Annotated in this window: 56 protein-coding genes (1 of these 56 cut by a window edge); 36 read left to right on the forward strand and 20 right to left on the reverse strand. The window is 69.5% G+C overall.

Annotated elements, in window-relative coordinates; all coding sequences use genetic code 11:
* From VIL67_RS06195 to VIL67_RS06225, 7 genes are all read left to right on the forward strand, one after another.
* A partial coding sequence (locus VIL67_RS06195; RefSeq protein WP_332047999.1) for a UDP binding domain-containing protein occupies nt 1-442 on the forward strand: 442 nt, incomplete at its 5' end.
* Between the two features lie 580 nt (nt 443-1,022).
* Nucleotides 1,023-2,297 carry a heparin lyase I family protein gene (locus VIL67_RS06200; protein WP_332048000.1) on the forward strand — a complete coding sequence of 425 codons (1,275 nt, stop codon included), beginning with the start codon at nt 1,023-1,025 and terminating at the stop codon, nt 2,295-2,297.
* Between the two features lie 179 nt (nt 2,298-2,476).
* Nucleotides 2,477-2,623 carry a hypothetical protein gene (locus tag VIL67_RS06205; protein ID WP_332048001.1) on the forward strand — a complete coding sequence of 49 codons (147 nt, stop codon included), beginning with the start codon at nt 2,477-2,479 and terminating at the stop codon, nt 2,621-2,623.
* Nucleotides 2,624-2,863: 240 nt separating this feature from the next.
* Nucleotides 2,864-3,613: a Crp/Fnr family transcriptional regulator gene (locus VIL67_RS06210; protein ID WP_332048002.1), complete on the forward strand. Its 750-nt coding sequence runs from the start codon at nt 2,864-2,866 to the stop codon at nt 3,611-3,613.
* A 257-nt stretch (nt 3,614-3,870) separates the two neighbouring features.
* On the forward strand, nt 3,871-5,004 hold the full coding sequence (locus tag VIL67_RS06215) for a sensor histidine kinase (RefSeq protein WP_332048003.1): 1,134 nt from the start codon (nt 3,871-3,873) through the stop codon (nt 5,002-5,004).
* Between the two features lie 216 nt (nt 5,005-5,220).
* Nucleotides 5,221-5,595, forward strand: coding sequence for a response regulator (locus VIL67_RS06220; RefSeq protein ID WP_332048004.1), 375 nt, complete (start codon nt 5,221-5,223; stop codon nt 5,593-5,595).
* Between the two features lie 94 nt (nt 5,596-5,689).
* Nucleotides 5,690-7,210 (forward strand): sensor histidine kinase, encoded by a 1,521-nt coding sequence (locus tag VIL67_RS06225; protein WP_332048005.1) that lies wholly within the window; start codon nt 5,690-5,692, stop codon nt 7,208-7,210.
* A gap of 8 nt (nt 7,211-7,218) precedes the next feature.
* Here the strand turns inward: VIL67_RS06225 and VIL67_RS06230 are convergent, their stop codons facing one another.
* From VIL67_RS06230 to VIL67_RS06240, 3 genes are all read right to left on the reverse strand, one after another.
* Nucleotides 7,219-7,383: a response regulator gene (locus VIL67_RS06230; RefSeq protein WP_332048006.1), complete on the reverse strand. Its 165-nt coding sequence runs from the start codon at nt 7,381-7,383 to the stop codon at nt 7,219-7,221.
* 62 nt (nt 7,384-7,445) lie between these two features.
* Nucleotides 7,446-7,601: a hypothetical protein gene (locus VIL67_RS06235; RefSeq protein ID WP_332048007.1), complete on the reverse strand. Its 156-nt coding sequence runs from the start codon at nt 7,599-7,601 to the stop codon at nt 7,446-7,448.
* Nucleotides 7,598-8,977 (reverse strand): sensor histidine kinase, encoded by a 1,380-nt coding sequence (locus tag VIL67_RS06240; RefSeq protein ID WP_332048008.1) that lies wholly within the window; start codon nt 8,975-8,977, stop codon nt 7,598-7,600. Before VIL67_RS06240 ends, VIL67_RS06235 begins: the two co-directional genes overlap by 4 nt.
* A 444-nt stretch (nt 8,978-9,421) precedes the next feature.
* On the opposite strand from VIL67_RS06240, the gene VIL67_RS06245 reads away from it, so the two are divergent.
* Nucleotides 9,422-9,634 carry a hypothetical protein gene (locus VIL67_RS06245; RefSeq protein ID WP_332048009.1) on the forward strand — a complete coding sequence of 71 codons (213 nt, stop codon included), beginning with the start codon at nt 9,422-9,424 and terminating at the stop codon, nt 9,632-9,634.
* Nucleotides 9,635-9,661: 27 nt separating this feature from the next.
* On the opposite strand, the gene VIL67_RS06250 is transcribed toward VIL67_RS06245, so the two are convergent.
* Together VIL67_RS06250 and VIL67_RS06255 are read right to left on the reverse strand one after the other, a co-directional pair.
* Nucleotides 9,662-9,910 (reverse strand): DUF2164 domain-containing protein, encoded by a 249-nt coding sequence (locus VIL67_RS06250; protein WP_332048010.1) that lies wholly within the window; start codon nt 9,908-9,910, stop codon nt 9,662-9,664.
* A gap of 10 nt (nt 9,911-9,920) precedes the next feature.
* Entirely contained in the window at nt 9,921-10,367 is a 447-nt protein-coding gene (locus VIL67_RS06255) for a GNAT family N-acetyltransferase (RefSeq protein ID WP_332048011.1), read from the reverse strand.
* A gap of 73 nt (nt 10,368-10,440) precedes the next feature.
* Here VIL67_RS06255 and VIL67_RS06260 point away from each other — a divergent pair, with 73 nt between their 5' ends.
* The 9 genes from VIL67_RS06260 to der all read left to right on the forward strand — a co-directional run bounded on the left by VIL67_RS06260 (nt 10,441) and on the right by der (nt 17,378).
* Complete coding sequence (locus VIL67_RS06260) at nt 10,441-10,788, forward strand: ArsC family reductase (RefSeq protein ID WP_332048012.1); 348 nt, start codon at nt 10,441-10,443, stop codon at nt 10,786-10,788.
* 251 nt (nt 10,789-11,039) lie between these two features.
* Nucleotides 11,040-11,234 (forward strand): hypothetical protein, encoded by a 195-nt coding sequence (locus VIL67_RS06265; RefSeq protein ID WP_332048013.1) that lies wholly within the window; start codon nt 11,040-11,042, stop codon nt 11,232-11,234.
* A gap of 87 nt (nt 11,235-11,321) precedes the next feature.
* Entirely contained in the window at nt 11,322-11,705 is a 384-nt protein-coding gene (locus VIL67_RS06270; RefSeq protein WP_332048014.1) for a DUF6249 domain-containing protein, read from the forward strand.
* A gap of 27 nt (nt 11,706-11,732) precedes the next feature.
* The gene (locus tag VIL67_RS06275; protein ID WP_332048015.1) at nt 11,733-12,314 is read left to right on the forward strand and encodes an RNA polymerase sigma factor; all 582 of its coding nucleotides are present in this window, start codon (nt 11,733-11,735) and stop codon (nt 12,312-12,314) included.
* Nucleotides 12,307-12,684, forward strand: coding sequence for a hypothetical protein (locus tag VIL67_RS06280; protein WP_332048016.1), 378 nt, complete (start codon nt 12,307-12,309; stop codon nt 12,682-12,684). Before VIL67_RS06275 ends, VIL67_RS06280 begins: the two co-directional genes overlap by 8 nt.
* Nucleotides 12,685-13,512: a 3-methyl-2-oxobutanoate hydroxymethyltransferase gene (gene panB, locus VIL67_RS06285; RefSeq protein WP_332048017.1), complete on the forward strand. Its 828-nt coding sequence runs from the start codon at nt 12,685-12,687 to the stop codon at nt 13,510-13,512.
* 87 nt (nt 13,513-13,599) lie between these two features.
* Nucleotides 13,600-14,388, forward strand: a complete 789-nt coding sequence (locus VIL67_RS06290) for a tetratricopeptide repeat protein (RefSeq protein WP_332048018.1) — start codon at nt 13,600-13,602, stop codon at nt 14,386-14,388.
* The gene (locus tag VIL67_RS06295; protein ID WP_332048019.1) at nt 14,385-15,770 is read left to right on the forward strand and encodes a PQQ-like beta-propeller repeat protein; all 1,386 of its coding nucleotides are present in this window, start codon (nt 14,385-14,387) and stop codon (nt 15,768-15,770) included. Before VIL67_RS06290 ends, VIL67_RS06295 begins: the two co-directional genes overlap by 4 nt.
* Before the next feature lie 21 nt (nt 15,771-15,791).
* Entirely contained in the window at nt 15,792-17,378 is a 1,587-nt protein-coding gene (gene der, locus VIL67_RS06300) for a ribosome biogenesis GTPase Der (protein WP_332048020.1), read from the forward strand.
* Here the strand turns inward: der and VIL67_RS06305 are convergent.
* From VIL67_RS06305 to radA, 5 genes are read right to left on the reverse strand one after another with little or no spacing between them, the layout of a single operon-like run.
* Nucleotides 17,326-18,078 (reverse strand): SDR family NAD(P)-dependent oxidoreductase, encoded by a 753-nt coding sequence (locus tag VIL67_RS06305; protein WP_332048021.1) that lies wholly within the window; start codon nt 18,076-18,078, stop codon nt 17,326-17,328. The genes der and VIL67_RS06305 overlap by 53 nt on opposite strands.
* 11 nt (nt 18,079-18,089) lie before the next feature.
* Nucleotides 18,090-19,091 (reverse strand): bile acid:sodium symporter family protein, encoded by a 1,002-nt coding sequence (locus tag VIL67_RS06310; protein ID WP_332048022.1) that lies wholly within the window; start codon nt 19,089-19,091, stop codon nt 18,090-18,092.
* Nucleotides 19,088-20,578 carry an amidophosphoribosyltransferase gene (purF, locus tag VIL67_RS06315; protein WP_332048023.1) on the reverse strand — a complete coding sequence of 497 codons (1,491 nt, stop codon included), beginning with the start codon at nt 20,576-20,578 and terminating at the stop codon, nt 19,088-19,090. The genes VIL67_RS06310 and purF overlap by 4 nt, the downstream gene beginning before the upstream one ends.
* Nucleotides 20,575-21,174 (reverse strand): CvpA family protein, encoded by a 600-nt coding sequence (locus VIL67_RS06320; RefSeq protein ID WP_332048024.1) that lies wholly within the window; start codon nt 21,172-21,174, stop codon nt 20,575-20,577. The genes purF and VIL67_RS06320 overlap by 4 nt, the downstream gene beginning before the upstream one ends.
* Nucleotides 21,175-21,182: 8 nt before the next feature.
* Nucleotides 21,183-22,553, reverse strand: a complete 1,371-nt coding sequence (gene radA / locus VIL67_RS06325) for a DNA repair protein RadA (protein ID WP_332048025.1) — start codon at nt 22,551-22,553, stop codon at nt 21,183-21,185.
* A 114-nt stretch (nt 22,554-22,667) separates the two neighbouring features.
* On the opposite strand from radA, the gene VIL67_RS06330 reads away from it, so the two are divergent.
* Nucleotides 22,668-23,309 (forward strand): Yip1 family protein, encoded by a 642-nt coding sequence (locus VIL67_RS06330; RefSeq protein ID WP_332048026.1) that lies wholly within the window; start codon nt 22,668-22,670, stop codon nt 23,307-23,309.
* Here the strand turns inward: VIL67_RS06330 and alr are convergent.
* The 5 genes from alr to VIL67_RS06355 form a co-directional block, all read right to left on the reverse strand.
* Nucleotides 23,295-24,389: an alanine racemase gene (gene alr / locus VIL67_RS06335; RefSeq protein ID WP_332048027.1), complete on the reverse strand. Its 1,095-nt coding sequence runs from the start codon at nt 24,387-24,389 to the stop codon at nt 23,295-23,297. The two genes, VIL67_RS06330 and alr, sit on opposite strands and share 15 nt — an antisense overlap.
* A gap of 6 nt (nt 24,390-24,395) precedes the next feature.
* Entirely contained in the window at nt 24,396-25,886 is a 1,491-nt protein-coding gene (locus VIL67_RS06340; RefSeq protein WP_332048028.1) for a replicative DNA helicase, read from the reverse strand.
* Nucleotides 25,887-26,080: 194 nt separating this feature from the next.
* Entirely contained in the window at nt 26,081-28,510 is a 2,430-nt protein-coding gene (locus VIL67_RS06345) for a TonB-dependent receptor plug domain-containing protein (protein ID WP_332048029.1), read from the reverse strand.
* Nucleotides 28,511-28,622: 112 nt separating this feature from the next.
* Nucleotides 28,623-28,874 (reverse strand): hypothetical protein, encoded by a 252-nt coding sequence (locus tag VIL67_RS06350; RefSeq protein WP_332048030.1) that lies wholly within the window; start codon nt 28,872-28,874, stop codon nt 28,623-28,625.
* Nucleotides 28,871-29,086, reverse strand: coding sequence for a hypothetical protein (locus tag VIL67_RS06355; protein WP_332048031.1), 216 nt, complete (start codon nt 29,084-29,086; stop codon nt 28,871-28,873). Before VIL67_RS06355 ends, VIL67_RS06350 begins: the two co-directional genes overlap by 4 nt.
* 155 nt (nt 29,087-29,241) lie before the next feature.
* On the opposite strand from VIL67_RS06355, the gene VIL67_RS06360 reads away from it, so the two are divergent.
* Nucleotides 29,242-29,523 (forward strand): hypothetical protein, encoded by a 282-nt coding sequence (locus VIL67_RS06360; RefSeq protein ID WP_332048032.1) that lies wholly within the window; start codon nt 29,242-29,244, stop codon nt 29,521-29,523.
* 83 nt (nt 29,524-29,606) lie between these two features.
* On the opposite strand, the gene VIL67_RS06365 is transcribed toward VIL67_RS06360, so the two are convergent.
* A complete protein-coding gene (locus tag VIL67_RS06365) occupies nt 29,607-30,779 on the reverse strand; it encodes a YihY/virulence factor BrkB family protein (RefSeq protein WP_332048033.1) in 1,173 nt (390 codons plus the stop codon).
* Nucleotides 30,780-30,963: 184 nt separating this feature from the next.
* On the opposite strand from VIL67_RS06365, the gene VIL67_RS06370 reads away from it, so the two are divergent.
* Genes VIL67_RS06370 through VIL67_RS06390 form a run of 5 tightly spaced genes read left to right on the forward strand, consistent with a single transcriptional unit; the run spans nt 30,964 to nt 36,643 of the window.
* Complete coding sequence (locus tag VIL67_RS06370) at nt 30,964-31,215, forward strand: acyl carrier protein (RefSeq protein ID WP_332048034.1); 252 nt, start codon at nt 30,964-30,966, stop codon at nt 31,213-31,215.
* Nucleotides 31,212-32,387: an acyl-CoA dehydrogenase family protein gene (locus VIL67_RS06375; protein WP_332048035.1), complete on the forward strand. Its 1,176-nt coding sequence runs from the start codon at nt 31,212-31,214 to the stop codon at nt 32,385-32,387. The genes VIL67_RS06370 and VIL67_RS06375 overlap by 4 nt, the downstream gene beginning before the upstream one ends.
* Before the next feature lie 3 nt (nt 32,388-32,390).
* Nucleotides 32,391-33,296 (forward strand): amino acid--[acyl-carrier-protein] ligase, encoded by a 906-nt coding sequence (locus tag VIL67_RS06380; RefSeq protein WP_332048036.1) that lies wholly within the window; start codon nt 32,391-32,393, stop codon nt 33,294-33,296.
* A gap of 5 nt (nt 33,297-33,301) precedes the next feature.
* A complete protein-coding gene (locus VIL67_RS06385; RefSeq protein ID WP_332048037.1) occupies nt 33,302-34,261 on the forward strand; it encodes a DUF1839 family protein in 960 nt (319 codons plus the stop codon).
* Nucleotides 34,262-34,264: 3 nt separating this feature from the next.
* Nucleotides 34,265-36,643 carry a glycoside hydrolase family 2 protein gene (locus tag VIL67_RS06390; RefSeq protein WP_332048038.1) on the forward strand — a complete coding sequence of 793 codons (2,379 nt, stop codon included), beginning with the start codon at nt 34,265-34,267 and terminating at the stop codon, nt 36,641-36,643.
* Here VIL67_RS06390 and VIL67_RS06395 read toward each other — a convergent pair.
* Together VIL67_RS06395 and VIL67_RS06400 are read right to left on the reverse strand one after the other, a co-directional pair.
* Nucleotides 36,548-38,332 carry a serine aminopeptidase domain-containing protein gene (locus tag VIL67_RS06395; RefSeq protein ID WP_332048039.1) on the reverse strand — a complete coding sequence of 595 codons (1,785 nt, stop codon included), beginning with the start codon at nt 38,330-38,332 and terminating at the stop codon, nt 36,548-36,550. The genes VIL67_RS06390 and VIL67_RS06395 overlap by 96 nt on opposite strands.
* 57 nt (nt 38,333-38,389) lie before the next feature.
* A complete protein-coding gene (locus VIL67_RS06400) occupies nt 38,390-40,270 on the reverse strand; it encodes an ABC-F family ATP-binding cassette domain-containing protein (RefSeq protein ID WP_332048040.1) in 1,881 nt (626 codons plus the stop codon).
* 228 nt (nt 40,271-40,498) lie between these two features.
* Between VIL67_RS06400 and ndk the strand changes: the two genes are divergently transcribed.
* Together ndk and VIL67_RS06410 are read left to right on the forward strand one after the other, a co-directional pair.
* Nucleotides 40,499-40,918 carry a nucleoside-diphosphate kinase gene (gene ndk, locus VIL67_RS06405; RefSeq protein ID WP_332048041.1) on the forward strand — a complete coding sequence of 140 codons (420 nt, stop codon included), beginning with the start codon at nt 40,499-40,501 and terminating at the stop codon, nt 40,916-40,918.
* A gap of 66 nt (nt 40,919-40,984) precedes the next feature.
* Nucleotides 40,985-41,335, forward strand: coding sequence for a DUF6481 family protein (locus VIL67_RS06410; protein ID WP_332048042.1), 351 nt, complete (start codon nt 40,985-40,987; stop codon nt 41,333-41,335).
* A gap of 3 nt (nt 41,336-41,338) precedes the next feature.
* On the opposite strand, the gene VIL67_RS06415 is transcribed toward VIL67_RS06410, so the two are convergent.
* Complete coding sequence (locus VIL67_RS06415; RefSeq protein ID WP_332048043.1) at nt 41,339-41,551, reverse strand: hypothetical protein; 213 nt, start codon at nt 41,549-41,551, stop codon at nt 41,339-41,341.
* 294 nt (nt 41,552-41,845) lie between these two features.
* Here VIL67_RS06415 and VIL67_RS06420 point away from each other — a divergent pair, with 294 nt between their 5' ends.
* The 5 genes from VIL67_RS06420 to VIL67_RS06440 all read left to right on the forward strand — a co-directional run bounded on the left by VIL67_RS06420 (nt 41,846) and on the right by VIL67_RS06440 (nt 48,768).
* Complete coding sequence (locus tag VIL67_RS06420) at nt 41,846-42,481, forward strand: DsbA family protein (RefSeq protein ID WP_332048044.1); 636 nt, start codon at nt 41,846-41,848, stop codon at nt 42,479-42,481.
* A 75-nt stretch (nt 42,482-42,556) separates the two neighbouring features.
* Entirely contained in the window at nt 42,557-42,805 is a 249-nt protein-coding gene (locus VIL67_RS06425) for a hypothetical protein (protein WP_332048045.1), read from the forward strand.
* Nucleotides 42,806-43,079: 274 nt separating this feature from the next.
* Complete coding sequence (locus tag VIL67_RS06430) at nt 43,080-46,994, forward strand: ExeM/NucH family extracellular endonuclease (RefSeq protein WP_332048046.1); 3,915 nt, start codon at nt 43,080-43,082, stop codon at nt 46,992-46,994.
* A gap of 124 nt (nt 46,995-47,118) precedes the next feature.
* Nucleotides 47,119-47,736 (forward strand): ATP-dependent Clp protease proteolytic subunit, encoded by a 618-nt coding sequence (locus VIL67_RS06435; protein WP_332048047.1) that lies wholly within the window; start codon nt 47,119-47,121, stop codon nt 47,734-47,736.
* 78 nt (nt 47,737-47,814) lie between these two features.
* Nucleotides 47,815-48,768 carry a glycosyltransferase gene (locus tag VIL67_RS06440; protein ID WP_332048048.1) on the forward strand — a complete coding sequence of 318 codons (954 nt, stop codon included), beginning with the start codon at nt 47,815-47,817 and terminating at the stop codon, nt 48,766-48,768.
* Between the two features lie 29 nt (nt 48,769-48,797).
* Here the strand turns inward: VIL67_RS06440 and VIL67_RS06445 are convergent, their stop codons facing one another.
* Entirely contained in the window at nt 48,798-49,475 is a 678-nt protein-coding gene (locus tag VIL67_RS06445) for an HAD-IB family hydrolase (RefSeq protein ID WP_414696188.1), read from the reverse strand.
* Between the two features lie 222 nt (nt 49,476-49,697).
* On the opposite strand from VIL67_RS06445, the gene clpX reads away from it, so the two are divergent.
* The 5 genes from clpX to lon all read left to right on the forward strand — a co-directional run.
* On the forward strand, nt 49,698-50,960 hold the full coding sequence (gene clpX, locus VIL67_RS06450; protein WP_332048050.1) for an ATP-dependent Clp protease ATP-binding subunit ClpX: 1,263 nt from the start codon (nt 49,698-49,700) through the stop codon (nt 50,958-50,960).
* 403 nt (nt 50,961-51,363) lie between these two features.
* Nucleotides 51,364-52,089: an SDR family oxidoreductase gene (locus tag VIL67_RS06455; protein ID WP_332048051.1), complete on the forward strand. Its 726-nt coding sequence runs from the start codon at nt 51,364-51,366 to the stop codon at nt 52,087-52,089.
* Entirely contained in the window at nt 52,089-52,676 is a 588-nt protein-coding gene (locus VIL67_RS06460; RefSeq protein ID WP_332048052.1) for a 2-hydroxychromene-2-carboxylate isomerase, read from the forward strand. Before VIL67_RS06455 ends, VIL67_RS06460 begins: the two co-directional genes overlap by 1 nt.
* Entirely contained in the window at nt 52,676-53,398 is a 723-nt protein-coding gene (locus tag VIL67_RS06465) for a DNA alkylation repair protein (protein WP_332048053.1), read from the forward strand. The genes VIL67_RS06460 and VIL67_RS06465 overlap by 1 nt, the downstream gene beginning before the upstream one ends.
* A gap of 282 nt (nt 53,399-53,680) precedes the next feature.
* Nucleotides 53,681-55,717: the 5' portion of an endopeptidase La gene (gene lon, locus VIL67_RS06470; RefSeq protein ID WP_332048054.1), read on the forward strand. It continues 360 nt past the right edge of the window; the window shows 2,037 of its 2,397 coding nt (coding positions 1-2,037); the start codon lies at nt 53,681-53,683; the stop codon falls past the right edge of the window.

The raw sequence follows: 55,717 nt of genomic DNA on the forward strand, positions 1-55,717 counted from the left end.
GAAGGTCAACGACGCCCGCAAGAAGGCGATGGCCGACAAGGTGGCCGGCGCCGTGGACGGCGAGGACCTGGCCGGCAAGACCATCGGGGTGCTGGGGCTGACCTTCAAGCCGAACACCGACGACATGCGCGATGCGCCGAGTCTCGACATCGTGCCGGCCCTGCAGGCGCGCGGGGCGCGGGTGCAGGCCTTCGATCCGGCGGGCATGCACGAGGCGCAGCACATGCTGAAGGACGTGGAGTTCAAGTCGGATCCCTATGCAGTGGCGGAGGGGACCGACGCGCTCCTCATCATCACCGAATGGGACCAGTTCCGCGCGCTGGACCTCGACCGCATCAAGCTGCTGATGAACCGCCCGGTGCTGGTCGACCTTCGCAACATCTACCGGCCGGACGACGTCAAGGGGCGCGGCTTCGCCTACACGAGCATCGGCCGCGGCTGAGACACGGCGCGCCTTCCAGCCCGGGGTCTAGCGCAAAAGCATCTTTTTTTTCGCGGTCCGGCTTATCAGCTTTTCGCTGCTAGGTTGCGGCATAAATCCGAGATTCAGTCGCTCGTTGTGCGCTGGAATCTGGTGATCTGTGCGTGCTGTGGCGGTAGATCTTGCGATTCGGCAGTGACAACGCCTGCTCAGAAAGCACGAGCCGCGGCCCTGATCTCCCCGAGTGAGTATATGCGGAAGGGTGTGCCGCCCCTAACCAACGCGAAACTCGACTTTGACCGCAAATCGCCACACTTCGGCCAAGCCCTTCGCCTATCGATCAGCGTGGGCCGTTTTGGTCACAGTTGACTTCCTGATTTCGCCGACAAGCGACAACATAGAGCACTCTGTTATCTGGATATCCTTACGGGTTTCCTTGTTTCGCGCTGAGCGAGCCGGGGCGAGTCGCCGCATTTACTGCGCGCTCTAATGTATCTATCGCTGCGTCCGGAGGGGGCGAGCGCCGGTTGCGGCGTTCACCATCATGACAACCGATGAGCCGCCCCGTGCAGGTTTGGGGGCGGTAGCGAGGAACTGCGGCATGTATTTTGATGAGACGCCCTACGTGCTCCACAACTCCGGGGACACCTGGAGCTTCAGGCAGACCGGGGACGTTTACCGCTTCGAAGTCCGGTCTGGAGATCAGTGGCGCGAGCGGGACGGGACGAAGGAGCGTTCAGAGATCTCTGCGAAGGAGACCCTGGACTTCGACAAGCTCTACACGATGACCTACGACTTCATGATCGAACCCGGTCAGAAGATCACTTCGGATTGGCTCAATGTGGGCCAGTTCCACGGTACCCCTGATCTGGGCGATTACGGCTCGCTAGGGCCGGTGTTCGCCACTCAAATGTCTGGCGAGCACATGCGCTTCATCATGCGGACGGATCCGAACCCGATCACCGCATCACGGCCAGAAGACAAGGTGATCTATACCGACAAGTCGGACATCGTCCGCGGTCACTGGTACCAGATGAAGATCGAGATCCGCTTCGACCCCGATGGAGAGGGCCTGATCAAGGTCTGGCGCGACGGGGACCTACTCGTCGATTACAAGGGCGGCGTCGGGTACAACGACGCCCTTGGACCGTACTGGAAAATGGGGATCTATCGCGAATCCTCGCCTGAGACCCTGGCTGTGGATTACCGCAATTTCAGCATCGTCGAAGGCGGCGCCACTACGCCAACGCCGACCCCAACGCCGCCTACCTCCACATCGCCTGATCCTCTGGTCATTCGCGCCCCAAGCAATCAGGGGGCTCTGCTGCTCGGGGGTGGCGCTGCGGATCACCTCATTGGCGCCGGTGGGGCCGACACATTGGACGGCGGCGGCGGCGACGACTCGCTGACCGGCGGCTCCGGCCCCGACTCGTTGATGGGCGCCGGCGGTTCGGACACCCTCACGGCCGGTGGCGGTGACGACGGTCTGCTAGGGGGCGATGGCGCCGACCTGCTGAGAGGCAACGACGGCAGGGACACCTTGAATGGGGGCCTCGGAGCCGACACTTTGACGGGCGGGTCCGGGTACGACGTCTTCCGGTTGGCCACACGCGACGGAAGCGTCGACGTCATCACCGACTTCAGCAAGAGCGACAAGATCGAGCTCGATCTTCGTGGTCTCGGTGTGAGCGGCGGGCAGGTTCAGTTCATGGACGGCCTCGGGGCGGCCGCGACGTCCGCGGCGACGCTGCACTACACCGCCTCGAGCGGAGCGCTGTATTTGGATCTCGACGGCGGCGACGCCTACAACGCCGTGCAGATCGCCACCTTGTTGAACCACGCGTCCCTCAGCGCCAGCTCCTTCGTGTTCGCCTGAGTTCAGGGCGCGACATTAGGTCGTGGCATGCCTAGCGAGCCTCGCCCATTTCCGGGGCTCGCTAGGCGCACGGCATGCTGTGCGTCCGGATCAGGCGAACGTCCGCCCGTGTGGACCACCGATCAACATTCAGGCAGTGGTCGCCGTTCGCCTGAGGCGGATTGAACGAGGACCACGACATGCATCGCCCGTCCGCGGAGCCTTTCGGCCAGGAGAAGGGCGGCTTCCTCCGCATCCACCCGGTAGGCGAAGTGGCGCCAGCTCCCGCCCGGGCAGAGAAGACCCCAACCATCGCCCTGCCGAACCACGGTGAGCGTGAGTTCTGAGCGAAGTAACGTATCGGCTGGCGGTCTCATGGGCTTCTCCCGCCGCACGTGTAGACGTGTCGCCCCAGCAAGGAATTGACCTTTGGGCGGTTCTGCTGGCGAAAGCCCGCGGCGAAGCCTGGGAGTGGAATACGGCAAAGCTGGCTTCGAGCGTCAGCATCCCATCTACGATCTATTGCGGGCTCGGCCTGGGCTGCCTGCACCTGAGAGCCATCGTGCTCCCGCCTGATGGGAGCGCCAATGACCACTCGGCTGGCCGACCTGCCGGAACACGCCCGGTTGATCTCACGATTGCAGACTGCGGTGGATCTTCCACCGACGGCGATCCAGGCGCTGCTGAGCCTTCCCGTCATTCTCCAACAATTTGGGAAGGGCGAGGACATAGTGCGCGAGCGCGAGAGGCCAACGCACGTTTGTCTTCTGCTCGACGGGCTTGGGTGCCGCTATCGCAAGGTTGAGCCCGGCTCCAGGCAGATATTGGCCTTTCACATCGCTGGAGATATCCTGGACCTTCAGAGCCTGCACCTCTCGCAAACCGACCACGCCTTGGCGACGCTTACCCCCACGAGGGTTGCGTTCATCCCGCACGAAGACCTCCGGCAGCTCGTCTATAGCAACCCGGCGGTCTGCCACGTGCTCTGGCGCGAAACCTTGGTTGACGCGGCCGTCTACCGCGAGTGGCTGTGGGCGATCGGCCAATTGGGTTCCTATCCCCGCATCGCTCGTTTGATCTGCGAGTTGTTCGTGAAGCACCAGCTGGCCGGCCTGGTGCAAGGCCAGAGCTTCCGCCTGCCCCTCACTCAAGTGGATTTCGCGGACGCTCTCGGCCTCACGGCCGTGCATGTCAGCCGCGTGCTCCGTGAGCTCCGGCGCGAGGGGTTGCTGCAGGTTCGCGGCGGAACGGTCACCATCCTCGACTGGAGACGCACCGCGGAGGCTGGCTTGTTCGATCCGACGTACCTGCACACGACCCAAGCGCAGGCTGCGTGAGAGGGGAGGCGCCAACCTGCATCCAATCGGCTTCCGATGCGTGACCTGGCCGACCGCGGGGCTGACACCGTCCAGATGCGAAGATCTGGCGCGGCGCAGGCCCGGCGGCGTCGGGTTCGTCGGGGAATGATCAGAGCAGGTTAACCGATGTTCGGGCGGCGCAGTCGGCGCGCCAGCACTGTGCCCCGATGGAGCTCCGCCTTCCGGTCCGGGGACAGCCGGACGGCCCTGGTCGAGCTTTTCGCTGGGGGGCGCACATGGCTAATCGCGATGAGATGGTCCGGCGTCAGACGCTGCTGGCGTCCTTCGGTGAGGTCGCGCTGCGGAGCCAAGACCCCCAGGAGATACTCACCGAAGCCTGCCGCCTCGTTGCCGATGCGCTCGGGACTGATCTCGCAAAGGTCCTGGAGATTGACCATGACGCCCATGAGGCCCTGGTTCGGGCCGGCGTGGGATGGGCGCCCGGCGTCGTCGGCCAGGTCCGCGTCGCGCTACGTGAGAGGTCCTCCGAAGCCTACGCGATCAAATCTGCCGAGCCCGTGATCGCCCGGGACATCGAGAAAGAGGCCCGCTTCGTATTTCCTCAGTTCCTGCGCGAGCACGGCGTCGTCGCCATCGTCAACGTCCCCATCTTCCTGCCTGGGGGCGACGAGTACGGCCTCCTGCAGGTGGACGCCCGCGAGGCGCGAGACTTCGGGGATGAGGACATCGCGTTCCTCAAGACCTACGCGACGATACTTGGGCCGGTGATCGACCGGCTGCACAAGCTTGGCCAGCTTCAGTTCGCGAACGACCGAAACGCCATGCTTCTGCGCGAGCTGCAGCACCGGGTGAAAAACGATCTCGCGCTGGTCGCCACGATCATGCGGATGCGCTCGCGGAACGCCTCCGCCGCGGTGCAGGCCGAGCTAAAGACGATGATCGACCGGGTGGCGACGCTGGGGGTGCTTCACGATCAGCTCTATTCCCGTGGGCAGACTGATCGCGTGCCTCTGAGGTCGTACCTCACCGAGCTCGTGCAGCGCCTCACCACCCTGCATCAGGACGAGGCCGTTGGCGTCAACCTGACGATCGCTGCTCCGGACATTTCTGTCGCCCCCGATCTGGCGAGTTCTCTCGGCCTGGTGGTGAATGAGTTCACCACCAATAGCTTCAAACACGCCTTCCGAGGTTTGGGTGGGGTCCTCAGTCTCGAAGTGACCCTGACGGAACGCGGCGGTGTGATGTTTCAGATGGCGGACAACGGACCTGGCCTGCCCGTAGCTCGGACCAGCGACCACAGCGGGAGCGGTCTCACGATGATCGATGCGCTGGTTCGCCAGATGGGCGGCGTGGCGAAGTGGTCATCAGATGGCGGCGCGCGGCTGCAGTTCGAGTTTCGGCTCCGCTGAGGGGCCGGCTCTACGTTCGCGCCGCAGGGGGGCGCGGCATGTTTCCGGGTTCGCCCGTCAGCCTCGCGATCTGGATTGGCGGCCGGCGTGCGCATCCGCGGCGCGGATGCCGGTCGGGAGTAGCTCTCATTCGTGGCGCGGCCTAAGGTCGTCCCGACAGAGCCTCCTGCGGACCGATGTCGGCCCGTCCGGTGAGCGGCGCGAGCGGAGACCGACATGGCGGCGGCGGAGCGGCCCCTCGAAGGACTGTCGGTGCTGGTGCTTGAGGACGACTTCTACCTGGCCGAGGACGCCCGGGAGGCGCTTGAGGCCGCCGGCGCCGCCGTCCTGGGGCCCTGCCGCGACGCTGCGGCCGCCGTCGACCTGGCTGAGCGCCGACGGCCGGACTTTGCCCTGCTGGACATCAACCTGGGTGAGGGGCCGCAGTTCGGGCCCGCTCGAACCTTCCGCGACCGCGGCGTGCCGTTCCTGTTCATGACCGGCTACGACGCCGACGTGGTGCCCGGCGACCTGCAGGACGTGGAGCGGCTGGAGAAGCCGGTCGCGGCCCCGCGCCTAGTGGCGGCCGTGGCGCGGGCGTGCCGCGCCTGACGAGCCAGGCAAGCTCCTCCGCGATGGCCGCTGCGATAGCTGCAATTGACACACCCGCGCAGCGAAGGGCGCCGCGCGGCGTTCAGGGGGCGGCATGGCCGACCAACAGGAACTTCTGAGGCGCCAACGCGCGCTCGCCGACTTCGGCGAGTTCGTCCTCGACCACGATGACCTCCAGGCCGTGCTCGACGAAGGGTGCCGCCTCGTGGCCGAGGCGCTCGGCGCCGAGCTGGCCAAGGTGCTGCAGATCGACCGCGGATCGAACTCGGCGCTGGTCCGGGCAGGCGTGGGTTGGCGCCCGGGGATCGTCGGCCGCCAACGCGTGGATCTCACCGAACGTTCGTCGGAGACCCACGCCATCGAAACCACCGAGCCGGTGATCACCAACAACATTGAGCGGGAGACGCGGTTCGACTTTCCGCAGTTCCTGCATGATCACGGCGTGATCGCCCTGGTGAACGTGCCGATCCTGCTGCCGGGCCGGACGCCCTACGGCGTGCTGCAGGTGGACGCGAGGGAGCCGCGCGAGTTCGACCAGCAGGACATCGAGTTCCTGAAGACCTACGCGATGGTGCTCGGACCCGTGGTGGATCGGCTGAAGACGGTCGTTGAACTGCGCGAGACGGACGAGCGCCTTCGGTTGCTGGTCGACAGCGCCCGCGACTACGTGGTCGTGGTCAGCGACGCCGACGATCTGATCACCGACTGGCTCGGCGGATCCGAGGCGATCCTCGGGTGGTCGGAGGACGAGGTGCTGGGCAAGTCCACGGCCCTGATGTTCACCAAGGAGGATCGCGACGCCGGGGCTCCCGAACGTGAGCTGGGGGTGGCCCGGAGAAAGGGATCGTCGCCCAATCTCCGGTGGCACCTGCGCAAGGATGGCGGCCTGGTCTTCCTCGACGGCCAGACGATTGCGCTGAGGGACGGGGAGGGCAGCCTTCGGGGCTATCTGAAGATCGCCCAGGACGTCACCGAGCGCAGGCGAGCCGAAGAACGGCAGGCCGTGCTCACCGCGGAGCTGCAGCACCGGGTGCGAAACGTCCTGGCCATGGTGAGCGCCCTGGTGAGGCGCACCGTCAAGGGCGACGCGGCTCAGGCGATCTCCGAACAGCTTCAGGGGCGGATCGACGCCATGGCCCGCACCCAGGCCCTGCTGACGCGCGCGGTCGGCCAGGGGGTGGATCTGGAGAACCTGGTGAAAGAAGAACTGCTCGCGCAGAGCGCCGACGGCGAGGCCGCCTCGGTCGCCGGGCCACAGGTGAAGCTGTCGCCGAAGGCGGCGGAGGTCCTGACGCTCGCCATCCACGAACTGGCCACCAACAGTGTGAAGTACGGCGCCCTCGGACAAGACGGCGGCAGGCTGGCGGTGGCCTGGCGGCGCGACGAAGCCCACGGCGCGGAGTGGCTCCGTTTCGAGTGGGTGGAAACGGGCCTCCATCTGCCCCCGACCGAAGATCGGCGCAGGGGCTTCGGGACCGAGCTGATCACCCGGCGTGTGCCCTACGAACTCCGGGGCCATGGCCACATGGACATGCGTCCGGAGGGCGTTCGCTGCACCATGGAGATCCCGCTGGTGGCGGGGGAGAGCATCCTGGAGACGGGGAGTCCGGCCTGAGGCTCCCCTTAGGATGTGCCGGTGAGCGCGGCCATGACGGCGGCTTCGAGAGCCCGTGCGGTGACGGGCTTCTGCGCGTGCGGGCAGCCCTGCCACCGCGCGGGCAGGGCGGACAGGTCGTAACCTGTCAGGAAGACGAACGGCACGCCGCGGGCGAGAAGCGCCTCGGCCATGGGGAAGACTTCAGCGCCGTCGAGGTTGTTGTCCAGGAGCGCCAGGTCCGGGTTGGCGTGGTTCAGAAGCTCGAGGCCGCGGGCAAGGTAGGCGCCGGGCCGATGACCTCGCCGCCGAGGGCCGCAACTTCATCGCAGAGGTCCGTCGCGATCAGGTAACGGTCCTCGATAACCAGCACCCGTTTGCCCTTGAGGATCGGCTCGCCGGCCGAGCTCACGGTGTCGTATCCATCTGCAGGCCCGAGAGGTCGGCGGACACTTCGCTGAGCGGCATCTCGATGGTCGCCCGAACGCCCCCGCGCCGGAACTCCAGGGCGGTGGTGGCGCCCAGCTCATGGGGCAGTCCGCGCTCGATCAGCTCCCGGCCGAAGCCGGAGCGGGCCGGGGCCACCGGCAGGGCGCGGACGCCGCTCTCCTGCCAGACGAGGGAAAGTCGCGGGCCTCGGCTGGTCGTCACGATGCGCCACTGCACCTTGAGCCTGCCATTCGGTTCTGAGAGCGCGCCGTACTTCAGGGCGTTCGTCGTGAGCTCGTGTATCGCCAGCGAGACGGTCTCAGCCGCCTCGTGCTTGAGCTTCAGCTCGGGGCCGTCGATCTCCAGCTGGTCCTCGGCTGCCGCCACGGCCAATAGCTCCTCGCGGATGATCTCCTCCAGGTCCATGGCGCCTTCGCCGGTCCGGCTGAACACGCTCTGGGTGCGGGCCAGCGTCGACAGACGTCCTTCCAGGTGGCTGGCGAGCTCCTCCATGCTGGAGGCCTTGCGAACGGATCGCACGACGATGGACCGCACCACGGCCAGGATGTTGCGCACCCGGTGCTGCAGCTCGCCGAGCAGGAGCCGCAGGCGGGTTTCGGTCTGCTTCCGCTCCGTGATGTCTTGGGTCACGCCCAGCATGCGCCGTCCGCTCTCCGCCTGCTGCATGCGTCCGGTCGCCGCCAGCCAGCGCACCGACCCGTCAGGCCGCACGATGCGCCACTCCAGGTCGATGGCGCCGCTCTCCCGCGCCTCCTGCCAGGCGCTCTCGTAGGCCGCCCGGTCATCCGGCAGGAGACGCCACTCGCTGGTGGGCGGCGGCTCCGCCGCCTCGGGCAGCCCCCAGAGGCGGTACACCACCGGCGACCACCAGCTCTCGTCGGTGTCGAGATCCCACTCCCAGATACCGACCCCGGCGAGGTTCTGCGCCTCGCCGAACCGCCGCTCGCTGGCGTGCAGGGCGGTTTCCGCTTCGCTCCTGCCGGGGATCTCCACGAAGGTCGCCACAACGCCCTCCATCGCGTTGTTCGCCGACCTGTGGGGCAGCAGGCGCGCGAGGAAGCGCCGGTCGTGCTCGGCGCTCGCCACCTCGCGCTCCACCGGGGCAAGGCTCTTCAGGAGCTTCCGGACGTCGGCCTCCAGCTCGGGATAGTCGATCCGCGCCGTCAGGTGGCCGAGCGGCCGGCCGATATCGGCATCGGTGAGGTGGAACACTTGGGACGTGGCCCGGGTGAAGCTGCGCAGCCGCAGGTCGTTGTCGACGAAGACGACGGCGATCTGGGTGCTCTCCAGCAGGTTGTTGAGCTCGGAGTCGAAGCTGGCCCGTTCGCTGGTCGCCATCGTTCACCCACCTCGCGGCTTGGTATCTAGCCTCAGTCCCATCGGGTCAGAAGCCCTGTGACCGCCATGCGTTCGGTGCACGGAATCCTGGCGCCAAGCCGTGCGGCGCCGGCGAGCGTCAGCGCTGCGCCCCTCGTCTCGGGCGCGTCGCCGGGGCGCCGCTGCCTGCGGAGCCTTGGATGACCAGGACGTTCTTCTCCGCCATGGCTCCTGCCGTCCCGCCGAAGAGCGCAACCGCGCTGGACGCGTCAGGTTCCGGCGTTCAGGGCCAGCCTGGCTCGCTGCTCGCTCCCGTCTAGATCCAGCGGCGCCTGCACCGGAGCGCCTCACGCGGGCGTGAGCAGTCGTCCGGCGCCGTCGGACCGCGGAATAACATGGGTGAGCGCGCTCTATTCCGCCTGCCGCTATCAAGCCGATCCGGGTAGGTGAACATGGAGGGCGTCGATGAAGACCGTCAGAGTGACGCCTGTGCAGGGCGGCTGGATGGTGAACTGCGATCTCGCGGCTCCGACCATGTTCAGCTCTGGGGCGACCGCGGAACGGAAAGCCAGAGAGCTGGGCCGGCTGATGGCGCGCGTGGACCAGACCGAGATCCTGATCCACGACCGCCAGGGGCTGATCGTCGGTTCCACCGTCATGGGCTCCGGCCGATCCTGACCCGTTGCGGTGGCTGACGCGCTCGGCCTAGAGCCGCGCCGGCTTCTCGATCTCGAGGATGGCGTCGCCGATCTGCTCCAGCTTGGCCTGCAGGATGGCCTGGGCGTCGGCGAGCCCCTGGTTGTAGTAGTGCGGCCCAAGCGTCTCCCCCAGGAAGTCGACCAGCAGGACCGCGTCCATGCCGCCGATCTCCACGTCGAGCTCGTCCTTCAGGTAGCGGGTCAGGGCGCGCGCCATGGCGTCGCGGACAGGCTTCTCCAGCTCGATCCGGGCCATCTGCGGCTCCTCAGAGGGCGAGATTGTAGGTCAGGAAGGCGTCGCTGCGCGCCCAGCCCTTGTGGGCGTAGACCGACTGCGCGGTGTGGTTGTCGACCGCCGTCGACAAGGTCAGCCGCACCGCGCCCATCCGACGGCCGAACTCCGCCGCGGCGTCGAGCAGCCGGCCGCCCACATCCTTGCCCCGGTGCGCGGGCGCCACGAACAGGTCGTTGAGCACGAAGATCCGCGCGCAGCCCACCGAGGTGAAGCTCGGATAGAGCTGGGTGAAGCCGGCCGGCTGGCCATCAGCCACCGCCAGCAGGATCGCCGAATCCATGTGCCGGAAGCGGTCCTGCAGGAAATCGCGCGCCACGGCCAAGTCCGAGGGCTGGCCGTAAAACTGCCGGTAGCCGTCGAACAGCGGTGTCACCGCGTCCAGATCCGCGATGCTCGCGTGACGGATCTCGACGGTCATGGTCACCTCCGATGCGCCGACTCGAGGGCTGCTATAGCAGCGCCTGTCACTTCGCTACACCTGGAGCCACCCCGTGCCCGCCACCCTCTATGGCATCCGCAACTGCGACACGATGAAGAAGGCCTGGACCTGGCTGGACCAGAACGGCGTCGCCTACGATTTTCACGACTACAAGAAGCAGGGCGTCGACCGCGCGACCTTGGAGGGCTGGGTCGAGCAGCTGGGCTGGGAGCTGCTGCTGAACCGCGCCGGGACCACCTTCCGCAAGCTGCCCGAGGCGGAGCGGCAGGACCTCGACCGCGAGAAGGCGATCCGCCTGATGCTGGAGCAGCCCTCGATGATCAAGCGTCCGGTGCTCGACGCGGGCGGGCGCCTGCTCGTCGGCTTCAAGCCCGGTGAATACGAGACCTTGAAGGGCTGACGAAAAAGGCTCCGGCCCTGCATCGGAGCGTCACCTTGGCGGCGACTACCGCGCGAAAGGGCAGGGGGAACGGCCTCCGCCCGCAAGGAGTCGGACCATGGAAGACCTGTTCCGCAGCTACTGGTGGCTAATGTTCCCGCTGGGGTTCTTCATCTTCGGAGCCTGGGATCGCTGGCTCCTCTACCGCCGCAGCCGCGACCACCTCGAGCTCCTCAAGGCCTACACCAGCCAGGGGAAGGAGCCGCCGCTGGATGGTCATGGTGGCCGGCGCCTCCATCCTCGGTGCGCTCGCCCTCTGGGCGGCTTGGCCCGCCCTGCACCCGGCCATTCTGGCGGTGTCGCGGGGGCTCGCCCCGGCGCTCGCGGCCCTGGCGTTGGCCGGCTGCACGGTCTTTCTGTTCGGCGAACGGAGCGGTCCTGCCGGAATCATGGACAAGATTTCATAGCCCAGCCTGCATCTGCCGGTTCAGGCCCGCGCCTCTTCACTTGCGAGAGGCCGGTCGTCGGGGCCGGCTACAAGGAGACTACACGCTATGGAAGGCATCCTGGTTCCGATCTCGTTCTTCGCGATGATCGCCGCGATCGTCGTCGTTCCGCGCTACTTCAAGAGCCAGGAACGGCAGAAGATGGCCGAAACCATCCGCACCGCCATCGACAAGGGCCAGCCGCTGCCGCCCGAGGTGGTCGACGCCATGACCAGCGACCTGAAGGTCAAGGGCCTGCCGCCGTCGCCTCAACGGGACCTGCGCACCGGCGTGATCTGGCTGTTCGTGGCGGGCGGCCTCGCCGCTTTCGGTCTGCTGGTGGGCGTGGAAGAGCCGGACGCCACCTACCCGCTGCTGGCCTTCGCCGCCTTCCCCGCCTTCGTCGGGGCGGCGTTCATCGCGCTCGGCCTGCTCAACAAGTCGAAGCCGTAAGCCGCGGGATCCGGGGGAACCAAGCCCATGCCGGGCGCAACAACAACGGCCCTGGCCAGCCTGCACGACGTGGAGCTCTGCGCTCGCGCCGCCGCCGGTGAGCGCAAGGCTTTCGGCGAGCTCGTCCGCCGCCACGGCTCGGCCGTGCGGGGTCTGCTGCGCCGGATGGGGGCGCAGGCCGCCGAAGCCGACGACGTAGCGCAGGACGCCTTTCTGGTCGGGTTCGAACGCATCGCCGAGTTCCGGGGGCAGGGCGCCTTCGTCGGCTGGATCAAGAAGATCGCGGCGCGGCTCTACCTGCGCCGCCTGCAGCGGGAGCGCAGGCTGGGGATCTTCGCCGCCGAGGGCGAGCACGAGATGGAGGCTGAACGCGGCGATGCAGACGGCCGGATCGACCTGGACGAGGCGCTCAAGGGGCTGGGCCCCAGCGAGCGCATGTGCGTCTCGCTCTGCTTCGGCGCCGGGCTGTCGCACGCCGAGGCGGCGGAAGCCTTGAACCTGCCGCTGGGAACGGTCAAATCGCATGTCAAACGTGGTCTGGATAAGCTCAGAACGCGACTGGCGCCGGCCGACGGCGCGCGGGTGGAAGGGAGGCGCGGCAATGGTTGAGGTGGAATTCGAACGCCGCCTCGAGCGCCTGTTCGCCGACGCGCCCGAGCTGCCCGACTGCGGCGCCTTCGCCGAGGGGGTGGAGCGTCGCCTCGACCGAGGCTGGACCACACGCCGCTGGCTGATCGGCGCGGCGGGCGTCGCCGGCGGAATCATCGGGGCCAGCCAACTGGTCATGTCCAACATCGTCCAGCGGGTAGAGAACGCCGAGGACTCAGCCCGCATCCTCCGGACGGGCCTGGGTCAGGTGGCGCCGCAGGCCGAGTGGATGTCGCTGCTGGGATCGGGCGGGACCATGGTATGGATCGCGTCCGGGTTGGCGGTGCTCGCCATGGGCTTCGTGCTGACCCGGGTGATCGAGGAGATCTGAGTGTCGTCCCACCGTCAGGAAGCCGTCCGGCGCCTCGCTGCGCCGGACATCGCCGCGCGCAAGGGCAAGGCGCCGATCGTCTGCCTCACGGCCTACACGGCGCCCGTGGCCGAGATCCTCGACGAGCACTGCGACCTGCTGCTCGTGGGCGATAGCGTCGGCATGGTCGTCCACGGCCTGCCCAACACCGTCGGCGTCACGCTGGAGATGATGATCCTGCACGGCCAGGCGGTGATGCGCGGCGCGCGCAAGGCCATGGTCGTGGTCGACATGCCCTTCGGCTCCTACGAGGGCGCGCCGGAAGAGGCCTACGCCAACGCCGCGCGGGTGATGAAGGAGACGGGCGCCGGCGCTGTGAAGGTCGAGGCAGGCCCCGCCGTGGTCGGTACGATCGACTACCTGGTCAAGCGCGGCATCCCGGTGATGGGCCACGTGGGCCTGCGCCCGCAGGCCGTGCTGGTGGACGGCGGCTTCAAGGCCAAGGGCAAGGCCGGCGAGGAGCGCCGCCGCATCCTCGAGGAGGCCCGCGCCACCGCCGAGGCCGGCGCCTTCGCCGTCGTTGTCGAGGGGGTCGCCGAGGGCCTGGCCCGCGAGATCACCGAAGCCATCGAGGTCCCCACGATCGGCATCGGCGCCTCAGCCGGCTGCGACGGCCAGATCCTCGTCACCGATGACATGCTCGGCCTGTTCGATTGGACGCCCAAATTTGTCCGCCGATACGCCGACCTGCGCGGCGAGATCGCTCGCGCCGCCTCGTCGTACGCCGAGGACGTCCGCGCCCGCCGCTTCCCGGGTCCGGCGGAGATCTACTTCGCCAAGGCGGGTTGACCCGCACGTTGCGGCGCAGGGCGGCGCGCTATAGGTTCCCCGCCTCTGGCTGACAGCCCCTAAGACAAGAGTCCGGAGTCCCCGTTCGTGACGGATCTGTTTGAAGAGGTCGAGGAGCAGCTCCGCTCCGACCGGTACCGGACGCTTGCGCGTAAGGCCTCGCCTTGGGTGCTCGCCGTGCTGGCCGCCGCCCTGATCGCGGCCCTCGCCTGGTGGGGCTGGACGAGCTGGCGCGACCGTGAGGCCGCCAAGGCTTCGGAGCAGTACGCCGCCGCCCTCGACGCCTTCTCCCAGGGCGACCAGACCAAGGCCGCCCAGCTGTGGTCGGACGTGGCCAAGTCGCCGTCGAGCGGCTTTAAGACGCTTGCCTTGATGCAACTCGGCGGCCTGCAGATCGCCGACGACAAGGTGCAGCCGGCGGTCGCCTACTTCGACCAGGCTGCCGAAGCGGCGCCGGACGAGATCCTCGCGGACGCCGCGCGCCTCAAATCCGCCTTGGCCTTGCTGGACACCGCGCCTTATGCCGAGCTGGAGAAGCGCTTGAATCCCCTCATTGAGGATGGCCGTCCGTACCGGATCCAGGCCCGCGAAGCCCTGGGCTTCGCCAAGCTCATGAAGGGCGACACGACCGGCGCGCGCAGCGACTTCCTGGTGGTTTCGGCCAGCCTCGATGCGCCGGAAGGCGTGCGGGCTCGCGCCAAGGCGGCCATCGACCTGATCGATTCCGGCTCGGCCAAAGCCCTGGCGGCCACCGTCAAGGCGGCCGCCGCCCTGCCGCGCCAGCAAGCCCCCGCGGGCCTTCTGCCGCCTGGCGCCCTGCCGCCGGAGATGGCGGCGCCTCCGCAAGCCCAACCGCAAGCCCCCGGTCCTCAATGACGTCTCGCCGTAAAACCCTCCTGGCCGTCGCCCTGATCGCCGCGCTCGGCGCGAGCGGCTGCTCGACGCTGGGTCGCCTCAATCCGTTCGACCGGGACAAGGGTCCGCAGGAGACCGCCGGCGAGGGGGAGCGCATCTCGATCGTGCCGGCCGACCAGGTGCTGGAGCCCGCCGAGGCGCTCAAGGGCGTCGAGTTCTCCCTGCCGACCGCGACGGCCGTGGCCGACTGGCCGCTGCCGGGCGGCACGACCGAACAATGGGTCGGCAATGTCGATGCTGCGCCCGCGCTTTCCGTGGCCTGGCGCAAGGGCTTCGGCGAGGGCTCCGGCGGCGGCCGGCACGTCACCGCTCCGCCCGTGGCCGCTGAGGGCAAGATCTTCGTGATGGACGCCGAGGCGACCGTGACTGCCTTCGACGCCCGCACGGGCGCGCAGGTCTGGCGGCGTGACGTGCGTCCTGGCGACAAGCGCGACCGCGAGGCGTTCGGCGGCGGCATCGCTTACGGAGACGGCAAGCTCTACGTGACCTCGGGCTACCGCGTGGTCGCCCAGTTGGACGCCAAGACCGGCGCCGTCGGCTGGACGACCCGCACCGAGCAGCCCATCCATGGCGCTCCGACGCTCGCCGCCGGCCGGGTCGCCGCGGTGGCCATCGACAACACCCTGCTCACGTTTGACACCGCCACCGGCGCGCCCGCCTGGACCTACCAGGCGCTGAGCGAGTCGGCCCGGATCCTGTCGGCTTCCAGTCCGGCGGTCTCCGGCGACACCCTGGTCGCGGCCTTCGGCTCCGGCGAGCTCATTGCGCTGCGGGCCGCCAACGGCAACGACCTCTGGAACGAGGCCCTGTCGCGCGCCAGCCGCACCAGTGCGCTGTCGGAGATCCGCGACATCCCGGGCCGTCCGGTCATCTACCAGGGCGACGTCTACGCGGTCAGCCACTCGGGCGTGTTCGCGGCCATCGACCTGCGCACCGGCCAGGCGCGCTGGCAGCTGCCCGTGGTGGGCGTCACGACCCCCTTGCCCGCCGGCGACGTGGTCTACGTGGTCGGACGGGACGGGCGCGTCGTCTGCGCCTCGCGCGAAACCGGCCAGATCTACTGGATCCGGGACCTGAACGAGGGCTTCCGCGCCAAGCGTCGCGGCGGGATCTTTGGCGTGGGCGGCCGTATCGCGGTGCGTCCCGTGTGGTCGAGCCCGCTGCTCGCCAACGACCGACTGATCCTGGCGGGCTCGTCGGGCGACCTGGCCGTGCTGAACGCCAAGACCGGCGAGGTCACCCGTCGTGTCGACATCGGAGCGCCGGTTCTGCTGGCGCCGATCGCGGCGGGCGACACCATCTATGTGGCGACTGACCGCGCCCAGCTCATCGCCCTGCGCTGAGCGGTCGATTAAGCTGACGCCATGGCGCTGAAACTCGCGATCGTCGGGCGTCCCAACGTCGGCAAGTCCACCCTGTTCAACCGGCTGGCGGGCAAGAAGCTCGCCATCGTCGACGACCAGCCCGGCGTCACCCGCGACCGCCGCTTCGCCAGCGGCCGGTTGGGCGACCTCGACCTGGAACTGATCGACACCGCCGGATTCGAGGACGTCTCTGACGAAAGCCTCGAGTCCCGGATGCGCCAGCAGACCATCCGCGCCATCGAGGAGGCGGACGTGGCGCTCTTTGTCGTCGACGCCCGCGACGGCGTTGTGGCCCTCGACGAGGTGTTCGCCGAGATCCTGCGCCGTCACGACAAGCCAGTCGTCCTGGCCGCCAACAAGGCGGAGGGCCGTCAGGGCGACCAGGGGATCCTCGAGGCCTTCGGCCTGGGCCTTGGGGAGCCGATCCCCATTTCCGCCGAGCACGGCGAGGGCATGGCCGATCTCTATGCCGCCATCGCCGCCGTCGCTCCGGACGAGGACGAGGGGGACGAGGACGAGAGCGACAAGCCTGTGCGTATCGCCATCGTGGGCCGTCCCAACGCCGGCAAGTCCACCCTGGTGAACCGGCTGATCGGGGAAGACCGCCTGCTCACCGGGCCCGAGGCGGGCATCACTCGGGACGCTATTCCGGTAGACTGGGAGTGGGACGGCCGCGCCGTTCGCCTCGTGGACACCGCCGGCCTGCGTCGGAAGGCGAAGGTGCAGGAGAAGCTCGAGAAGCTCTCCACCCAGGACACCATCCGCGCCATCACGTTCGCCGAGGTGGTGATCCTGGTGATGGACGCCACCCATCCCTTCGAGATCCAGGACCTGCAGATCGCCGACCTGGTCGAGCGCGAAGGCCGCGCCCTGGTCTTCGCCCTGACCAAGTGGGATCTCGTGGAGGATCCGCAGGCGCGACTGCAGGAGGTGATCGAAGAGGCCGGCCGCCAGCTGCCGCAGGTTAAGGGCGCCCCCGTGGTCGCGCTCTCGGCCGAGACCGGCCGCGGCCTGGACCGGCTGATGCCCGCGGTGTTCAAGACCTACGGCGACTGGTCGACGAAGGTGAAGACCCGCGACCTGAATGACTGGCTGCAGATGGCGATGCAGCGCCATCCGCCGCCGTCGGTCGGCGGGCGCCGGATCAAGCCCAAGTACATGGCGCAGACCAAGGCCCGGCCCCCGACCTTCGTGCTGTTCTCCAGCCGCGCGGACCAGCTGCCGGAGACCTACCGGCGCTACCTGATCAACTCGCTACGCGAGAGCTTCGACCTGCCGGGCGTGCCGCTGCGGGTCAGCCTGCGCTCGAACAAGAACCCCTATGCCGAGGGCGAGGAGAAGAGCGGCCCAGCCCCCAAGCGCGCTGAGCCCGGTCCGCGGACGGGACTGGTGGCCAAAACCCGTATCGCCGCCGCGGCCAAGGCCAAGGCGGGCGCCGAGGCGTCGTCGAAGCCGAAATCGGCAGCCAAGCCCAAGCCAAAGCCGAAGGCCGGCGCACCCCGTGGCCGGGCCCAGAAGCTCACGCGTCCCGGCGTCAAGCCGAAGCGGGCGTCGCGGCCTTCGACCACTCGGCGAACGCCACGGTGACATCCGGCAGGCCGAGGGTCTCGGCCTGCGCCAGTTGCAGGATGAGCGGCGCGATCTCCGCCGGGTCGGGCAGGGTGGTCGGATCCTCGCCCGGCATGGCCTCGGCGCGCATGCGGGTGCGCATGGGGCCGGGGTTCAGCAGCACGGCGCGCACCTTGGTGTGCTCCAGCTCGTCGGCCCAGGTGCGGACAATCGCCTCCATTCCGGCCTTGCTGGCCGCATAGAGCCCCCAGAACGCCGCGGGCCTGGAGGCCTTGCCGCTGGTCAGGAAGATCGCGCGCGGCCGCTCGGCCGCCTTCAGCAGGGGCTCGGTCGTGCGGATCAGCCGCCAGGTAGCCGTCAGGTTCACGGCCATCACCCGGTCCCAGTGCTTCGGCTCGATATGGGCCACAGGCGTGATCGCGCCGAGCACGCCGGCGGCGTGGACGAGGATGTCCAGCCGGCCGAAGCGTTGGTGGATGGCGTAGCCGAGCTGATCGATGCCGTCGGCCTGGCCAAGATCCATCGGGACCAGGGTCGCCGACTGGCCGGTCAGGCGGCGGATCTCGTCGTCGAGGTCCTCCAGCCCGCCCGGGTTCAGCGCGACCGCGACCACATGGGCCCCGGCCTCGGCGAGGGCGAGGGCGGCTGCCCGGCCGATGCCGCGGCTGGCGCCGGTCACGAGTGCGATCTTGTTGGCGAGGGGAAGGCGTTCCGACATGGGGCCGCTCTCTAGCGGCTCTCGCTCTCCAAGTCGCCCCGCTTTGCGTAGCGCTGGGCGATCATGGCGCAGGCGATCAGCTGGACCTGGTGGAAGATCATCAGCGGCAGGATGGCGATCCCCGCGGTGGCGGCCGGGAACAGCAGTCCGGCCATGGGCGCGCCGCTGGCCAGGCTCTTCTTCGACCCACAGAAGACGATCGCGACCTCGTCTTCACTGGAGAAGCGGAGCGCCCGAGCGAGGAGCCAGGTGACGGCGAGCACGACCGCCAGCAGGACGCAGCAGAGGACCAGCAGCCGCACGAGGTCCAAGGCGCCGATCCGGCTCCACACCCCGCCGACCACGGCGCCCGAGAAGGCCGTGTAGACCACGAGCAGGATCGACCCGCGGTCGGCATAGGAGAGCATCTTCGCCCGATCCTTGATCCAGCCGCTGATCCACGGCCGCAGCGCCTGGCCGGCCACGAAGGGGACCAGCAGCTGCAGGACGATAGCCTGCACGGCGTGCGCGGACACCGCGCCCTGAGCATGCAGGAGGCCGGCGACCAGCAGGGGCGTCAGCGCCACGCCCAGCAGGTTGGACGCCGAGGCCGCGGCGATGGCCGCCGCCACATTGCCCCGGGCGATGGACGTGAAGCCGATGGAGGACTGGATGGTCGAGGGCAGGCAGCCCAGGAAGACGATGCCGCCAGCAAGCGCGGGCGGAGTAATCCAGGCCGGCAGGGCGGCCAGGCCCAGGCAGAGCAGCGGGAACAGGGCATAGGTCGCCGCCAGCACCACCAGGTGCAGACGCCAGTGAGTCAGCCCCTGGACCACGGCTTCGCGCGACAGCTTCGCCCCGTGCAGGAAGAAGACGAAGGCGATGGCGATCTTGGTGGCCCACTCGAACGCCGTCGCCGCCGCGCCGCGGGCGGGCAGCAAGCTGGCCGCCGCCACCATCCCGAAGATCAGGACGATGTACCAGTCGGGCTTCAGCCGGCCGAGCCAGCTGGCCCGCGCAGGCGCCTCGCTCACGCGTCGACCAGGAACGACAGCTGGCGCTCGACGGCCTCGTTTCGACCCTCGGCGATCTCCCGGTCCAGCAGGCGGGTGGGATAGTCGCCGGTGAAGTAGTGGTCGGTGAACTGCGGCTGGGCGGCGTTGCGCGCACCCGCCTCCATGGCCCAGTAAAGCCCGTCGACCGACAGGTACCCCATGGAGTCGACGTTGAGGATGCGGGCGATCTCTTCCACCGAGTGGTTCGCGGCGAGCAGCTTCTCGCGATCCGGCATGTCGATGCCGTAATAGTCCGGCCACTGGATCGGCGGCGAGGCGGACCGCAGGTGGACCTCCGCGGCGCCCGCTTCGCGGACCATCCGCACCACGCGCACCGAATTGGTGCCGCGCACGATCGAGTCGTCGATCAGCATGACACGCTTGCCGGCCAGAACGGCGCGGTTGGGCGACAGCTTCATGCGCACGCCCATCTCCCGCTGGCCCTGGGTCGGCTGGATGAAGGTGCGGCCCACATAGTGGTTGCGGATGATGCCCATCTCGAACGGCACGCCCGCCTCCTGGGCGAAGCCGAGCGCGGCGGGCACGCCCGAGTCCGGCACCGGCACCACCACGTCGATGTCGGCGGGGCTTTCCATGGCGAGGCGGCGGCCCATCCGCTTGCGGACCTCGTAGACCGACTTGCCGTTCACCACCGAGTCCGGCCGGGCGAAGTAGACGTATTCGAATATGCAGGGCCGGGCCTGGCGGGCCGGGAAGGGGCGCAGGCTGCGGATGCCCTTCTCGTCGATCACCACCATCTCGCCGTGCTCGATGTCGCGCACGAAGCTCGCGCCGACCATGTCGAGCGCGCAGGTCTCCGAGGCCAGGACGGCCTTGCCCTCCAGGTCCCCGAGCACCAGAGGCCGGATGCCGAGGGGGTCGCGGACGCCGATCAGCTTCTTGTTGGTCAGCGCCACGAGGGCGTAGCCGCCTTCGATCTGCGACAGGGCGTCGGTGAAGCGGTCGATGAACTTCGCCTTCCGGGAGCGGGCGATCAGGTGGAGGATCACCTCGGAGTCGGAGGTCGACTGGAAGATCGCCCCATCCGAGACCAGCTGCTCGCGCAGGGTGAGGAAGTTCGTCAGGTTGCCGTTGTGGGCCAGGGCCACGCCGCCGGCTTCCAGGTCCGCGAACATCGGCTGCACGTTGCGGATGAACGAGCCGCCGGCCGTGGAGTAGCGGGTGTGACCGATGGCCGAACGGCCAGGCAGGCGGGTCTCGATCCCGCCGCCGCCGAAGGCGTCGCCCACATGGCCCATGTGTCGTTCGGTGTGGAAGCGCTGCCCGTCGAAAGCGGCGATGCCGCAGGCTTCCTGACCGCGGTGCTGCAGAGCGTGAAGGCCGAGCGCCGTCAGCGCCGAGGCCGCGTCCACGTCATGGATCCCGAAGACGCCGCACTCCAGCCGAGGCGTGTCGTCGTCCGGGTCACGAACCGGTGCGGACCATCGGTCGTGGGCCTCAGTCATCGGGATCTCTCCGCCTCGCCGCCGCGTTGCGGCGCCTCGTAGCCGTCCGTCATCGTCCTGTCACCCGTCCCGTCGCTCAGCGCCTTGCCGAACGCGGGCGCCAGCTTGCCGGCCATGTCGAGCCCCTGGGGCGCCAGCGCCTTCAGGACGTTCCCCATGTTCCGGGCCAGCGGCCAGGTCTTCGCCTCGGTGATCCAGCGCGGCTGCAGGTCGGCCGGGGTGGCCGCATTGAACATCAGATAAAGGGCGCCCAGCACCAGCAGGCCGCGGCCCAGGCCGATAGCCAGTCCCACGCTGCGGTCGAGCGCGCCCAACAGATCGGTGCGCTGGATCTGCCGCGCAACGCCTGCGCCGATCAGCCGCAAGGCCACATAGGCGATGGCGAAGGTGAGGATCAGGGCCGCCACCGTGCCCAGCCAGTCTGGCCGCACCACCTCGCGGACCATGGGCGCAAACAGCGGCAGGCCGAAGATCGCGATCAGCGAAGCCGCGACCAGGGCGAACAGGGCCGCCACCTCCCGCGCCGCGCCGCGGGCGAAACCGACCGCCGCGGATATGGCCAGCAGGCCCAGGAGGATGACGTCGAATTTCGTCACTGAGGTCCCTAGTTCCAATCCCCGTCGCCGATGCGCCGGATGGCGTCGGCCAGGCGGCTTACGCCGGTCACCCGAAGCGACGGCTGGGCGTCGGCGTCGCCCGGCGCGAAAGCTCGGCGGAAGCCCAGCTTGGCGGCTTCCTTCAGCCGGGAGTCCATCCGGCTCACCGGCCGCACCTCGCCCGAGAGGCTGATTTCGCCGAACACCACGCAGTCCTGCGGCAGCGCCTGGTCCAGCGCCGACGAGGCCAGGGCCGCGGCCGCCGCGAGATCGGCCGCCGGCTCGCTGATGCGCAGCCCCCCGGCGACGTTCAGATAGACATCGCGGTCGCCGAAACCAAGGCCGCACCGGGCCTCCAGCACCGCAAGGACCATCGCCAGCCGCCCCGAGTCCCAGCCGACCACCGCCCGCCTGGGGGTGCCGTAGGCCGAGGGCGCCACCAGGGCCTGGAACTCCACCAGGACGGGACGCGAGCCCTCGATGCCGGCGAACACCGCCGCGCCTGCCGCCCGCTCGCCGGAGGTGTTGAGGAACAGGGCCGAGGGGTTCTTCACCTCGCGCAGGCCGGCGTCCCCCATCTCGAAGACGCCGATCTCGTCGGTGGCCCCGAAGCGGTTCTTGGCCCCCCGGAGGATCCGGAACGGATAGCCCCGCTCGCCTTCGAAAGCGAAGACGGCGTCCACCATGTGCTCCACGACCCGGGGGCCCGCGATCGCGCCCTCCTTGGTCACGTGGCCCACCAGGATCACCGCTACGCCCTGCTTCTTCGCCAGCCGGACCAGCTCGCCGGCCGCCGCCCGCACCTGGGTCACCGAGCCGGGCCCCGCCTCGTGCTGGTCGCTCCACATGGTCTGGATGGAATCGATAACCGCCAGGTCGAAACGGTCGCGCTTCAGGCCGTCCACGATGGTCCGCAGCGAGGTTTCCGCGGCCAGCTTCACGGGCGCGTCGGCCAGGCCCATCCGCTGGGCGCGGCCGCGCACCTGCTCCACGGCCTCCTCACCCGAGATGTAGGCGCAGGAGACGCCCCGGCGCGCGGCCATGCCGGCCACCTGCATCAGCAAGGTGGACTTGCCCACCCCGGGATCTCCGCCCAGCAGGATGGCCGAGCCCGGCACGACGCCGCCGCCGCAAACCCGGTCGAACTCGTCTACTCCGGTGGCGATGCGGGGCGGGGCAGGGGTGGCGTCCTCGAGCCCCTCGAACGCCAGGCCCCGGGTCGTCTTCGCGCCACGGGTGGGCGCCAGCGCGCCGGGGGGCCGCGCCTGCACCTCTTCCACGAGGTTGTTCCAAGCGCCACAGCCCTGGCACTGGCCAGCCCACTTTGTCTGGACCGCGCCACAGGACTGGCAGACGTAGACGGCGCCGTCGCGGGCCAAGGGTCGCTCCTGATTCGGCAGGCCGTCAGTCTAGCCGACCCTTGCGCCCGGCGTCTGTGCGGCGGCTTGCCGTTCGTCTAGGCTGGCGGCGGGACTTGGGCTGGAGGCGGGTTGGTGAGCGTGGTGGAGCCGGGGCCGGCGCGCGGGACGCTCGCGCGCGTGGGCGGGATGATGTTCCGTCCCGGCCGCACCTGGGACGAGCTGGCCGAGGAGCCGGCCGCGGCCCGCGACCTGATCCAGCGCTACGTCGCCCCGCTCGCCGCCGTGCCGGCCGTCTGCGGCCTCATCGGTATGATGTTGTTCGGCTACTCCATCGCCGGCATCGGCTTCCAGGCCAACCCGCTCACCGCGGTCATCGAGGCCGCCGCCGACTTCTCGCTGACGCTCGGAGCCGTCCTGCTGATCGCCTGGGCGATCCATGGGCTGGCCCGGCCATTCGGCGCCACCCCCGGCTACGGACAGGCGCTGAAGGTCGCCGCCTATTTCCCGACCGCCTACTGGGTCTCCGGGGTCTTCTCCATCTATCCGAGCTTCGGCCTGCTCGCGGGCATGCTAGCGGCCCTCTACAGCCTGTATGCGATGCACCTTGGATTGAAGCGGCTGATGGCCCCGCACCCGGACCACGCGCTCAGCTACTTCGCCACCGTGCTCGGCGCGGTCCTGGTGATCACCGCGCTCAAGGCCTTCCTCGTGGGCCGCGCCGCCGAACTCGGGGGACCGCTCCGGACGGCCGCGGCGGTCTCAGGCTTCGCCTAGGTAGACCCGCTCGGCCCGCGTGCTCAGGCGCACGAGCACCTCGTGGGCGACGGTGCCGGCGGCGGCCGCCTGGTCGTCCAGCAGGGCGTTGGGGCCCAGCAGCTCCACATGCTCGCCGATCCGGGCTGGGGCGTCGCCGATCTCGACGGCGATCAGGTCCATGGTGACGATGAGGATCGGCCGTCGCTGGCCCGCGAACCAGGCGTAGCCGCCGCCCATCCCGGCGCGGAGCACGCCGTCGCTGTATCCCGCCGCCAGGATCGCCGCCCGCACCGGCCGGTCCACCGTGACCCGCGCGCCGTAGCCGATCCGGTCGCCGGGACGGTAGGTTCGCACGTCGAGGATCGGAGCCGTGAGTGTGGCGACGGCCCGCAGCCGCGGATCCGGCCGCTCCTCTGGACCGCCGCCATAGAGGCTCACGCCTGGCCGCACCATGTCGAACCGGTAGTCGGCGCCCAGGAAGGCGCCCGCCGAGGCCGCCAGGCTTTGCCGCGCATGCGGGAACAGCGACGCCGCCGCCCGGAACGCAGCCAGCTGGGCGGAATTGCGCGGATCCGCCGGCTCGGTGGCCGAGCCGAGGTGGCTCATGAGCAGGGTGACGTCGAGCCCGTCCAGGCCGTCCGATGACTGGGCGAGAGCCCGCGCGTCGTCCAGCGTCAGACCCTGCCGGTTCATGCCGGTGTCCACGTGCAGCGCCACGGGCCAGGGACGTCCGGACTGGCGGGCGAAGGCGCTTGCCGCCGCCACCTGGGGCAGGGCGCAGATCACCGGCGTGAGGCCAGAGGCGGCCAGCCTGGGCCCGGCCCCCGCCGTCACGCCGTCCAGCACATAGATCGTGGCGTCGCGCTGCGGGCCCAGAGCACGCCGCAGCGCCTCGCCCTCCTCGAGGCGCGCCACAAAGAAGCTCCGCGCGCCCTCCGCCCGCAGTCGCCGGGCCAGCGGGGCTGCGCCCAGGCCATAGCCGTCCGACTTGACCACCGGCGCGACTTCAGCGCTGGCGGCCTCGTCCCGCAGGACGGCCAGATTGTGGGCGAGCGCGTCGAGGTCGACCGTCAGCCGCGCCCGGGCGGAAGACTCCATACGCCCCTAGTGCGGGTCGTAGCGGTTCATGTCACGCGCCAGGTTGCCGAACTTGGTCGTATCGGAGTGGAAGGACAGCCGCACGGTGCCGATGGGGCCGTGACGCTGCTTGCCGATGATCACCTCGGCGAGGCCCGCCACCTTGTCCATCTTCTCCTGCCACTCGAAGTGCTCCGGCGTGTTCGGCTGGGGCTCGAGCCGGCTCAGGTAGTACTCCTCGCGGTACACGAACATCACCATGTCGGCGTCCTGCTCGATCGAGCCGGATTCCCGCAGGTCCGACAGCTGGGGCTTCTTGTCCTCGCGGTTCTCCACCTGGCGCGACAGCTGCGAGAGCGCGATCACCGGCACCGATAGTTCCTTGGCGAGGGCCTTCAGGCCCTGGGTGATCATTGAAACCTCCTGCACGCGGTTGTCCGAGCTGCCGGCGCCGCCGGTCACCAGCTGCAGGTAGTCGACGATGATCAGGTCGAGGCCGACCATCCGCTTCAGTCGGCGCGCCCGGGCGGCGAGCTTGGCGATGGTGATGCCGCCGGTGGCGTCGATGTAGAGCGGCGCCTCCTGGATCTCGAGCGCCGCCTCGCGAATGCGCGCGAACTCCACCGCGTCGATCTCGCCCTTGCGCAGCCGGTCGCCCGACACGCCGGACGCCTCGGCCAGCAGGCGCATGGCCAGCTGCTCGGCGCTCATTTCCAGCGAGTAGAAGGCCACCACCCCGCCGCGCACCGTCTTGCGGCTGCCGTCCGGCTGCGGCTCGTAGGCGAAGTTGCGGGCCACGTCGAAGGCGATGTTACAGGCCAGCGACGTCTTCCCCATCGAGGGGCGGGCCGCGAGGATCACCAGGTCGGAAGGGTGCAGGCCGCCGATCTTCTGGTCCAGGTCAATCAGGCCGGTGGACAGGCCCGCCAGCCCGCCGTCGCGGCTGTGGGCCTCCGCGGCCATGGCCACCGCGCCATGCAGGGCGTCGGCGAAGGTCACGAACCCCTGGGAAACCCCGCCGGTCTCCGCCAGCTGGAAGAGCTGCTGCTCGGCCCGCTCGATTTGGTCGCGGGCCTCGAGCTCGTCGTCGCCTTTGGCAGCGGTTGCGGCGATCTCGCCGCCGATGCGGATCAGGTCGCGGCGCAGCGCCAGGTCGTAGACCACGCGCGCATAGTCCGGCGCATTGACGGTCGGCGGAGCCCGGTCGACGAGGTCGGCGAGGTAGCGCACCCCGCCGAGCTCTTCGAACGCCGGATCGCGGCTGAACTGCTCGGCCAGCAGGATCGGTTCCGCCAACTGGCCCTTGCGGATGTTGGTCTCGATGGCCTGGAACAGCCGCTGGTGGAAGGGCTCGTAGAAGTGGCGGGCCTGCAGGTGGTCGCCGAGCCGCTCGAAGGCGGCGTTGTCGTAGAGCAGGACGCCGAGTAGCGCCTGCTCGGCTTCGATGTTCGAGGGGACGTGCGGAATGGCCACGTCATTGGAGACGGGGCGGAGATCGAGCGCCGGTACGACTGACATGGGTTAACCCCTAGCCCATGGGCGTCCGGACGAGCACTGCGACAACCGACCATGCGGCCACCTGTCCACACACTTTTTGCGACGGCTGTGGACAAGCTTGACCGTGGCTAGACGTCGTCGCCGGACGTGAAAACGGCGCGGGACCGAAGCCCCGCGCCGTCTCTCGCAACGCCCTTCAAGTTGGGCGGCGCGTCTTACCAGTTCACGCTCAGTCGGCCGTACAGGAACCGGCCGTTGAAGCCGAACGGCGAGTAGCCCGGGAAGCCGATCGAGCCCGTCGGCGAGTTGACGAAGCCCGGCGTGTAGTTCGGGTACTCGTCGAGCACGTTGTTCACCCCGAAGGCGAGGGTGGCGCGGTCCTCGAGCACCTCGTAGCGGGCCTCCAGGTCCACCAGCGCGGCGTTGCCCGTGGTCTGGTCCGAGCCGAGGGCGTTTTGCGGCAGCAGCACACTGTCATAGGCCGTCATCCGCACGGTCGCCCCCAGCCGATCGCGAGACCAGTCGCCGGACAGCACCAGCTTCCGTTCCGGCGTGCCCTTCTCGAAGGTCAGCCGCGCCTGGCGGTCGAACAGGAAGGTCGGCTGCGGCAGGCTGGTGATCGCCGGCAGGTCCGGCGTCTTGGTGATGTTGGTGTAGTTCAGGTTCAGGGCCGCGGTCAGGTCCAGGCGGCTGTCGCCCAGGTCGAACCGGTAGCGCGCCACGGCGTCCACGCCCTTGGTGGTCGTGTCGACGCCGTTGATGAAGAACCGGGCGGCGCTGATCCCGAAGGGCTGCAGGATGGTGCGGATCGCCGCCGCGGTCGCCGCCGGCGTGTTGTTGTTCGGCAGGTTCTCGGACAGGACGATCCGGTTCTCGATCTCGATCTGGTAGGCGTCCACGGTCAGCTCGAAGGGGCCGCGACGATAGACCAGGCCCAGCGAGTAGTTGGTGGAGGTCTCAGGCTCGAGCGGCTGGGCGCCGAGCGCCCGGGCCACCGGGCTCGACACCGGGAACGTGCCCACCTCGATCAGCTGGAAGGTCGTGCCCACCAGGGTGTTATTGGTGGAGGTGTAGGTGAAGAACTGCTGCTGCAGCGCCGGGGCCTTGAAGCCGGTCGACACCGAGCCGCGAAGGGCGATGTTCTCGTTGAGGTCCCAGCGGGCCGACAGCTTGCCGGTCACTTCCGAGCCGAAGTCCGAATAGTCCTCGTAGCGCGCCGCCACGTCGAAGCCGATGGCGTCGGTCAGCTGGCCTTCCACGTCGAGGTAGGCGCTCCAGTTGTGCCGGTTCACATCGGTGGCGTTCGACGGCCGGAAGCCACCGAAGCCCTGCGACAGACCCGCCTTCGACGGATCGGGGCCTTGCGTGTAGGACGCTGGCTCGCCCGCGCCGATCTCGAAGCCCTCGCGCCGGTATTCCACGCCCGCCGCGACGTTCAGCGGCTTGGCCATGCCGAAGTCGAAGCCGCGCGAGACGTTCAGGTTCACCAGGAACTGGTCGTAGCCCAGCATGCCCGAGTAGAAGTTACGCTGCGAGGCCGCGCCGAAGGACGCGTTGATCGAGTTGACCGTGTAGTACTCGAGCTCGTTCTTGCCGTAGGAGACGCCGAGGTCGGTGCGCCAGCCCGCCATTTCGCCCCGCACGCCGCCCTGGACGTTGTAGTCCACGATGTCGGTGTCGATCTTCGGCAGGAAGCCGCCCGGATAGACCGCCGGGACGTTGTTGGCGTTGTTGTACGCGCGGGCGGTCGCCGCGGCGCTGGTGTCACGGCGCTGGTAGCCGGCGTAGCCGTAAGCTTCCCAGGTCTCGTTCAGCGGCAGGCCGGCGTTGGCGTAGAGCGACCAGCTGCGCAGCTCCGGGTCGCCGTACCGGCCGAGCACGATCGGGCGGCCGTAGGCGGGCAGGGCGGTGGCGTTGGCGAAGTCGGAGCGGTTCGTCGACTTGCGGAGCAGGTATTCGCCCGACAGGGTCACGAAGCCCTCGTCGCCGAGCGGAAGGCCCTGCCACATGGAGACCGACTGGGTCATGCCATCGTGGGCCTTGCGCTCGCCGCGGGAGGTCTTCACCTCTGTGTCGTGGATGCCGTAGTTCAGCACCGCGCCGCCGCCCTCGCGGGCCTCGCGCAGACGGATGTTGATCACGCCGGCGATGGCGTCGGAACCGTACTGGGCGGCTGCGCCCTCGCGGAGCACCTCCACCTGCTGCACCGCGACGGTCGGAATGGTGTTCAGGTCGAACGCCGAGGCGCCGCGGCCGATGGAGGTGTTGACGTTGATCAGCGCCGAAGTGTGCCCGCGCATGCCGTTGATCAGCACCAGCGTCTGGTCGGGCTGCAGCCCGCGCAGGGTCGCCGGGCGAACGTGATCCGAACCATCGGTGATCGCTGGACGCGGGAAGTTCACGGCGGGGGTCAGATTGGCCAGGGCCTGGGCCAGTTCGGCCCCATTGCCTTGCCGCGCCAGAACATCGCCCTGCAGCACGTCCACGGGCGCGAGGCTCTCGAGCCGCGAGCGGCCCTCGGTGCGCGTGCCGGTGACAACCAGCTCCTCAACCTCGGCGTTCACGGTCGTCGGCTGGGCGGCGGCGCCGCCGGCCCACAGCGTCCCGGCCGAGGCGGCCGCAAACAGCATTGCGCGGAAAGTCATCTCAGGTAGCCCCATGCAGGCCTGCGGTCCCGTGCAGGCAACCTTCGGAGCATACAGGGGAAATCCTAAGATTTCCGAAACCACGTTGATTCGGGTTTCGGTGACTTTCGGGCTATGGCGTCAGCAGCCGGGAGCCCCAGCGCATCCGGTTGCAGCCGGGGCAGGGCCAGTGGACCAGGTGCGCCACCGCCGCGATGGCGGTCTGCCGGTCGCCGAGCTTCTTGGCCTGCAGACCTGCGACAATGCGGTCCGGCCGGTAGCTGCGCGACCAGGTGCACGAGCCGCAGAACAGCTCCACCCGGCTGCCGGGATGGGTCTCCGCCAAGCTCAGCGGCGCGCCGAGGTCGATGTGAAGCGGGGTCACGACCGCGGCGGCTTGAGCGCGAAGAAGTCCGGCTCCCCAGTGAAGTGGTAGGCGGCCGTGGACAACGCCTTCTTCACCGCGTCGAGGATCATGTAGTCGGGTCCGAACGGCCGGCAGTTGGTCTGCAGGCGCACGAGGTGCCCGTGAAAGGGCCGGAGCGCGTCGAACGCTTCCTTGGCCTGGGTGATGCCGGTGTATCGTACGCGAACCAAGGGGAACTCCTGCGCTGAGGCAGCGAACAAAAGCAGAACTCCGGGCGTCGCGCGACTCCGCGCCGGATGTGTTTTCGGGAGCTCGCAACTTGCGCTGGCGCGCAACCGCTCCGCGGCCTTGCGGGTTACGGCGAAGACGGAAACAGGAGCGCGCGATGCCTCACAAACAAACCGACGATGAAGCCAAGCGGGCTTTCACCCACGGCTCCAGCGGCGCGACCGCCGATGCGGCGCCGCAGGACGGCGTCAGCGGCGAAGATCGCCACATCGAGACGCCGCACGCCCGCCAGGCCGAGCCGCTGCAGGAGGGGGAGAAGTTCGACCAGCTGGCCGACAAGGAAGCCCAGTCCGAGGACCGGCAGGAAGCCCTGCTCGACGAGGCGGTGGAGGAGACCTTCCCCGGCTCGGACCCGATCAGCCCCAAGCACATCACCTGATCGGCCGGTCCTGAGACCCACATTGAACGGCCGGGGCGCGCCCCGGCCGTTTTCTTATGGCGAGGTCGCCGCGACGCAGGGGTCTACTTGCCCTGCTTCGCGCCCACCGTGTCCGCCATGACCGCGCCACGGGCCCCTAGCGGCTTCTCCGGCCCGACGGTCGTGTCCTTGGCCGTCTGGTGCTCGATCTCGGAGTTCAGCTCGGCGCCGAGCAGGATCACCTGGCTCGAGAAGTAGATCCACATCATGAAGCCAATCGCCGCGCCCAAGGACCCGTAGGTCTTCTCGTAGTGGGCGAAGTTGGCGACGTAGATGGAAAAGGCCGCCGAGGCCGCCACCCACAGCAGCAGCGCCGCGCCACTGCCCCAGCTGATCCAGGTCCACTTGGCCCGGTGGCGGCTCGGGCCGAAGCGGTAGAGCAGGGCCAGGCCGCAGCCGAGCGCCGCCAGCAGCGCCGGCCAGGTGATCCAGCGGAACATCGTGGCCGGGGCCGCCCCCAGGAACCGTTCGATGGCCGGCGGCGCGGCGATGGCGGTGATCGCACAGATGCCGAACAGCAGGAACCCCACAGTGAAGGCCAGCGACACCAGGATCTTCTTGAAGAAGCCGCGCTTCTCCGTCTCGTCGTAGGCGATGTTGAGGGCGGTGATCATCGCCTTCATCGCCCCGTTGGCGCTCCACAACGACAGCAGCAGGCCGCCGACAAAGGCGAGGGACAGCCCGCCTTCGCTCGCCGCCGAGATGCGGATCATCTGCTCGCCGAGAAACCGCAGGGCGTCGCCGGGCAGGATCACTGAGAGGGTCTGCAGGTGTTGCTGCGCCTGGCTGACGTCAGCGAACAGGCCGTAGAGCGCCACGAACGAGCCGAGCGCCGGGAACATGGCCAGCAGGGAGTAGAAGGTGATGCCGGCGGCCACCAGCGGGATCTGGTCCTCGCCAAACTCCTTCTTGGTCCGCAGCAGGATGTCCTTCCAGCCCTTGGCCGGGATCTCGCGGGGGGAGTCCGCCTGCCGGCCACGCGCCGGGTCGTGCATGTCGGCGGGATGAGTGGCGTGGCGGTCGGGCGTGGGTTGGTCGCTCAGCCCCTGGCCGGCCGCCCCCGGAGCCGCCGGAGCCGCCGGCTCGGCCCGCCGGGCGTCGGGGAGGGGGCGGCGCGCGGGGCCCGCACGTCGGCCTGCCGGCCCGGCGCGCCTGGGCATCAGGGCCATCCCCGCCAGCACCAGCAACGGGGCCATCTTCCTGAGATTGTTCGCCATCGGCCGTCTCGCACTCCACGCGTACCCGACCGGCAGCAACCGCTGACCGCCGCTACGGTTCCGTTGGACCGAAGGCCTGTTCAAGCGTGGCTATGGCGCGGATTTTTCGGAGCTTTGCAACGAAGCGCGAGCCCCGGTGTTTGAAAGCGCGGCTGTTGGATTTTGTCGAAACTGGGGCTGAAATATGCTGACCGAGACCATCCGCGACCTGGTTGCGGCCCACGCGGGTCTGCCGGCTGGCGCCGTTCTGGAGGACGACACCGACCTCTACCGCGCCGGCATGAAGTCGTTCGCCTCCGTCCAGCTGATGCTGGCCCTGGAAGAGGCGTTCGAGATCGAGTTCCCGGAGGAGATGCTCACACGCACCACCTTCCGCAGCGTGGCCGCCATCGCCCAGGCCGTCGAGACGCTCGCGCCTGGAAAGCTCGCCGCATGAAGCCCCTTGGACCCGTCGTCGGCGAGAGCCTGGCTGAACGGGTCCGCGCGGCGGTCGCGGTAGCGGCCGAGCACGCGGAGACCGTGGACCGAGACGGCCGCTTCCCGGCCGAGGCCGTTCAGGCCATGCGGGCCGGTCGGCTGCTGGGTGTGGCCGTGCCTCCCGAGCACGGCGGCGAAGGCGCCAGCCTGGCGGAGCTGGCGTCGATCTGCAGCAGTCTCGGCGCGGCCTGCGCCTCGGCCGGCATGGTCTTCGCCATGCACCAGATCAACATGGCCAACCTGATCGACTGTGGCCTGGAGAGCGCCTGGTGCCGCGAGCTTCTGCAGCGCGCGGTGGCGGATCAGCTGCTCTTCGCCTCGGCCACAACCGAGGCGGGGGTCGGCGGCGACCTGCGCCAGTCCATCTGCGCAGTCGAGTGCGACGGCCAGCGCTTCACCCTCGCCAAGACAGCGCCGGTGATCTCCTACGGCGAGCAGGCCGACGCCATCTTCGCCACCGCGCGCCGCGATCCTGATGCGCCCTCGTCCGACCAGGTGCTGGTGGTCCTGATGGCGGACGCCTGCCAGCTGGAGCGGTTCACCACCTGGGACGCCCTGGGCATGCGCGGCACCTGCAGCCACGGCTACCGCCTGAAGGGCGAAGGGGAGGCCGGCCAGATCCTGCCCAAGCCCTTCGCCGACATCGCCGCCGAGAGCATGGTGGCGATCTCCCACCTCCTGTGGAGCAGCGTCTGGGCCGGGGTGGCCGGCGACGCCGTCGCGCGCGCGCAGGCCCTGGTCACCGCTGAGGCCAAGAAGCAGCCGGGCGCCCTGCCGCCGAGCGCGCCGAAGCTGGCAGAGGCCTTCACCCGCTTGCGGATGATCGAAGGGACTATCGCCGAGTGCCTGGCCCGCTGGGAGGAGGCTCGCGCCAACCCGGGCGCCTCCAGCCTCAGCCTCGCCCTGGCGATGAATGCGCTCAAGGTCGCCGTCTCCACCACGGCGCTCGAGGTGGTCGACGCCTGCCTGATGATCGCCGGCCTGCAGGGCTACAAGAACGGCGGCCCCTTCAGCCTTGGCCGACACCTGCGCGACATCCACTCCGCCCGCCTGATGATCGGCAACGATCGCATCCTCGCCAGCGCGGGCCAGCTGCTGCTGGTCCAGCGCAAACCCGCCCGGAAGGCTTGATTCATGGACGCCACCGTCAGCTACCTCGACCAGCTCATCGCCGGCGGGCTTCTGATCCCCACAGGGGTCGACGGTCTCTATGGCCGAAGCGGTGTCTTCGAGGACGTCATCGTCAGGTTCGAGGGCCTGGTCACCGCCGAAGGGACCCAGGACGCGCCCGAGGTGATCCGCTTCCCGCCCGCCATGACCCGCCGGCAGCTGGAGACCAGCGGTTACATGAAAAGCTTCCCGCAACTTGCGGGAACCGTCCATTCTTTCTGTGGCGGCGATCACGACCACATGAGCCTGCTTCAGGCTTTGTCGAAAGGCGAGGACTGGACCGCCGGCCAACAGGCCACAGAGATCGCGCTCACTCCGGCGGCCTGCTACCCGATCTATCCGATGGTGGCCGCCCAGGGCCCGCTGCCGCCGGACGGCCGGCTGTTCGACGTGCAGTCCTACTGCTTCCGCCACGAACCGAGTCCCGATCCGGCCCGCATGCAGCTCTTCCGCATGCGCGAGTACGTGCGGCTGGGGACCGCCGCCCAGGTCACCGCCTTCCGCGAGATGTGGGTGGAGCGCGCCAGGCAGATGATCACTGCCCTGGAGCTGCCCTTCGACGTCGTACCGGCCAACGACCCGTTCTTCGGCCGGGCCGGCAAGATGATGAAGGTCAACCAGCGCGAGCAGGGCCTCAAGCTGGAGATGGTCATCCCGGTGGCCAATCCGCAGCCTACCGCCTGCCTGTCGTTCAACTACCACCAGGACCACTTCGCCCACACCTGGGGCGTGCGGTTGGCCGACGGCGGGCCGGCGCACACCGCCTGCGTCGGCTTCGGCCTGGAGCGGATCGCGCTCGCGTTGTTCCGCCACCACGGCTTCGACCCCGCCGACTGGCCGGCGGGCGTCCGCCGTACGCTCTGGGGCTGAGCCGCGTGCCACGCCTGCTGCCGATCCGTCCCGAGGTCCACCAGCCGCATCCGCTCCACGCGCCCGACCGCTGCTGGCCCGAGACCAACTGCTACCTCGACCTCTGGATCGAGCTGCTGAACGCCCTTGGCCTGCCGCCCGAGGCCGCCATGGGCTTCACCGCGCGTCAGGACTTCGAGGGCGACCAGTTCGGCTTCTCCAAAGTCCCGCTGGAGGATCTGGAGACGCTCTACGGCCTGCGCGTCCAGGAGCTGGCCATCTACGAGCCGGTGGAAGCGCATGTCCTGCGTCAGATGGCCCGCGGCCGGCTATGCCTGGTGGAGCTCGACCCCTTCTGGCTGCCCGACACCGGCCAGGCCGCCTATCGGGTCCAGCACGGCAAAACCACGGTGGGGATCAACGCCATCGACGTCGACGCTCGTCGGCTCGAGTACTTCCACAACGCCGGCTACTTCGCCCTCGAGGGCGAGGACTTCGACCAGCTGTTCCGGCCGGCCGCGCCGGACGACCGGCCGTTCCGGCCCTATGTGGAATTCACCACCCTCGAGCCCATCCGGCTCAGCCAGGCTGAGCTGAAGGCGCGCGCCGCCGCCATCCTGGCGCGGGACTGGGCGCGGCGGCCCGCCCAGAACCCGATCCGCCTCTTCCAGCAGGTCTATGCGGAGCGGGCTGAGGCGCTGGCCGGGCAGGGCGAGCAGGCCTTCCACGACTTCGCCTTCCATAACCCGCGCCTGCTAGGGGCGAACTTCGCCATGCTGGCCGCCTGTCTCGACTGGCTCTCAGACGGCACGGATGCGCGGATCGCCCACTGCCACACCATCGCGGAGACGGCGAAGGCCGCGCAGTTCCAGCTGGCCCGCGCGCTGGCCCGGCGCCGGTTCGACACGCTCGCGCCCGCCCTGGAGCCCGCCGCCGACGCCTGGGACGCGCTGTTCGAGGCCCAGGCCGTCCGCGACGCCGCCTGAGGCATGGGCCGCCTCACCGAAGGCTGGTCCCTGACCGTGACGCCGGCCGGCGCCTGCGGCGGCCCGCGGCAGGCCGCCCAACTGGCCGGCTGGGTCCCGGCGAGCGTCCCGGGCCTCGCCGCCCGCGACCTCGCCCGGGCCGGACGGCCTTCGCATCCGCTGCACGACCAGGACGTGTGGTATCGGGTGGCCCTGCCGGAGAGCGGGCCTCGGCGCCTTGCCTTCGACGGCCTGGCCACCCTGGCTGAGGCCTGGCTCGACGAGGTTCCGCTGCTGGCGGCGGACAGCATGTTCCAGCCGCACGTCGTGGATGTGGACCTGGCGGCGGGCGCCACGCTGTGGCTCTGCTTCCGCGCCCTCGACGCGCGGCTGCAGGCGAGGGGGCCCAGGGCGCGCTGGCGACCGGCGATGATCGAGGCCCAGGGCCTGCGCCTGGTGCGCCATAGCCTACTTGGCCACCTGCCGGGCTTCCGGCCGCGGGAGGACCTCGTCGGACCCTGGCGCCCGGTGCGGGTGGAGGCGATCCCGGCCGTCGATCCGCGCGAGGTGCGCCTGCAGGCCGACTGGGACGGGCGGGCGCGCCTCACTGTGGACCTCGCCCTCGATGACGCGGCCGGAGCGCGCATCACCTGCGCCAGCGCCTCCGCCGCGCTCTGGCCTGCCGGCGAGGGCCGCTGGCGCGCCGTGGTGGAGCCGGACGCCGAGCCTTGGTGGCCGCACACCCATGGGCCCCAGCCGCTCTACGCCGTCGAGCTGGACGCCGGCGGCGAGACGGTCGAGCTCGGCCGGGTCGGCTTCCGGCGCATCGAGGCCGAGACGGCGGCCAGCGGCTTCGCCCTGCGGGTCAACGGCGAGCCGGTGTTCTGCCGCGGCGCCTGCTGGGTCTCGCCCGACCTCGGCGGCGAGCGGGCGCACTACGCGCCGGCTCTGCAGCTTGCCCGCGACGCGGGCATGAACATGGTCCGGGTGAGCGGCATCGGCGTCTACGAGAGCCGCGCCTTTTTCGACCTTTGCGACGAGCTTGGCCTCCTGGTCTGGCAGGACTTCATGTTCGCCAACTTCGACTACCCGGCCGCCGACGCCGCCTTTGCGGAGGTTGTCCGCCAAGAGGCGGAGACGGTGCTCGCCGGCCTGCAGGGCGCGCCGTCTCTGGCCGTGCTCTGCGGGGGCAGCGAGGTGATGCAGCAGGCCGCCATGATGGGCCTGCCGCCGCTGGAGTGGCCGCTGTTCGACGAGGTGCTGCCGCAGACCGCCGCGCGCCTGCGTCCAGACGTTCCCTATGTTCCCAACACGCCGTTCGGCGGCGCTGCGCCCTTCGTCGCCGACCAGGGGGTGGCCCACTTCTACGGGGTCGGCGCCTATGAGCGCCCGCTGGCCGACGCCCGCGCCGCCGAGGTGAAGTTCGCCGCCGAGTGCCTGGCCTTCGCCAACGTTCCCGAGCCCCGCACCCTGGCGAAGCATCTGCCGGTTCCCGCGGTGCACGATCCCCGCTGGAAGGCCGCCGTGCCCCGGGACCGCGGCGCCAGCTGGGACTTCGAGGACGTCCGCGACCACTACCTCCGCCAGCTCTTCGAGGTGGATCCGTATCGCCTGCGCCGGGAGGATCCCGCGCTCTACCTCGACCTCTCCCGCCTGGTCTCCGGCGAGGTAATGGCCGCGGTGTTCTCGGAATGGCGGCGCGCCCGCTCCCCCTGCGCCGGCGGCCTGGTCTGGACCCTCCGCGACCAGCTGCCCGGCGCCGGCTGGGGCCTGATCGACGCCCGGGACGAGCCGAAGCCCGCCCTCTACGCCCTGGCCCGCGTGCTGCGGCCGGTGCAGGTCCTGCTCAGCGACGAGGGCGTCAACGGCCTGGCGGTCCACCTGATCAACGAGACCGCCGGCCCCGTCGCCGGCGAGGTGCGCCTCAGCGTCCTGGACGACCAGGGCCTGGCCTCTCCCGATGTCCGCCGGCCGGTGGAGCTGGCCGCCCGCCAGGCGCTGGAAGTGTCCGCCTTCGGCCTGCTGGGCCGGTTCTTCGACCTCTCCTACGCCTACCGCTTCGGCCTGCGAGCCCATGCCTGCGTCCGCGCCCAGCTGATCGTGGACGGCGCTGCCGTCAGCGAGGCCTTCCACTTCCTGGGCCCGCGCTGCGGCCTGTCAGGCGGCGAGGTCGAAGCCCGGCTGGACGGCGAAGACCTCGTCCTCGTAGGGCGCGGCCTGCACCGCTACGTCCACGTGGAAGACGCCCATTTCCGCCCGGTGGACGACGGCTTCCCGCTCGTCCCGGACCAGCCCAAGCGCGTCCGCCTAGTGCGCCGGGGCGACGCCGCCGAGGGAGCCCGGCCTCAGGGCGAGGTCCTCGGCCCGGGCGGTCACGTCCTCGGCGTCTACCGGCCGGACTGACGGCGGCCAAAGCGCCCGGTCCTTCAGCAGGCTCAGCAGGGCGTCGCGGGCGTGGCGCGGCGTCAGGCCGTGATCGGCGTCGTCGAGGAAGGCCAGTTCGATGTCGGCGCATTTGCGCAGCCGCCGGCCGTCTTCGCCGAAGAAGCCGATGAAGTCCCGGTGCGCCTCGCCGTCCCGGGCATAGAGCAGCACCATCCGCACGTTGCGCCCCTTGAGCGCGCCGAACGCGGCCTTCACCGCGCCGTCGAGCTTGCGCCCATGGCCGCCGAGTTTCCCGAGCACCATGGCCGCCGCCGCGCGAGCGAGCTTCAGGACCGCCGGCAGGAGGTCGATCTCGCCGCTCAGCGCCCGCTTCAGCAGCTTCACGGGGTCCTTCGCCTGGCGCTGGTAGTGGCCCACCTGATCGGTGGCGAGCTCGACCGTGCCGTCGCGATCCCAGACGAACCGCCGCTGGTTGACGAGCACCAGGTCGCAGATCCGTGAATCGCGCACCGCGGCGTTGAACGCCGAGAACGCGCCCGAGCAACGCCCGGTCAGCAGCACAGGCCCGAACCCGCGCGCCTCCAGCCAGTCGACCGCGGCCAGCGCGTCTTCGATGGGCCCGTCGGCATAGAGTTTCGGCGGCTCGCCGGACAGGGGCCCCGCGCCATCGCCCACATCGGCGGCGTCCAGCCGCAACGACGCGACGCCTTCGCGGGCCAGCGCCCGGGCGTGCTCGACGTTCGCCCGGGCCCACCCGATGTGCGGATCGCCGCCCGCGCTCAGCATCAGCACCGTGGCCCCGATGCGAGGACCCTCCGGCTCGCACAGCACGCCGGCCAGGCGCTCGCCGGGCCCGAGCCGCGCCAGTTCCTCGGTGAAGCCGTCGCCCTGCAGCACCGCCGAGGCCACGCCGGCGGCCGAGGCTTCCTGCGGGCTGGCCGTGGTCGGGAACCGCTCGGCCATCCAGTTCGCGACCACATCGATCAGCGCCACCGGCGGGCGCGCTGCGGTGGGATTGCCGATCGCCGCCTCATAGCCTTCGTAGGCGACCTCCTGGACGTCGCAGCCGAGCTCCCGCAGGGCCGCCGCCAGCTTTTGGTCGCCTACGCGGCCCGGACGCGCCGCCACCAGGGCCGCAGGCGCGGGCGCTTTGACCAAACGGCCGAGGTCCAGCGCCGCGACCTCCCTGGCTAGCGCGTCCGGCAGGGCGAAGCCCGCCACGGAGCCGGGCTCCGGCGCGAAGCCCAGGCTGTCCGCCACCATGGCGCCCCAGACGGAGAGTTCGCGCAGGTGGTCGCGACCGCGGCCGACCGGCGCCAGCAGGGCGACCCCCGCCGCTCCGGCGCTCGGGGCCGCCAGGGGGGCCACCGCCGCGCCCAGCCCCTGGCCCGCCAGCACGATCCGCCGCACGCCAGCCTGCTGGCGCAGGGTCTCGGCCGCCGCGCGCGCGCTGGCGACGAGTTCGTCCAGCCCACCCACATCCGCTAGGCCGCCCAGGCTGTCGCCCGTGCCGCGCCAGTCGAACCGCAGGGTCGGGTAGCCGGCGCCCGCCAGCCGGTCCGCGAGCATCCGGAACGCGCGCCGCGTGCACAGCGCCTCAAATCCCCAGGGACTGAGCAGCACCACGCCCGTCTCGCCCGCGGCCGGATGCAGCCATCCGGCGCAGCCCTCGAACGTCGTCGGGCGCGCAGGCGCAGCCTCTCCCATCGGAACCTCCCAGAACAGCCGGGGCCGTAACCGGCTCTGCCGTGCGGAGGTTCCGGCTCAGCCGGCGGAAAGCTTCAACGTCTCGTAGGCCTCTTGGGCCTCCAGCCACTCCATCTCTGCGGCTTCAACGGCGGCCTGGGCCTGGTCGCGCCTGCGGCCGAGATCCGCCGCCTTCTGCGGGTCCTTGGCGAACACCGCGGGGTCCAGCAGCGCCTTGTCGATCGCCGCCAGGGCCTCGTTCGCCCGGGCCAGGGCCGCCTCGGCCGCCTCGGCGCGCCGCCGGGCCGGCCCTGTCGGAACCTTGGCGCGCGGCGGGGGTGGAGGAGGCGGCGGCGCGGCTTCGGCCTTCACCTGCGTCGGCGCGCGAGCGGCCACCCGGGCTCGGTCCAGAACGAAGCGGGCGTAGTCTTCCATGTCGCCCTCGAACGGCGCGATCGTGCCGTCCGCCGCCAGCCACAGCCGGTCGGCCACCAGCTCCATCAGCGAGCGGTCGTGGGTGATCAGGATCACCGCGCCCTCGTAGTCGTTCAGCGCGTCCAGCAGGGCGCGGCGGCTGTCGATGTCCAGGTGGTTGGTGGGCTCGTCGAGGATCAGCAGGTGGGGGGCTTCCATCGCCACCAGGTTCAGCAGCAGCCGCGCCCGCTCGCCGCCCGACAGGCTGGCGATCTTGGTTTCCACCTTCTCATGGTTGAACCCGAACTGGGCGAGCTTCGAACGCCGCCTGGCTTCGGTGTCCTCCGGCATGGCTCGGCGGATGATCTCCAGCGGCGTGTCTGTGGGATCCAAGGCCTCAATCTGGTGCTGGTGGAACCAGCCCACCTTCAGACGCTGGCTACGGGTGAGCCGGCCCGCCTGCACGTCCAGGGCTCCGGCCACCAGCTTGGCGAACGTCGACTTGCCAGCGCCGTTGACGCCCAACAGGCCGATCCGGTCGTCGATATCCAGCCGCAGGTTCAGCTTCTTGAGGATCGGCGGCCCGTCGTAGCCCACCTGGGCGTCCTCCAGCCGCAGGATCGGCGGCGGCAGGGGCCGCTCGGGGGAGGGCAGCAGGAAGGGGGCCACATGCTCCTCCACCACCGCCGAGATCGGCGGCAGCTTGGCGATCATCTTGAGCCGGCTCTGCGCCTGGGTGGCCTTCGACGCCTTGGCCCGGAACCGGTCGACGAAGGACTGCAGGTGGGCGCGCCGCGCCTCGATCTTCACCCGCATGGACTCCTGCAGCCGCAGCTTCTCGGCGACCTGGTTCTCGAAGCTGTCGTACCCGCCGGGGTAGAGCTCCAGCTTCCCGTCTTTCAGGTGCAGGATGTAGTCCACCGAATTGTTCAGCAGCTCGCGATCATGGCTGATCACCATGGCGCTGTGCGGGTACTTCCGCAGCCGCGCCTCGAGCCACAGCGCCCCTTCCAGGTCGAGGTAGTTGGTGGGTTCGTCCAGCAGCAGCAGGTCCGGCTCGGCGAACAGCGCCGCCGCCAGGGCCACGCGCATCCGCCACCCGCCGGAGAACTCCGCCATCGGCCGGCTGAGGTCAGCGTTGGAGAACCCCAGGCCTGCCAGGATCTCGGCGGCGCGTGAGGGCGCCCGGTCGGCGTCGATCTCGATCAGCCGGTTGTAGATGTCGCCCATCTCTTCGGGCGGCGCGGTCTCCAGGCGCGAGAGCAGGCTCGCCCGCTCCACGTCGGCGGCCAGCACCGTGTCGAGCAGCGGCACAGGCGTGGCCGGATGCTCCTGGTCCACCGAGCCCATGCGCGCGGCCTTCGGCAGGCTGATCTCGCCCGAGCCGGGGACCAGCTCGCCCTTGATCAGCTTGAACAGGGTGGACTTGCCCACACCGTTGCGGCCGACCAGGCCGACCTTGGCGTCCTTCGGAAGGTTGGCCGTGGCGTCGTCGAAGAATCGGCGGCCCCAGGCGTCGAAGACGAGGTTCTGGATGAGAAGCATGGAGACTGACGGGCAGGGGGTTGCGGGCGCGGACCAGCGCGCGCCGGATCGCGATGAGGATCGTCAGGGCTTGATGTGAGAGACCGCGCCGCCGCCTGACGGGGCGCGCTCATAGCAGACGCGCGGCGCCTTGGCGAGCCGGAGCCGAGCCGCTATAGAGCCCGCCACTTCGCGGCCGCACGCGCGCGCCGCGCCTTTCCCCGTAGTCGGAAGACCAAGAACAAGACCATGACCGAACGCACCTTCTCGATCATCAAGCCGGACGCCACGCGGCGCAACCTGACCGGCAAGGTCAACGCGGTGATCGAGGACGCCGGCCTCCGCATCGTCGCCCAGAAGCGCATCCGCATGAGCCGCCAGCAGGCCGAGAAGTTCTATGACGTCCACAAGGAGCGCCCGTTCTTCGGCGAGCTCGTGGACTTCATGATCTCCGAGCCGGTCGTCGTGCAGGTGCTGGAAGGCGACAACGCCGTCGCCCGCTACCGCGAAGTCATGGGCGCCACCAACCCGGCCCAGGCCGCGGACGGCACCATCCGGAAGCTCTACGCCGAGAGCGTGGGCGAGAATTCCGTCCACGGCTCCGACAGCCTGGAGAACGCGAAGATCGAGATCGCGCAGTTCTTCACGGACGAGGAAATCGTCGGCTAAGCCGGCAACCCAGTGCGGTCCGCGGGGTTCTGCCTCGCGGACCGAGTTTCCCTTCAGAAAGTCCCGATGAAAGAGATGAAGATCGGCGGCTTCAGCGAACGGCTGGAGTCCCAGGCCGCGGCGCGAAAGGCGCTGCTCGAGAAGTTCAAGCCGAAGCCGACGGTGCAGCCCGAGGTGTTCGAGACCCGCGCCCAGCGTAAGGCGCGCGAGTTGGAAGAAGTCCGCGCCAAGCGCGCCGCCGAGAAGGAAGCCGCCCGGATCGCCGCGGAGGAGGCCGAGCGCGCGCGTCAGGAAGCCCTGGCGAACGACGAGGAATTCCAGCTGCAGCTGAAGCGCGACGAGCGTAAGGCGCGGAAGTCGCAGGCCAAGGCGGAAGCCCGCGCCAAGCGCGAGGCGAAGTCGGCGGCTCGGCGCTAGGCGCTACTCGTCGTCCCCGCCGCTCACGCGGCGGGACATGTCGCCGTAGTAGCCCTGGATCAGCAGCTCGACCATTTCTCCGCGGGTTTCCGCATCGAAGGCCAGGTCCTTGGCCATCTGGATTGCGGCGGAGCGGGACAGGCCGCGTTCCATGGGCTGCCCGTCGCAGAAGACTGTCCAGTCCCCGTCCTTAAGGGTGACCGCGTATTGGACCATTCAGCACAACCCTCGCGATAAAGCTTCAGCGTACGAACCCGGCCGAAGGTTCCCGAACGCTGCCCACACACTGAGGGACAGGATTCCGGGAACCGGAGTATTGGCGAGCAATTCCGGCGGAAAAGCAATCCTTTAGAGGTTAACGCTCGCACGGTTCCTCACGGCGGTCTGTCCTCCGCCCGTTTCGCGCATTGCGCGTATTGCCAAGCTTCCTCACCTCACGGTGAGGAGGTTGCCTGCGGGCGTGACCTGCCGCGCCGCGCCTGCGATGCTGTTCGTCCACGGAGGCTCGCCATGGACGGCCCGCATCTCATCTACTTCGCCGACCCGATGTGCTCCTGGTGCTACGGCTTCTCGCCGGCGCTCGACGAGATCCGTCGGGCGTTCGGGCGCGCCCTTCCGATCCGCCTGGTGATGGGCGGCCTCAGGCCGGGGACAGACACCCCGATGACGGAGGCCGCCCGGCTGGAGGTCACCACCCACTGGCGACATGTGCATGACGCCTCGGGGCTGCCGTTCGACCCCGGCGTGCTGGGCGAGGGCTTCGTCTACGACACCGATCCCGCGGCCCGCGCCGTGGTGGTGTTCCGCCGGAGCGAACCGGAACTGGCCGTCACTTACCTCGGCCGGCTCCAGCGCGCGTTCTACGCCGAGGCTCGCGACGTCACCCGGGGCGAGGTGCTGGCCGATCTGGCCGGCGAACTGGGCGCCGATCGCGAGGCCTTCCTGGCCGAATGGGACACGGAGGCGGCCAAGCAGGAGACCTGGCGCGACTACGCCGTCTCTCAACGCGCCGGCGTCACCGGCTTCCCGACCCTGGTGGCCGGGCCCAATGCGGACGGCGCCTTCGGGGTCGTCACCCGCGGCTACGCACCGGCGGATCAGGTCGTGGCCGTCCTCCGCGACTGGCTGGAGCGCATCGCCGCGTGAGGGCAGGTGCCGTCGGCGTCTCGGGTGATGGCCGCCCCACGTTGACAGGATGGCCGCTGACGTTCAGGCGCAGACATGAACGAGCCGAATCTGACGATGCAGACCGCCTCCGGAACCGCCGCCAACCTGCCTCCGGACCTCGCCAAGGTCGCCGCTGACTGGTGGTACTACGGCGTCGAGCTGGCGCCCGGCGTGATCATGCGCGGCTCGTTCCCGACCCACCTGCCGCTTCTATTTGCGGCCTCCCAGGACCCGGCCAGGTTCCGCAACGTGGCCGACGACCTTCGCGACACGGCGCACCTGCGGCTTGACCACGCCGACTGAAGCCTGAACGCGAACATCCGGGCTGCGGCCGTCCGCCGCAGGTGCGGGACGACGCCTGGCCGCCCTCTCGAACGCAAGCTCGACTGTCACGGAACGGCGACAAAACCGACACTCAAACGGGGTAGCCGAACGCCGGAGTCTGGCGTCATATGCCGGACCGTCGGCGCGACGCCGGCCTCATCAAAAACCCGAGCCCGGTCCGCGACGCGCTTGGCGCGCGGGCCGTCTTGCGTCTCGTCGCCGGGGCGCGGCTTCAGCCTGAGTGACGCACGACATGCCCACGACCCTCGCCGCCGGTGACCTCGCCCTGGTCGGCTTCAGCGCCGATCAGTCGACAACCGCCGACCACCCCACGGCCCTGCCCAAGTCCCTGGCGTTCGTCCTGCTGCGCGACGTCGAGGCGGGGACCCAGGTCTCCTACACCGACAACGGGTGGAACAGCGCGACGAACGCCTTCCGCACCGGCGAGGGCTTCGGGAGCTGGACCGCCCCGGCCGGTGGGGCGGCGGCCGGTACGGTGATCGTGATCTCGAACCTCACAGGGTCTCTGAACCCCTCCGGCTCGGGCGACCAGTTCCTGCTGTTCCAGGGGGCGCAGGCCAGCCCGACCTTCCTGTTCGCGGTCGACTTCGCAGACGGCAACACCGCGTGGGCGGCCAACGCCACCAGCTCCAACACCTCCGCGGTCCCCCCCGGCCTCACCGTTGGGTCCACGGCGCTGGCCTTTGGGCCCGACAACGCCGCCTACACGGGCCCGACGGTCGGCTCGGTCGCCGACATCCGCGCCGCCATCGCCAACCCCGCCAACTGGACCACCGACGACGCAGGTCCGCGACCCTATCCCGCCCAGTTCACCGTTGGCGGGGCGGCGGTCAGCGTCAGCGACGCCAGCGTGGTCGAGGGCGACGACGGCGCGACCGTGCTCACCTTCAGCGTGACCCGCCAGGGCGAGACCGGCCCCTTCACCGTCGAATACGCCACCGCCGACGGGACCGCGGCGGCCGGGTCCGACTACACGCCGGCTGCGGGCACGCTCTCGTTCGCCGCTGGCGAGATGAGCAAGACGGTCACGGTGGCGGTGCAGGGCGACGCCCTGGCCGAGCCGGACGAGACCGTCCTGATCAAGCTCAGCGGCGCCACCGGCGGGGTGGTGATCGCCGACGGCCAGGGCGTCGGCCGGATCGAGAACGACGACCTCACCGTCTCGAAGATCAGCGCCATCCAGGGCTCGGGCGCCGGCAGCGGCATGGTCGGCCAGAAGGTGATGATCGAGGCCGTGGTGGTGGGCGATTTCCAGAGCGGCGACGCGGATGCGAAGCGCGACATCGCCGGCTTCTTCGTCCAGGAGGAGACCGCCGACTTCGACGCGTCGGCGGCCACCTCCGAGGGCCTGTTCATCAACCAGGCGGGCCTCGCGCTGCCCGCCGACCTGCCGCTGGGCGCCCGGGTCCGGGTGATCGGCGTCGTGTCCGAGCAGTTTGGCCTGACCCAGCTCGTCGACACGGAGGTGGTGGTGCTGGACGCCGACGCCGGCGAAGAGACCTCCGCGGTGACGCTCGACCTGCCGAACGCCAGCCTGGAAGCCTTCGAAGGCATGCTGGTCACCGTGCCTGGCCGGCTGGTGGTCACCGAGCTGAGCGAACTCGACCGGCTGGGCGAGGTGCGCCTCTACGCCTCCGAGGGCGACGGACTGGCCGGCCTGGTGGACGAGGCGGCGGACGGCCGGCCCTACACCTACACCCAGTTCAACGAGCCCAGCATCGGCGGCTTCGCCGCCTACGACGCCGAGATCGACCGCCGCTCGATCATCCTCGACGACGGCCTGAACGGGACCTGGCGGCCGATCACCAATCCGGACGGGGGCGGCGCCTGGTCCACCGCGACCGCCATCCAGGCGGGCGACAGCGTGCAGAACCTCACCGGCGTGCTGGACTATGGCTTCAACGCCTTCCGCATCCGCGCCGTGCAGGACGGCCAAAACCGCTTCGACGACACCAACCCGCGGGAGGACGCTCCGGCCGAGGTGGGCGGGACGCTGACGGTTGGCAGCTTCAACGTCCTGAACTTCTTCATCACCCTCGACGACGGCTCGCGGACCGACAACGGCCAGGAGCCCCGCGGCGCCAACAGCGAGGCCGAGTTCCTGCGCCAGCTGGACAAGCTGGTGGACACCCTGATCACCCTCGACGCCGACGTCCTGGCCCTGGTCGAGATGGAGAACGACTTTTCCACCGGCGCCAGCAGCGTGGTGGAGGGGAACGCCCTGGCATTCCTCGTCGAGCGGATCAACGCCCGGCTCGGCGCGGACGTCTACAGCTGGGTGAACCCCGGCCAGGACTATCTGGGCACGGACGCCATCTCCACGGCCTTCATCTACAGGCACGACGTGGTCGGGATCGCGCCGGGCACCGTGATCGCCATCGACTCCAGCGCAGTGAATGATCGGCCGACGCTCGCCGTCACCTTCGAGGAGCTGGCCACCGGCGGCCAGTTCACCGCCGTCGCCAACCACCTGAAATCCAAGGCCTCGGGCTCGGGCCAGAACGCCGACAAGCTTGATGGCCAGGGGCGCTCCAACGCCGACCGGGTCGCCCAGGCGAACCAGCTCGCCACCTTCGTGGCCAGCCTGCCCACCGGCACGACCGACACCGACGTGATCCTGCTGGGCGACTTCAACGCCAACCCGCAGGAGGATCCAATCGACGTCCTGCGCGCCCGCGGCTTCACCCCGGTGCTCGGTCCCGAGAGCTGGTCCTACGTCTTCGACGGGACCCTGGGGTCGCTCGACCACGGCTTCGTCAACGGCTCGCTGCTGGGCCAGGTGACCGGCGCCACCAAGTGGCACATCAACTCCGACGAGGCCGACGCGCTCGACTACAACCTCGACGCCGACGACTCGAACGACCTCACCAACCGCGACCCGTCCTATTTCGACAGGACCGTGCCGTTCCGCGTCTCGGACCACGACCCGGTCCTGGTCGGTCTCAACCTCACCCCCACCGACAAGGTGCTTACGGGCGGCGACGGCGCCGACACCCTGGCGGGCAAGGACGGCCGCGACAGCCTCTCGGGCGGCGGCGGCGCGGACGCGCTCTCCGGCGGCAAGGGAACCGACACGCTCTCGGGCGGAGAGGGGGGCGACACCCTGAATGGCGGCCTGGGTGACGACGTCCTGCAGGGCGGCGAGGGCGTGGACTACGCGATCTTCGGCGGCCCGCGTGCGGCCTACGCCATCGTCCAGGGCGAGAACGGCCAGGTGATCGTCACCGGCCCTGACGGGCGCGACGTTCTCACCGGGGTGGAGTGGCTGCGCTTCGCCGACGGCGAGGTCCTGCTGCGCCAGCTGTTCAACCAGGCCCCCACAGCGGTCGCGGACGCGGGCGCGGTGGCCGAGGACGCCAGCGTCGTGCTCGACGTGTTGGCCAACGACACCGACCCGGACGCCGACGACGCCAAGACCCTGGTCTCCGTGGGGCCCACGGCGCTCGGCGGCCATGTGGCCATCGAAGCGGGCAAGCTGGTCTACGTGGCCGACGCCGACGCCTTCGACCTGCTAGGCCCGGGCCAGACCGTCACTGACAGCTTCAGCTACGTCATGCGCGACGCCTACGGCGCCACCAGCACAGCCACGGTCCAGGTACAGGTCGCAGGCGTGGCCGACGGGGCGACGATCAACGCGGGCAACGGAGCCAGCACGGTGGCCGGCACCGCGGCGGACGAGGCCTTGAACGGCGGCAATGGCAGCGACCACGTCTCCGGCCTGGGCGGCGCCGACACGCTCACCGGCGGCAACGGGAACGACACCGTGCTGGGCGGGCAGGGGATCGACCGGCTCGACGGAGGCAACGGAAACGACAGCCTGTCGGGCGGGGAGGGCCGCGACAGCCTTTCCGGCGGCAATGGGAACGACACTGTTCTCGGCGACGCGGGCGACGACCGCCTGACCGGCGGCAACGGGAACGACCGTTTCGTGTTCGGGACCGGCTTCGGCCGCGATGTGGTGCAGGACTTCGACCACGGCGACCAGCTGCAGTTCGCGGGCGGCGTGTTCAGCAGCTACGCCGACCTCCTGACCCACGCGCAACAGGCGGGCGCCGACGTGGTCATCGCGCTCGACCCGGCGAACTCGGTGACGCTTGCGGGCGTTGAGCTGGCGAGCCTCCGGGCGAGCGACTTCCTGTTCGGCTGAGCAAGGGGGCGGCGGCGTTTCGGCGCCGCCGCCACCTTGCGGCGCAGGGCTGGGCGCGCGATATCGGAGGGGATGCGGGTTACGGCAGCCCGCGAGCGAGCTTCCTGGAAGGACTTCATTGCCTATGCGTGACCCCGTCACCACCGCGCTCGGCCTCGTGCCGATGGTCGTCGAGCAGACGAGCCGCGGCGAGCGCGCCTACGACATCTTCTCCCGCCTGCTGAAGGACCGCATCGTGTTCCTGGCCGGCCCCGTGGAAGACGGCATGGCCAGCCTGATCTGCGCCCAGCTGCTCCACCTCGAGGCGGAGAACCCGAAAAAAGAGATCCAGATGTACATCAACTCGCCCGGCGGGGTGGTGACGTCCGGTCTCGCGATCTACGACACCATGCAGTACATCAAGAGCCCGGTGATCACGCTCTGCCTCGGCATGGCGGCGTCCATGGGCTCCTTCCTGCTGATGGCCGGCGAAAAGGGCCAGCGCATCGCGCTCCCCAACTCGCGCATCATGGTCCACCAGCCCTCCGGCGGCTTCTCGGGCAAGGCGTCCGACATTGAGCGCCACGCCGAGGACATCCTCAAGACCAAGCGCCGGCTGAACGAACTTTACGCCAAGCACACCGGCCGTACGGTGCAGGAGGTCGAGGAGACCCTGGACCGCGACCACTTCATGACCGCGGAAGAGGCCCGCGACTGGGGCCTCGTGGACCACGTCTGGGAAAAGCGCGACTCCGAGGACTGACGATCCCCGCGCGTTCGGGCTAGATGAGGGCGCGCGCCGGCGACGGCGTGCGCCCTTTTCGCGACCAGGCGCCTCATCTTGCGGATCTTCTACGTCACCGACGGCGTGCACGTGGCCGGCGGCCAGCTGATCAACCTCGAGCACGTGGCGGCTCTGCGCCGGATGGGCTTCGACGCCCGCTTCCTGATCGTGCGGCCGAAGGGCGAGACCGGGTTCCGGCCGCAGTTCCCGCCCGGCCTGGAGAGCCCCTGGCAGCTGGAGGCCGACCTGACCGCCGAAGACTGGGTGGTCTGCGGCGAGATGCACTCGGCGGGCTTGCTGTCGGTGATGAACAGCCCGGCGCGCAAGGCCATCCACAATCAGAACTGGCACTACAGCTTCCAGGCCTTCCTCGACATGGCCTCGATCCGCCGCTGGGGCTGCGAGGCGATCATCGCCGGCAGCCGGATCGGCGCCGAGCGCCTGCGGGCCATGGGCTGGGACCGGCCCATCCCCGCGGTGCGGGTCTTCGTCGACCCGGTGTTCGCGGCCGAACCGCTCCGGCCGCGGACGCTGCGCGTCTGCTGCATGACTCGCAAGCGGGCGCTGGAAGCCCGGCTGATCCGGGGCGTCCTGCTGTCTCGCCGGCCCGACCTCGCCGCCGTCCCTTGGAGCGAGATCGCCGGCGTCACGCGTCCCGAGGCCGCGGCGGTCATCCAGGACAGCGAGGTCTTCCTAAGCCTCAGCGAGAAGGAGGGCCTGGGCCTGCCGCCGCTGGAGGCGATGTCGGCCGGGGCTCTGGTGGTCGGCTATCACGGGGTGGGCGGGCTGGAGTACGCCGCCCCGGCCAACGGCGATTGGTTCGATGACGCGGCCGATCACGCCGCCATCGCCGACCGCCTCGCCGAGCGCCTCGACGCCCTCCGCGACGGTGAGCGCTTCGAGGCCCGCCGCATCGCCGGTGCCGCCACCGCCGCCGCCTTCTCCAGCGATCGCTTCGAATCCGAGCTCCGCGCCGCCTGGAGTGAGCTTCTCGCCCTGCCCAGGCCCTAGGGGTCCCTCCCCATCAAGGGCGGGACGCCTCACGGCTTGCCCGTGAACACCCGGTAGCCCTTGATCTCGGCCATGGCGATCATTTCGGTGTCGCCGGAGGTGTCGCCGTAGGCCGCCTTCAGCACCATGTCCTGCCCGAAGACCTCCTTCAGCCGCACCACCTTCTCGGCGCCGCGGCAGTTGGGCCCGGAGAAGGCGCCCATCACCCGGTTGTCCGCGTCGTAGGACAGCTGGGTCCCCAGCACCGTGTAGGCCCCCAGATCCTCCGCGAACGCGCCCACCAGCAGCTCGGGCGAGGCGGTGACGATCACCAGCGTCACCGGCTCGGCGCGCCACTTGCGCCAGGTGGCCAGGGCGTCAGGGCGCAGCAGCCTGGCGGCCTGCGTCTTGGCGAACCGCCGGGCATCGGCCTCGAGCTCGTCGTGGCTCACCCCGTGCAGGAACTCCTTCACCGCCGCCGCCTTGATGCGGCCACGGTCCCGATGGACCAGGTAGGCCGCGGCTGCGGGCACGAGTCGTGCAAGGCCCAGCGCATAGCGTGCCGGTCCGGCACGCCACTTGAGGAAGGCCGTGAAGCTGTCCTTCACCGTGAGCGTGCCATCGAAGTCAAAGGCGACCACCGGTCGCCCTGCAGGCGCGCTTCCGGACGGCCTGCTCGGGTCAGGCGTTTCGACATGGGACGCAGGCCCACTGAACTCTTGTGCCATTTCGGGCGGTATCCCATTTAGGTGCCACGAACGCCGCTCGGTGCGGCGCCGCGTCGCCATTCGCCCTTCAGGCGAACGAAGGGTTGTGATCCTTAGCCGGATCGGGGATTGTCAAGACTTAGACAACCCGCGGCGCGTATTCTGCATTGTAGGGGCGCAGACGTCCTGCGGGACGGCGCGGGCCACGGTACGGCCGTGCCGTCTAGAGAGTGAGAAACGACCATGACCAAGGCCGCGAGCGGAGATTCGAAGAGCACGCTCTATTGCTCTTTCTGCGGCAAGAGCCAGCACGAAGTCCGCAAGCTGATCGCCGGGCCGACCGTGTTCATCTGCGATGAATGCGTCGAGCTGTGCATGGATATCATCCGCGAGGAGCACAAGATCTCCTTCGTGAAGTCGAAGGATGGCGTCCCCACGCCGAAGGAGATCCGCGAGGTTCTCGACGACTACGTGATCGGCCAGGACCACGCCAAGAAGGTCCTCTCGGTCGCGGTGCACAACCACTACAAGCGCCTGAACCACGCGACGAAGAACAACGACGTCGAGCTGGGCAAGGCCAACATCATGCTCATCGGGCCGACCGGCACGGGTAAGACCCTGCTGGCCCAGACGCTCGCCCGCATCATCGACGTGCCGTTCACCGTGGCCGACGCCACGACGCTGACCGAAGCCGGCTATGTCGGCGAGGACGTCGAGAACATCATCCTCAAGCTGCTGCAGGCCGCCGACTACAACGTCGAGCGCGCGCAGCGCGGCATCGTCTACATCGACGAAGTCGACAAGATCAGCCGCAAGTCGGACAACCCGTCCATCACCCGCGACGTGTCGGGCGAGGGCGTCCAGCAGGCGCTGCTCAAGATCATGGAAGGCACCGTCGCCTCCGTGCCGCCGCAGGGCGGGCGCAAGCATCCCCAGCAGGAATTCCTGCAGGTCGACACCACCAACATCCTGTTCATCTGCGGCGGCGCCTTCGCCGGCCTGGAGAAGATCATCTCGGCCCGGGGCCAGGGCACCTCCATCGGCTTCGGCGCCAAGGTGGCCGATCCTGACGAGCGCCGCACGGGCGAGATCTTCCGCCAGGTGGAGCCGGACGACCTGCTCCGCTTCGGCCTGATCCCGGAGTTCATCGGCCGTCTGCCGGTGATCGCCACCCTGGACGACCTGGACGAGAAGGCCCTGGTGAAGATCCTCACCGAGCCGAAGAACGCCTTCGTGAAGCAGTACGTCCGCCTCTTCGACATGGAGAACGTGGGCCTCACCTTCACCGAGGACGCCCTGATGGCGGTGGCCCGCAAGGCCATCCAGCGCAAGACCGGCGCCCGGGGCCTGCGCTCCATCCTGGAAGGCATCCTGCTCGACACCATGTACGAGCTGCCCACCTACGACGGCGTCGAGGAAGTGGTGGTCAACGCCGAGGTCGTGGAAGGCCGCGCCCAGCCGCTGCTGATCTACGCCGAACGTCGCGACAAGGGCGGCGCCGCCTAACCCGCACCTCTCCGCACGGAACCCGAGGCCCCGCAGGCGACTGCGGGGCCTTTTTCGTTCCGCCGTCAGTTCCTGTCCTCTCCCTCTCACTCCCCATCCGCTCATCCCGGCGAAAGCCGGGATCCAAGCTGACCCAGCAACCGCGCTGTGACGCGAAGAACCACAGACCCACACAGACCCACACAGATGGCGGGCCTTCCGAGAAGCCGCGCCTCAGCTCGCCTGCGCGCCCAGAGCGCCCGAACTTGGTCCACCGCCCGGCCCAGCTCGACCAGCGCAGGCCCTCCGTGTGGGTCCGTGTGGGCCTGTGGTTCCCTCCCACCTCTTCCCGCGCGCAGAATTTCTGCCGCGACCGCCACGAGCCGTTTCCGCTTACACTGTATCCACCAACAGGAGCGGACCCATGGCGGAAAAGGCGGCGGTCGTGATCGGGGCGGGGGACGCGCTGGGCGGGGCCATCGCCCGCCGCTTCGCGCGCGAAGGCTATGCGGCGGTGATCGTTCGCCGCCACGCCGACCAGCTGGAGCCGCTGGCCCAGGCGATCCGGCACACCGGCGGCGAGGCCCACCCGTTCGGCGTGGACGCCCGCCAGGAGGACCAGATGGTCGGCCTGTTCGATCGGGTGGAGGCCGAGATCGCGCCCGTCGACGTCTGCGTCTTCAACATCGGCGCGAACGTCCGCTTCCCGATCGCGGAGACCACCTCGCGGGTCTACTTCAAGGTCTGGGAGATGGCCGCCTTCTCGGGCTTCCTGGCCGGCCGCGAGGCGGCCAGGCGGATGACGCCCCGCGGTCGCGGCACCATCCTCTTCACCGGCGCCACGGCCAGCGTGCGCGGCCGCGACGGCTTCGCCGCCTTCGCCGGGGCCAAGCACGCGTTGCGCGCGCTCGCCCAGAGCATGGCCCGCGAGCTCGGGCCCAAGGGGATCCACGTGGCCCACACCATCATCGATGGCGCCATCGACACCGCCTGGATCGCCGAGAACTTCCCCGACCGCTATGCGGCGAAGGAACATGACGGCATCCTCAATCCCGAGCACATCGCCGAGGCCTACTGGATGCTGCACGCCCAGCCCCGGGACGCCTGGACCCACGAGCTCGACCTGCGCCCCTGGACGGAGGCCTTCTGATGGCAAAGACGCTGGAGTTCCTGTTCGATTTTGGCAGCCCCGCCAGCTACCTCGCCTACAAGGCGCTGCCGGGTATAGCGGCGCGCACCGGGGCCAAGATCGTCTACGTTCCCGTCCTGCTGGGCGGCGTGTTCAAGGCCACCGGAAACGCCTCGCCGGCCACGGTGCCCGCCAAGGGTCGCTGGATGAACGCCGACCTCGCCCGCTGGGCCGAGCGACGCGGCACGGCGTTCAACCGCAACCCGCACTTCCCGATCAACACCCTGCACCTGATGCGGGGCGCCGCGGGCCTCAAGGACGACCCGCGCTTTGCGGCCTATGTGGAGGCGGTGTTCGACGCCATGTGGGCCGAGCCGCGCAACCTGGGCGACCCGGCCGAGATGGGCCCGGTCCTCGCCCGCGCCGGGGTGTCCCCCGATGAATTCCTCGGCTTCCAGCAGGACGACACGGTGAAGGACCGCCTCAAGGCCGACACCGAGGCCGCCGTCGAGCGGGGCATGTTCGGCGCCCCCACCTTCTTCGTCGAGGGCGAGCTGTTCTTCGGCCAGGATCGCCTCGACTTCGTGGAGGAGGCGCTGGCGGCCTGATGCACCCCGAGCACGCCCGCCTGCGCGCCGAGCTCGAAGCGCTTTCGCCGCCGCCCGACCGCGGTCCGCCCGCCAACTACCTGGGGCAGGGGAGCCACCCTCTGCTCGGCGTCTCCGTGCCGGAGAAGCGCGCGCTGGCGCGGGCCTGGGCATCCGCCCGCAAGGGCGCGCCCGCCGCGGAAGTTCTTCCCGTGGTGGAAAGCCTGTTCGCCGGCGAGACCTACGACGAGAAGACCCTCGCTCCGCTGATCCTCTCTCAGCACCGCGCCGCGCGCCTCGCCGTGCGGCCGCAGGACGTTCACCGCTGGCTCGCCGACCTCGTCGGCTGGGCCGAGGTCGACCACCTCTGCCAGGGCTTGTTCCCTGCCGAACAGCTGCTTGCCGATTGGCCGGCCTGGCGGCCGATGATCGCACGGCTCGCCGGCGATGCGACTATCAGCCGCCGCCGCGCCGCCCTGGTGCTGCTCACCGCGCCCGTCCGGCGCTCGCCGGACCCGCGACTGAAGGACCTGGCCTTCGCCAATCTGGAGATCCTGCAGCGCGAACGCGACATTCTGATCACCAAGGCGGTTTCCTGGCTGCTCCGCTCGCTGGTCACACACCACCCCGAGGCGGTGGCGGCCTGGCTCCAGGCCTATGACGCGGAGCTTCCGGCGATCGCCCGGCGCGAGGTGCGCGCCAAGCTGGACACAGGCCGCAAGACCAGCCGGGCGCCGGCTTGATGACGCCGGCGCCGATCCCTATCTGAACACTGTTCAGCAGGGCACGGCCTTGCGCGGACGGCGTCGCTTTCCCCGGTCAACCTAACCTGTGGACGGTGATGAGGCCGAGTGTCGCGCAACGACCTTGCTCCGCTTGCACGGGGCCCCAAACGCTCCACATAAATCCGTAACAAGCCGCCGGGGTACGGCGGACGGGTCGTCCGACTCAGACGCATCGTCTGAGTGACCGCGACCTGACGCGCTCTGCCGGCGCCAAACCGGCAGGCCAGGAGTTGAAGCATCATGTCCGAGATTAAGATCCTTCCGATCCTGCCGCTGCGGGACATCGTGGTCTTCCCACACCAGCCGGTGCCGCTTTTCGTGGGTCGGGAGAAGTCCGTGCGCGCGCTCGAAGAGGCGATGCGCAACGAGGGCAAGCAGATCCTGCTCGCCACCCAGAAGGACAAGGACGACGACGATCCGGCGCCGGGCGCCATCTACGACGTCGGCGTGGTCGCCACCGTCCTGCAACTGCTGAAGCTGCCCGACGGCACCGTGAAGGTGCTGGTGGAAGGCCGCGCGCGCGCTGGCATCACCAAGTTCACCAGCCAGACCGACTACTTCGAGGCCGAGATCGCCTTCGTCCAGGAGGACGGCGCCGGCACCTCGGAGGCTGAGGCGCTGAGCCGCGCGGTCGTCGAGCAGTTCGAGAACTACGTCAAACTGAACAAGAAGGTCCCGCCGGAGGCCCTGGCGGCGATCCCGCAGATCGACAATCCGGGCGAGCTGGCCGACCGCATCGCCAGCCACCTGTCGGTCAAGATCGCCGAGAAGCAGCAGCTGCTCGAGGTCTTCAACGTCGTGAAGCGTCTGGAGAAGGTCTACGCCCTGATGGAGGGCGAGATCTCCGTGATGCAGACGGAGAAGAAGATCCGCAATCGCGTGAAGCGTCAGATGGAGAAGACGCAGCGCGAGTACTACCTCAACGAGCAGATGAAGGCGATCCAGCGCGAGCTGGGCGAGCAGGACGACCAGCGCGACGAGCTGATCGAGCTCGAGAAGCGCATCAAGAAGACCAAGCTCTCCAAGGAAGCCCGGACCAAGGCCGAGGCCGAGCTGAAGAAGCTGAAGAACATGAGCCCGATGTCGGCGGAGTCGACGGTCGTCCGGAACTATCTGGACTGGCTGCTGTCGATCCCGTGGGGCAAGTCCAAGCAGAAGCCGATCGACCTCCAGCGCGCCGAGGACATCCTCAACGAGGATCACTACGGCCTCGACAAGGTCAAGGAACGGATCCTTGAGTACCTGGCGGTGCAATCCCGCGTGGGCGCCCTCAAGGGCCCGATCCTGTGCCTCGTCGGCCCGCCTGGGGTCGGCAAGACCTCGCTCGGCAAGTCGATCGCCAAGGCCACCGGCCGTGAGTTCGTGCGCGTCGCCCTGGGCGGCGTCCGTGACGAGGCCGAGATCCGCGGCCACCGGCGGACCTACATCGGCTCCATGCCCGGCAAGGTGATCCAGTCGATGAAGAAGGCGAAGACCACCAACGCCTTCTTCCTGCTCGACGAGATCGACAAGATGGGCTCGGACTGGCGCGGCGACCCGTCGTCGGCCCTGCTCGAGGTCCTGGACCCGTCGCAGAACTCCACCTTCGCCGATCACTACCTGGAGGTGGACTACGACCTGTCGCCGGTGATGTTCGTCACCACCGCCAACAGCCTCAACATGCCCCAGCCTCTGCTGGACCGCATGGAGATCATCCGCATCCCCGGCTACACTGAGGACGAGAAGGTGGAGATCGCCAAGCGCCACGTCCTGCCGAAGCTGGCCAAGGACCACGGCCTGAAGCCCGAGGAGTTCATCGTCCCCGAGACGGTGATCCGCGACCTCATCCGCTACTACACGCGGGAGGCGGGGGTCCGCAGCCTGGAACGCGAACTTGGCAACCTGGCCCGCAAGACGGTCCGCGACCTGAGCCGTGAGAACGTCGCCTCGATCACCATCGACGACGAGCGGCTGGCCAAGTACGCGGGCGTCCGCAAGTACCGCTACGGCGAGACCGACGCGGAGGACCAGGTCGGCATCATCACGGGCCTGGCCTACACCGAGTTCGGCGGCGACATCCTGACCATCGAAGCTGTCAAGATGCCGGGCAAGGGCCGCATGTCCATCACGGGCAACCTGAAGGACGTGATGAAGGAGTCGATCCAGGCGGCGAACAGCTATGTCCGCAGCCGGGCGACCCGCTTCGGCATCGAGCCGCCGCGCTTCGAGCGCACCGACGTGCACATCCACGTGCCGGACGGCGCGACCCCGAAGGACGGCCCCTCGGCCGGCGCCGCC

Source organism: Phenylobacterium sp. (assembly GCF_036563385.1).
GTDB lineage: Bacteria > Pseudomonadota > Alphaproteobacteria > Caulobacterales > Caulobacteraceae > Phenylobacterium.

Bases quoted from the DNA above. Each gene is read 5' to 3' on its own strand.
- VIL67_RS06200 (WP_332048000.1), top strand. From the start codon at position 1,023: ATGTATTTTGATGAGACGCCCTACGTGCTCCACAACTCCGGGGACACC.
- VIL67_RS06205 (WP_332048001.1), top strand. From the start codon at position 2,477: ATGCATCGCCCGTCCGCGGAGCCTTTCGGCCAGGAGAAGGGCGGCTTC.
- VIL67_RS06210 (WP_332048002.1), top strand. From the start codon at position 2,864: ATGACCACTCGGCTGGCCGACCTGCCGGAACACGCCCGGTTGATCTCA.
- VIL67_RS06215 (WP_332048003.1), top strand. From the start codon at position 3,871: ATGGCTAATCGCGATGAGATGGTCCGGCGTCAGACGCTGCTGGCGTCC.
- VIL67_RS06220 (WP_332048004.1), top strand. From the start codon at position 5,221: ATGGCGGCGGCGGAGCGGCCCCTCGAAGGACTGTCGGTGCTGGTGCTT.
- VIL67_RS06225 (WP_332048005.1), top strand. From the start codon at position 5,690: ATGGCCGACCAACAGGAACTTCTGAGGCGCCAACGCGCGCTCGCCGAC.
- VIL67_RS06230 (WP_332048006.1), bottom strand. From the start codon at position 7,383: ATGGCCGAGGCGCTTCTCGCCCGCGGCGTGCCGTTCGTCTTCCTGACA.
- VIL67_RS06240 (WP_332048008.1), bottom strand. From the start codon at position 8,977: ATGGCGACCAGCGAACGGGCCAGCTTCGACTCCGAGCTCAACAACCTG.
- VIL67_RS06245 (WP_332048009.1), top strand. From the start codon at position 9,422: ATGAAGACCGTCAGAGTGACGCCTGTGCAGGGCGGCTGGATGGTGAAC.
- VIL67_RS06250 (WP_332048010.1), bottom strand. From the start codon at position 9,910: ATGGCCCGGATCGAGCTGGAGAAGCCTGTCCGCGACGCCATGGCGCGC.
- VIL67_RS06255 (WP_332048011.1), bottom strand. From the start codon at position 10,367: ATGACCGTCGAGATCCGTCACGCGAGCATCGCGGATCTGGACGCGGTG.
- VIL67_RS06265 (WP_332048013.1), top strand. From the start codon at position 11,040: ATGGTCATGGTGGCCGGCGCCTCCATCCTCGGTGCGCTCGCCCTCTGG.
- VIL67_RS06270 (WP_332048014.1), top strand. From the start codon at position 11,322: ATGGAAGGCATCCTGGTTCCGATCTCGTTCTTCGCGATGATCGCCGCG.
- VIL67_RS06275 (WP_332048015.1), top strand. From the start codon at position 11,733: ATGCCGGGCGCAACAACAACGGCCCTGGCCAGCCTGCACGACGTGGAG.
- VIL67_RS06280 (WP_332048016.1), top strand. From the start codon at position 12,307: ATGGTTGAGGTGGAATTCGAACGCCGCCTCGAGCGCCTGTTCGCCGAC.
- VIL67_RS06295 (WP_332048019.1), top strand. From the start codon at position 14,385: ATGACGTCTCGCCGTAAAACCCTCCTGGCCGTCGCCCTGATCGCCGCG.
- der (WP_332048020.1), top strand. From the start codon at position 15,792: ATGGCGCTGAAACTCGCGATCGTCGGGCGTCCCAACGTCGGCAAGTCC.
- VIL67_RS06305 (WP_332048021.1), bottom strand. From the start codon at position 18,078: ATGTCGGAACGCCTTCCCCTCGCCAACAAGATCGCACTCGTGACCGGC.
- purF (WP_332048023.1), bottom strand. From the start codon at position 20,578: ATGACTGAGGCCCACGACCGATGGTCCGCACCGGTTCGTGACCCGGAC.
- alr (WP_332048027.1), bottom strand. From the start codon at position 24,389: ATGGAGTCTTCCGCCCGGGCGCGGCTGACGGTCGACCTCGACGCGCTC.
- VIL67_RS06340 (WP_332048028.1), bottom strand. From the start codon at position 25,886: ATGTCAGTCGTACCGGCGCTCGATCTCCGCCCCGTCTCCAATGACGTG.
- VIL67_RS06345 (WP_332048029.1), bottom strand. From the start codon at position 28,510: ATGACTTTCCGCGCAATGCTGTTTGCGGCCGCCTCGGCCGGGACGCTG.
- VIL67_RS06360 (WP_332048032.1), top strand. From the start codon at position 29,242: ATGCCTCACAAACAAACCGACGATGAAGCCAAGCGGGCTTTCACCCAC.
- VIL67_RS06365 (WP_332048033.1), bottom strand. From the start codon at position 30,779: ATGGCGAACAATCTCAGGAAGATGGCCCCGTTGCTGGTGCTGGCGGGG.
- VIL67_RS06370 (WP_332048034.1), top strand. From the start codon at position 30,964: ATGCTGACCGAGACCATCCGCGACCTGGTTGCGGCCCACGCGGGTCTG.
- VIL67_RS06375 (WP_332048035.1), top strand. From the start codon at position 31,212: ATGAAGCCCCTTGGACCCGTCGTCGGCGAGAGCCTGGCTGAACGGGTC.
- VIL67_RS06380 (WP_332048036.1), top strand. From the start codon at position 32,391: ATGGACGCCACCGTCAGCTACCTCGACCAGCTCATCGCCGGCGGGCTT.
- VIL67_RS06390 (WP_332048038.1), top strand. From the start codon at position 34,265: ATGGGCCGCCTCACCGAAGGCTGGTCCCTGACCGTGACGCCGGCCGGC.
- VIL67_RS06395 (WP_332048039.1), bottom strand. From the start codon at position 38,332: ATGGGAGAGGCTGCGCCTGCGCGCCCGACGACGTTCGAGGGCTGCGCC.
- VIL67_RS06400 (WP_332048040.1), bottom strand. From the start codon at position 40,270: ATGCTTCTCATCCAGAACCTCGTCTTCGACGCCTGGGGCCGCCGATTC.
- ndk (WP_332048041.1), top strand. From the start codon at position 40,499: ATGACCGAACGCACCTTCTCGATCATCAAGCCGGACGCCACGCGGCGC.
- VIL67_RS06410 (WP_332048042.1), top strand. From the start codon at position 40,985: ATGAAAGAGATGAAGATCGGCGGCTTCAGCGAACGGCTGGAGTCCCAG.
- VIL67_RS06415 (WP_332048043.1), bottom strand. From the start codon at position 41,551: ATGGTCCAATACGCGGTCACCCTTAAGGACGGGGACTGGACAGTCTTC.
- VIL67_RS06420 (WP_332048044.1), top strand. From the start codon at position 41,846: ATGGACGGCCCGCATCTCATCTACTTCGCCGACCCGATGTGCTCCTGG.
- VIL67_RS06425 (WP_332048045.1), top strand. From the start codon at position 42,557: ATGAACGAGCCGAATCTGACGATGCAGACCGCCTCCGGAACCGCCGCC.
- VIL67_RS06430 (WP_332048046.1), top strand. From the start codon at position 43,080: ATGCCCACGACCCTCGCCGCCGGTGACCTCGCCCTGGTCGGCTTCAGC.
- VIL67_RS06435 (WP_332048047.1), top strand. From the start codon at position 47,119: ATGCGTGACCCCGTCACCACCGCGCTCGGCCTCGTGCCGATGGTCGTC.
- VIL67_RS06445 (WP_414696188.1), bottom strand. From the start codon at position 49,475: ATGGCACAAGAGTTCAGTGGGCCTGCGTCCCATGTCGAAACGCCTGAC.
- clpX (WP_332048050.1), top strand. From the start codon at position 49,698: ATGACCAAGGCCGCGAGCGGAGATTCGAAGAGCACGCTCTATTGCTCT.
- VIL67_RS06455 (WP_332048051.1), top strand. From the start codon at position 51,364: ATGGCGGAAAAGGCGGCGGTCGTGATCGGGGCGGGGGACGCGCTGGGC.
- VIL67_RS06460 (WP_332048052.1), top strand. From the start codon at position 52,089: ATGGCAAAGACGCTGGAGTTCCTGTTCGATTTTGGCAGCCCCGCCAGC.
- VIL67_RS06465 (WP_332048053.1), top strand. From the start codon at position 52,676: ATGCACCCCGAGCACGCCCGCCTGCGCGCCGAGCTCGAAGCGCTTTCG.